Origin of the sequence: Pseudomonas sp. 1 R 17 (assembly GCF_900067035.1) — a bacterium.
Taxonomy (GTDB): Bacteria; Pseudomonadota; Gammaproteobacteria; order Pseudomonadales; family Pseudomonadaceae; genus Aquipseudomonas; species Aquipseudomonas marginalis.
Window position 1 is genome coordinate 1 of record NZ_FKLB01000070.1, and the last position, 57,671, is coordinate 57,671.

General features: G+C 62.5%; 46 protein-coding genes and 1 pseudogene (1 of these 47 running past the window's edge). 17 read left to right on the forward strand and 30 right to left on the reverse strand.

Annotated elements, in window-relative coordinates; genetic code table 11:
- Nucleotides 1-13,400: non-ribosomal peptide synthase/polyketide synthase (locus BFP99_RS31350; protein ID WP_065949026.1), on the reverse strand; the 13,400-nt coding region annotated here is incomplete at its 3' end.
- 209 nt (nucleotides 13,401-13,609) lie between these two features.
- On the opposite strand from BFP99_RS31350, the gene BFP99_RS31355 reads away from it, so the two are divergent.
- Together BFP99_RS31355 and BFP99_RS31360 are read left to right on the forward strand one after the other, a co-directional pair.
- The gene (locus BFP99_RS31355; RefSeq protein ID WP_038846635.1) at nucleotides 13,610-13,861 is read left to right on the forward strand and encodes a type II toxin-antitoxin system HicA family toxin; all 252 of its coding nucleotides are present in this window, start codon (nucleotides 13,610-13,612) and stop codon (nucleotides 13,859-13,861) included.
- Nucleotides 13,858-14,223: a type II toxin-antitoxin system HicB family antitoxin gene (locus BFP99_RS31360; RefSeq protein ID WP_065949027.1), complete on the forward strand. Its 366-nt coding sequence runs from the start codon at nucleotides 13,858-13,860 to the stop codon at nucleotides 14,221-14,223. Before BFP99_RS31355 ends, BFP99_RS31360 begins: the two co-directional genes overlap by 4 nt.
- 22 nt (nucleotides 14,224-14,245) lie before the next feature.
- On the opposite strand, the gene BFP99_RS31365 is transcribed toward BFP99_RS31360, so the two are convergent.
- Nucleotides 14,246-15,418 (reverse strand): MFS transporter, encoded by a 1,173-nt coding sequence (locus tag BFP99_RS31365; protein WP_065949028.1) that lies wholly within the window; start codon nucleotides 15,416-15,418, stop codon nucleotides 14,246-14,248.
- Nucleotides 15,419-15,559: 141 nt separating this feature from the next.
- Between BFP99_RS31365 and BFP99_RS31370 the strand changes: the two genes are divergently transcribed.
- Nucleotides 15,560-16,147, forward strand: coding sequence for a TetR/AcrR family transcriptional regulator (locus BFP99_RS31370; protein WP_065949029.1), 588 nt, complete (start codon nucleotides 15,560-15,562; stop codon nucleotides 16,145-16,147).
- Here the strand turns inward: BFP99_RS31370 and BFP99_RS31375 are convergent.
- Nucleotides 16,131-17,486, reverse strand: coding sequence for an MATE family efflux transporter (locus BFP99_RS31375; RefSeq protein WP_065924401.1), 1,356 nt, complete (start codon nucleotides 17,484-17,486; stop codon nucleotides 16,131-16,133). The genes BFP99_RS31370 and BFP99_RS31375 overlap by 17 nt on opposite strands.
- A 121-nt stretch (nucleotides 17,487-17,607) precedes the next feature.
- Here BFP99_RS31375 and BFP99_RS31380 point away from each other — a divergent pair.
- Nucleotides 17,608-17,883, forward strand: a pseudogene (locus tag BFP99_RS31380) (ABC transporter substrate-binding protein); the annotation flags it as partial.
- Nucleotides 17,884-17,913: 30 nt separating this feature from the next.
- On the opposite strand, the gene nadE reads toward BFP99_RS31380, so the two are convergent.
- Genes nadE through BFP99_RS31395 form a run of 3 tightly spaced genes read right to left on the reverse strand, consistent with a single transcriptional unit; the run spans nucleotide 17,914 to nucleotide 20,598 of the window.
- On the reverse strand, nucleotides 17,914-18,720 hold the full coding sequence (gene nadE / locus BFP99_RS31385; RefSeq protein WP_065949031.1) for an ammonia-dependent NAD(+) synthetase: 807 nt from the start codon (nucleotides 18,718-18,720) through the stop codon (nucleotides 17,914-17,916).
- Nucleotide 18,721: 1 nt separating this feature from the next.
- Entirely contained in the window at nucleotides 18,722-19,939 is a 1,218-nt protein-coding gene (pncB, locus tag BFP99_RS31390) for a nicotinate phosphoribosyltransferase (protein WP_065949032.1), read from the reverse strand.
- Between the two features lie 11 nt (nucleotides 19,940-19,950).
- Nucleotides 19,951-20,598 (reverse strand): nicotinamidase, encoded by a 648-nt coding sequence (locus BFP99_RS31395; RefSeq protein WP_065924397.1) that lies wholly within the window; start codon nucleotides 20,596-20,598, stop codon nucleotides 19,951-19,953.
- A gap of 146 nt (nucleotides 20,599-20,744) precedes the next feature.
- On the opposite strand from BFP99_RS31395, the gene BFP99_RS31400 reads away from it, so the two are divergent.
- A complete protein-coding gene (locus BFP99_RS31400) occupies nucleotides 20,745-21,437 on the forward strand; it encodes an NUDIX hydrolase (RefSeq protein WP_065949033.1) in 693 nt (230 codons plus the stop codon).
- Nucleotides 21,438-21,487: 50 nt separating this feature from the next.
- Here the strand turns inward: BFP99_RS31400 and BFP99_RS31405 are convergent, their stop codons facing one another.
- Together BFP99_RS31405 and BFP99_RS31410 are read right to left on the reverse strand one after the other, a co-directional pair.
- Nucleotides 21,488-22,261: an L-iditol 2-dehydrogenase gene (locus BFP99_RS31405; protein WP_065949034.1), complete on the reverse strand. Its 774-nt coding sequence runs from the start codon at nucleotides 22,259-22,261 to the stop codon at nucleotides 21,488-21,490.
- Between the two features lie 21 nt (nucleotides 22,262-22,282).
- Entirely contained in the window at nucleotides 22,283-23,593 is a 1,311-nt protein-coding gene (locus tag BFP99_RS31410) for an ABC transporter substrate-binding protein (protein WP_065949035.1), read from the reverse strand.
- Nucleotides 23,594-23,803: 210 nt separating this feature from the next.
- Between BFP99_RS31410 and BFP99_RS31415 the strand changes: the two genes are divergently transcribed.
- The 3 genes from BFP99_RS31415 (at nucleotide 23,804) to BFP99_RS31425 (ending at nucleotide 26,888) form a co-directional block, all read left to right on the forward strand.
- Entirely contained in the window at nucleotides 23,804-24,742 is a 939-nt protein-coding gene (locus tag BFP99_RS31415; RefSeq protein WP_065924393.1) for an AraC family transcriptional regulator, read from the forward strand.
- 155 nt (nucleotides 24,743-24,897) lie between these two features.
- Nucleotides 24,898-25,845 carry a nucleoside-specific channel-forming protein Tsx gene (locus BFP99_RS31420; RefSeq protein WP_065949036.1) on the forward strand — a complete coding sequence of 316 codons (948 nt, stop codon included), beginning with the start codon at nucleotides 24,898-24,900 and terminating at the stop codon, nucleotides 25,843-25,845.
- 14 nt (nucleotides 25,846-25,859) lie between these two features.
- Nucleotides 25,860-26,888, forward strand: a complete 1,029-nt coding sequence (locus tag BFP99_RS31425; protein ID WP_065949037.1) for a purine-nucleoside phosphorylase — start codon at nucleotides 25,860-25,862, stop codon at nucleotides 26,886-26,888.
- Nucleotides 26,889-26,904: 16 nt separating this feature from the next.
- On the opposite strand, the gene BFP99_RS31430 is transcribed toward BFP99_RS31425, so the two are convergent.
- From BFP99_RS31430 to BFP99_RS31435, 3 genes are all read right to left on the reverse strand, one after another.
- Nucleotides 26,905-27,864: a quinone oxidoreductase family protein gene (locus BFP99_RS31430; protein WP_065949038.1), complete on the reverse strand. Its 960-nt coding sequence runs from the start codon at nucleotides 27,862-27,864 to the stop codon at nucleotides 26,905-26,907.
- A gap of 30 nt (nucleotides 27,865-27,894) precedes the next feature.
- On the reverse strand, nucleotides 27,895-28,068 hold the full coding sequence (locus BFP99_RS32620; RefSeq protein ID WP_017849167.1) for a DUF1427 family protein: 174 nt from the start codon (nucleotides 28,066-28,068) through the stop codon (nucleotides 27,895-27,897).
- 69 nt (nucleotides 28,069-28,137) lie between these two features.
- Entirely contained in the window at nucleotides 28,138-28,914 is a 777-nt protein-coding gene (locus tag BFP99_RS31435; protein ID WP_065924389.1) for an AraC family transcriptional regulator, read from the reverse strand.
- A 116-nt stretch (nucleotides 28,915-29,030) separates the two neighbouring features.
- Here BFP99_RS31435 and BFP99_RS31440 point away from each other — a divergent pair, with 116 nt between their 5' ends.
- Nucleotides 29,031-29,273 carry a DUF6555 family protein gene (locus BFP99_RS31440; RefSeq protein WP_065924388.1) on the forward strand — a complete coding sequence of 81 codons (243 nt, stop codon included), beginning with the start codon at nucleotides 29,031-29,033 and terminating at the stop codon, nucleotides 29,271-29,273.
- A gap of 16 nt (nucleotides 29,274-29,289) precedes the next feature.
- A complete protein-coding gene (locus tag BFP99_RS31445) occupies nucleotides 29,290-29,553 on the forward strand; it encodes a hypothetical protein (protein WP_027607511.1) in 264 nt (87 codons plus the stop codon).
- A 44-nt stretch (nucleotides 29,554-29,597) separates the two neighbouring features.
- Here BFP99_RS31445 and BFP99_RS32625 read toward each other — a convergent pair whose 3' ends face one another.
- From BFP99_RS32625 to BFP99_RS31455, 3 genes are all read right to left on the reverse strand, one after another.
- Nucleotides 29,598-29,768, reverse strand: a complete 171-nt coding sequence (locus BFP99_RS32625) for a metallothionein (RefSeq protein WP_074846300.1) — start codon at nucleotides 29,766-29,768, stop codon at nucleotides 29,598-29,600.
- An 88-nt stretch (nucleotides 29,769-29,856) separates the two neighbouring features.
- Nucleotides 29,857-30,309, reverse strand: a complete 453-nt coding sequence (locus BFP99_RS31450) for a DMT family transporter (RefSeq protein WP_065924387.1) — start codon at nucleotides 30,307-30,309, stop codon at nucleotides 29,857-29,859.
- Between the two features lie 4 nt (nucleotides 30,310-30,313).
- Nucleotides 30,314-30,802 carry a DMT family transporter gene (locus tag BFP99_RS31455; RefSeq protein WP_027607513.1) on the reverse strand — a complete coding sequence of 163 codons (489 nt, stop codon included), beginning with the start codon at nucleotides 30,800-30,802 and terminating at the stop codon, nucleotides 30,314-30,316.
- A gap of 117 nt (nucleotides 30,803-30,919) precedes the next feature.
- Between BFP99_RS31455 and BFP99_RS31460 the strand changes: the two genes are divergently transcribed.
- From BFP99_RS31460 to BFP99_RS31470, 3 genes are all read left to right on the forward strand, one after another.
- The gene (locus BFP99_RS31460) at nucleotides 30,920-31,852 is read left to right on the forward strand and encodes a LysR family transcriptional regulator (RefSeq protein ID WP_065949053.1); all 933 of its coding nucleotides are present in this window, start codon (nucleotides 30,920-30,922) and stop codon (nucleotides 31,850-31,852) included.
- 116 nt (nucleotides 31,853-31,968) lie between these two features.
- Entirely contained in the window at nucleotides 31,969-32,328 is a 360-nt protein-coding gene (locus BFP99_RS31465; RefSeq protein WP_235865582.1) for a type II toxin-antitoxin system Phd/YefM family antitoxin, read from the forward strand.
- Nucleotides 32,325-32,702 carry a type II toxin-antitoxin system VapC family toxin gene (locus BFP99_RS31470; RefSeq protein ID WP_065924386.1) on the forward strand — a complete coding sequence of 126 codons (378 nt, stop codon included), beginning with the start codon at nucleotides 32,325-32,327 and terminating at the stop codon, nucleotides 32,700-32,702. The genes BFP99_RS31465 and BFP99_RS31470 overlap by 4 nt, the downstream gene beginning before the upstream one ends.
- A gap of 21 nt (nucleotides 32,703-32,723) precedes the next feature.
- Here the strand turns inward: BFP99_RS31470 and BFP99_RS31475 are convergent, their stop codons facing one another.
- The 3 genes from BFP99_RS31475 to BFP99_RS31485 form a co-directional block, all read right to left on the reverse strand.
- Nucleotides 32,724-34,043 carry an Nramp family divalent metal transporter gene (locus BFP99_RS31475; protein WP_065924385.1) on the reverse strand — a complete coding sequence of 440 codons (1,320 nt, stop codon included), beginning with the start codon at nucleotides 34,041-34,043 and terminating at the stop codon, nucleotides 32,724-32,726.
- Nucleotides 34,044-34,084: 41 nt separating this feature from the next.
- Entirely contained in the window at nucleotides 34,085-35,638 is a 1,554-nt protein-coding gene (locus BFP99_RS31480) for a DUF726 domain-containing protein (protein ID WP_065949039.1), read from the reverse strand.
- A gap of 93 nt (nucleotides 35,639-35,731) precedes the next feature.
- Nucleotides 35,732-36,514 (reverse strand): AraC family transcriptional regulator, encoded by a 783-nt coding sequence (locus BFP99_RS31485; protein WP_065924383.1) that lies wholly within the window; start codon nucleotides 36,512-36,514, stop codon nucleotides 35,732-35,734.
- A gap of 104 nt (nucleotides 36,515-36,618) precedes the next feature.
- Here BFP99_RS31485 and BFP99_RS31490 point away from each other — a divergent pair, with 104 nt between their 5' ends.
- The 3 genes from BFP99_RS31490 to BFP99_RS31500 all read left to right on the forward strand — a co-directional run bounded on the left by BFP99_RS31490 (nucleotide 36,619) and on the right by BFP99_RS31500 (nucleotide 40,038).
- A complete protein-coding gene (locus tag BFP99_RS31490; RefSeq protein ID WP_065949040.1) occupies nucleotides 36,619-37,476 on the forward strand; it encodes an EamA family transporter in 858 nt (285 codons plus the stop codon).
- A gap of 126 nt (nucleotides 37,477-37,602) precedes the next feature.
- Entirely contained in the window at nucleotides 37,603-39,411 is a 1,809-nt protein-coding gene (locus BFP99_RS31495; protein ID WP_065949041.1) for a monovalent cation:proton antiporter-2 (CPA2) family protein, read from the forward strand.
- A gap of 72 nt (nucleotides 39,412-39,483) precedes the next feature.
- On the forward strand, nucleotides 39,484-40,038 hold the full coding sequence (locus tag BFP99_RS31500; protein ID WP_065924380.1) for a hypothetical protein: 555 nt from the start codon (nucleotides 39,484-39,486) through the stop codon (nucleotides 40,036-40,038).
- A 235-nt stretch (nucleotides 40,039-40,273) separates the two neighbouring features.
- Here BFP99_RS31500 and BFP99_RS31505 read toward each other — a convergent pair whose 3' ends face one another.
- Genes BFP99_RS31505 through BFP99_RS31515 form a run of 3 tightly spaced genes read right to left on the reverse strand, consistent with a single transcriptional unit; the run spans nucleotide 40,274 to nucleotide 42,360 of the window.
- Nucleotides 40,274-40,993 (reverse strand): alpha/beta hydrolase, encoded by a 720-nt coding sequence (locus BFP99_RS31505; protein ID WP_065949042.1) that lies wholly within the window; start codon nucleotides 40,991-40,993, stop codon nucleotides 40,274-40,276.
- A gap of 11 nt (nucleotides 40,994-41,004) precedes the next feature.
- Nucleotides 41,005-41,760, reverse strand: a complete 756-nt coding sequence (cobF, locus tag BFP99_RS31510) for a precorrin-6A synthase (deacetylating) (protein ID WP_065924378.1) — start codon at nucleotides 41,758-41,760, stop codon at nucleotides 41,005-41,007.
- 45 nt (nucleotides 41,761-41,805) lie between these two features.
- Nucleotides 41,806-42,360: a histidine phosphatase family protein gene (locus tag BFP99_RS31515; RefSeq protein WP_065924377.1), complete on the reverse strand. Its 555-nt coding sequence runs from the start codon at nucleotides 42,358-42,360 to the stop codon at nucleotides 41,806-41,808.
- Nucleotides 42,361-42,525: 165 nt separating this feature from the next.
- Between BFP99_RS31515 and BFP99_RS31520 the strand changes: the two genes are divergently transcribed.
- Nucleotides 42,526-47,586, forward strand: a complete 5,061-nt coding sequence (locus BFP99_RS31520) for a dermonecrotic toxin domain-containing protein (RefSeq protein ID WP_141690863.1) — start codon at nucleotides 42,526-42,528, stop codon at nucleotides 47,584-47,586.
- A gap of 92 nt (nucleotides 47,587-47,678) precedes the next feature.
- On the opposite strand, the gene BFP99_RS31525 is transcribed toward BFP99_RS31520, so the two are convergent.
- The 10 genes in view from BFP99_RS31525 to BFP99_RS31570 are tightly spaced (at most 59 nt apart) and all read right to left on the reverse strand, a layout consistent with a single transcriptional unit that may run on beyond the window.
- The gene (locus BFP99_RS31525) at nucleotides 47,679-48,659 is read right to left on the reverse strand and encodes a LysR family transcriptional regulator (protein WP_065939816.1); all 981 of its coding nucleotides are present in this window, start codon (nucleotides 48,657-48,659) and stop codon (nucleotides 47,679-47,681) included.
- 51 nt (nucleotides 48,660-48,710) lie between these two features.
- Nucleotides 48,711-49,652 carry a peptidylprolyl isomerase gene (locus BFP99_RS31530; protein WP_065949044.1) on the reverse strand — a complete coding sequence of 314 codons (942 nt, stop codon included), beginning with the start codon at nucleotides 49,650-49,652 and terminating at the stop codon, nucleotides 48,711-48,713.
- A complete protein-coding gene (locus tag BFP99_RS31535) occupies nucleotides 49,649-50,110 on the reverse strand; it encodes a YbjN domain-containing protein (protein ID WP_065949045.1) in 462 nt (153 codons plus the stop codon). Before BFP99_RS31535 ends, BFP99_RS31530 begins: the two co-directional genes overlap by 4 nt.
- A 20-nt stretch (nucleotides 50,111-50,130) precedes the next feature.
- Nucleotides 50,131-50,757: a DNA repair protein gene (locus BFP99_RS31540; RefSeq protein ID WP_065924372.1), complete on the reverse strand. Its 627-nt coding sequence runs from the start codon at nucleotides 50,755-50,757 to the stop codon at nucleotides 50,131-50,133.
- 18 nt (nucleotides 50,758-50,775) lie between these two features.
- Complete coding sequence (locus BFP99_RS31545; protein ID WP_065949046.1) at nucleotides 50,776-52,476, reverse strand: putative porin; 1,701 nt, start codon at nucleotides 52,474-52,476, stop codon at nucleotides 50,776-50,778.
- A 47-nt stretch (nucleotides 52,477-52,523) separates the two neighbouring features.
- Nucleotides 52,524-53,228, reverse strand: coding sequence for an energy transducer TonB family protein (locus BFP99_RS31550; RefSeq protein WP_065949047.1), 705 nt, complete (start codon nucleotides 53,226-53,228; stop codon nucleotides 52,524-52,526).
- A 3-nt stretch (nucleotides 53,229-53,231) separates the two neighbouring features.
- Nucleotides 53,232-53,657, reverse strand: coding sequence for an ExbD/TolR family protein (locus BFP99_RS31555; RefSeq protein WP_010211136.1), 426 nt, complete (start codon nucleotides 53,655-53,657; stop codon nucleotides 53,232-53,234).
- 11 nt (nucleotides 53,658-53,668) lie between these two features.
- A complete protein-coding gene (locus tag BFP99_RS31560; RefSeq protein ID WP_065949048.1) occupies nucleotides 53,669-55,468 on the reverse strand; it encodes a DUF2341 domain-containing protein in 1,800 nt (599 codons plus the stop codon).
- A 24-nt stretch (nucleotides 55,469-55,492) separates the two neighbouring features.
- The gene (locus BFP99_RS31565) at nucleotides 55,493-57,082 is read right to left on the reverse strand and encodes a ShlB/FhaC/HecB family hemolysin secretion/activation protein (protein WP_065949049.1); all 1,590 of its coding nucleotides are present in this window, start codon (nucleotides 57,080-57,082) and stop codon (nucleotides 55,493-55,495) included.
- A 59-nt stretch (nucleotides 57,083-57,141) separates the two neighbouring features.
- A protein-coding gene (locus BFP99_RS31570) for a transposase (protein WP_065926276.1) crosses the window boundary here: on the reverse strand, nucleotides 57,142-57,671 show its 3' portion. Its footprint extends 64 nt past the window's final position; the window shows 530 of its 594 coding nt (coding positions 65-594); its start codon lies off the right edge, out of view; the stop codon is at nucleotides 57,142-57,144.

The window sequence follows — 57,671 nt, forward strand, 5'->3', positions numbered from 1 at the left end:
CCGAGGTAATCCACCACGCCATCCGGGCGGCCACGGGTCAGGTCGCCGCTGCGATACACGCGACTGCCCGGCTTGCCGAACGGGTCCGGCACGAAGCGTTCGGCGGTCAGCGCCGGACGTTCCAGGTATCCACGGGCCACGCCCTCGCCGCCCAGGTACAGCTCACCGGCGACGCCGATGGGTTGCAGGTTGAGTTGCGCGTCCAGCACGTAGCCGCTGCGGTTGCCCAATAGCGTACCAATCGGTGCATACACGGCGCCGCAGGGGTCGCCCTTGCGCGCTTTCCACAGCAACGGCGTGACCACGGTTTCGGTCGGGCCGTAGCCGTTGAACAGGTAGGTCGGCTTGAGCGCGCGCCAGGCCAGGTCGTAGCTGGCTTGCGCCACCGCATCGCCGCCAAAGCAGTACACACGCACTTTCGGTGGATTACCGTCGCGCTCGGCATGCTCGGCCAGTTGTTGCAGGTACACCGGCGGGAACACCGCCATGGTCACGTTGTGACGGTGCATCTGCGCGTAGGTGTACTCGGGCAACCACAGGCTGTCGTCACGGACCAGCACGCTGGCGCCGTTGATCAGCGGGTGCATCCAGCCTTCGTGGGAGCCGTCGAAGGCGAACGACATGAAGTGCAGTTCGCAATCGGCCGGCGATGTTTCATAACGCTCGCCGGTGGCGATGATGTGCGCCACCAACGGCCCATGGGACACCGCCACGCCCTTGGGCAGGCCGGTGGAGCCGGAGGTGTAGATCACGTAGGCAAGGTTGTCGCCGTGCAGTTTTACCTCCGGCGCGGTGTCGCTGTAGTCGGCCCACGCCTCGGTGCGATCGATGGCCAGGCTGTCCAGGCCCTCGGGAATCGGCAGTTGCGGCAACGCACTGGTGTGGGTCAGCAGCAACTTCGCACGGCTGTCCTGCATCATGTACAGCAGGCGATCACGCGGGTACTCGATATCCAGCGGCACATACACACCGCCGGCTTTCATCACCGCGAGGAACGCCACCAGGCTCTCGGCACTGCGCGGCATGGCAATTGCCACGCGCACTTCGGGGCCGATGCCACGGGCGATCAGGGCATGGGCCAGGCGGTTGGCCTGGCGGTCCAGCTCGCCATAACTCAGGGTTTGCGCATCGAACTTGACCGCCACCGCAGCGTGGTTTTCGGCGGCGCGGTCGGCAACCATTTCGTGTACCAGACGCTCGGCCGAGAAGCCGGCGTCAGTCTGGTTCCACAGCTGCAGGATGTGTCGTTGCTCATCCTGGCCCAGCAGGTTGAGTTGGCTGATGGATTGCTGTTGGTCGGCAACCATCGCCTGCAACAGGTTTTGCCAGTGGCCGGCCATGCGCTCAATAGTGGCTGGGGCAAACAGATCGGTGGCGTAGCTCAGGGAGGCACGCAGGGTCGCCTGGCTTTCCTCCACGTCCAGTGCCAGGTCGAACTGGGCCACGCCTTCATCCCAGCTCAGCACCTCGACGTCCAGTTCGGTGAGGCGCTGCAGGTGATTGGCTGCCGAGGTCACGCGATGGTTGAACATCACCTGGAACAGTGGGCTCAGGCTCATGCTGCGCTCGGGCTGCAGCGCTTCGACCAACTGCTCGAACGGCAGGTCCTGGTGGGCCTGGGCTTCGAGGGAACGTTGGCGTACCTGTTGCAGCAGTTGCACAACGCTCATCTGCCCGTGGATATCGGCCTTGAGCACCTGGGTATTGACGAAGAAACCGATCAGCCCCTCGGTTTCCAGGCGATTGCGGTTGGCAATCGGCACCCCGACACGCACGTCTTCCTGGCCGCTGTAGCGGTGCAGCAACGCCTGGTAGGACGCCAGCAGCACCATCGGCAACGTCACTCCGGCGCTCTGCGCCAGGCGACGCAAACCGGCCAGCAGCTGCGGTTGCAACTCGATGCCCAGGCGAGCGCCGCGATGGCTTTGCACGGCCGGGCGCAGGTAGTCGAAAGGCAATTCCAGCACAGGCTGCACACCGCCCAACTGCTCACGCCAGTAGGCCAGTTGACGGGCCTTCTCTCCCGCCTCCATCCATTGGCGCTGCCACACGGCATAGTCGGCGTACTGGATCGGCAAGGCCGGCAGGGCTGGCGTCTGCCCGTGGCTGAAGGCGGCGTACAGTTGCACCAGCTCCTCGACCATCAGTTGCATCGACCAGCCATCGGAGACGATATGGTGCTGCACCAGCACCAGCACATGTTCGTCCTCGGCCAGGCGCAGCAACCGGGCCCGCAGCAACGGCCCGCGCAGCAGGTCGAATGGCTGCGCAACGACGTCAGCCACCCGTGCCTTGAGGCTGGCTTCATCGGTGTCGACCAAATCGATTTCAATCAGGCCCGAGTCTTCAATCACTTGGACCGTACCGGCGGCGTCCTGGCGCAAATGGGTGCGCAGGCTTTCATGGCGTGCCAGCAAGGTGTCGAAGCTGCGTTGCAGCGCCGCCAGGTCCAACGGGCCTGTCAAACGCAGGGCGCTGGGGATGTGGTACGCGGCGCTTTCGGGGTCGAGTTGCCAGAGGAACCATTGGCGTTCCTGGGCATACGACAGCAGCAACGGCTGGCTGCGATCGGCCTTGAGCAGCGCCGGCGCGACCACGCCCTCCTCACCCAGGGCCACCACGAAGTCACCCAGCAATGGGTGTTCGAACAGGGTCTTGAGCGCCACTTCCAGCGCCAGTGCCTGGCGCACCCGCGATACCACCCGCGTAGCCAGCAGCGAATGCCCGCCCAGCTCGAAGAAATGGTCGTCAAGGCCGACCTGGGGCACGCCCAGCACCTCGGCCCAGATCGCCGCGACCTGTTGTTCGCGCGGGGTGACGGCGGCCACATGGCTTTTCAGCAACAGGCGGGTATCGACCTTGGGCAAGGCCTTACGGTCGAGCTTGCCGTTGGGGGTCAAGGGCAGGCTGTCGAGGAACATCACGTGCGCCGGCACCATGTAGTCCGGCAGGCGCTCACGCAAGGCCGCTGTGTAGGCTTGCGCCGGCTGTGCCGCAGACGTCACCAGGTAGGCGATCAAGCGGTCGTTGTCGGCCAGCACCACGGCTTCGCGAACGCCTTCATGCTCGCGCAGGCAGGCTTCGATTTCGCCCAGTTCGATACGGAAACCGCGCACCTTGACCTGATGGTCGACCCGGCCGATGTACTCCACCACGCCGTCGGCACGGTAGCGTGCCAGGTCGCCGGTGCGGTACAGGCGCTCGCCCGGCGCGCCGTACGGGTTGGGCACGAAACGCTCGGCGGTGAGGGCTGGCCGCGCGTGGTAGCCGCGTGCCAGGCCGACGCCGCCGATCAGCAGTTCACCGGCCGCACCCACCGGGCATGGACTGAGCCCGGCATTGAGGATGAACAACGCGGTGTTGGCGATCGGGCGCCCGACCAAAGGTTGCGCCTCCAGCAGGCGATGGGCCGCCGACCAAATGGTGGTTTCGGTGGGACCATAGAGGTTCCATACCGGGCCTTGCAGGTCGAGCATGCGCTGGGCCAGATCGGCCGGCAGCGCTTCGCCGCCGCACAGGCACTTGATACCGCGCAGCACATCGGCACGTGGGCTTTCCAGCAGCATACGCCAGGTGGACGGCGTGGCTTGCAGTACGCTGGCGGATTGGGCGGTGACCAGGTCGATTATCGCCTCCGGGTCCAGCGCCAGTTCCTGACCGCTCAGCAGCACCGTGGCGCCGACTGTCAGCGGCACGTACAGCTCCAGGGCAAAGATGTCGAACGAGAACGTCGTCAGCGACAGCACCCGCGCCTGCGCGCCGATGTCCAGGGTGCCGGCCATGCCGCAGGTAAAGCTGCACAGCGCCTGGTGCGGCACCATCACGCCCTTGGGCTTGCCGGTGGAGCCGGAGGTGTAGATCACATAGGCCAGGTGTTGCGGCGTGACGCTGACCTGCGGGTTGTGTTCGTCACCGCCGGCGTCCTCGACCAAAAGCACCTGCAGGCCTTGCGGTTGCACCAGGCGCCCAATCAGCGGCGACTGAGTCAGCAGCACCTGGGCGCGGCTGTCTTCGAGCATGAAGGCCAGGCGCTCCGCCGGGAATTGCGGGTCCAGCGGCACATAGGCGCCACCGGCCTTGAGGGTCGCAAGCAGGCCGACCACCATGTGCAGGGAACGCTCCACATGCACCGCCACCCGCACGTCCGGGCCAACGCCCGCCGCGATCAGGCGATGGGCCAGGCGGTTGGCGCGGCGGTTGAGTTCGCTGTAGCTCACGGCCTCGCCATTAAATTGCAGCGCGATGGCGTGCGGCTGTGTCAGGGCTTGTGCTTCGAACAACTGGTGGACACAGCGCTCGCGTGGGTAGTCGACGGTCGTGTGGTTCCAGTCTTCGACCATCTGCTGCCATTGCGATGGGCTGAGCATCGCCAGTTCGTCCAGGGCCTGGGAGGCATCGTTGACCACTGCGCGCAGCAGGTTCTGCCAGTGCACGGCCAGGCGCTCCAGGGTGGCGGCGTCGAACAGGTCGGTGGCGTAGGTCAGGGATGCCCAAAGGCCGTCGACGGACTCCTCGGTTTCCAGGTTGAGGTCGAACTGGGTCGTGTGACCGGTCCAATCCACCGGCTGCAGAGCCAGGCCAGGCAGTTGCACCGGGCCGGCGCGCAGGTTGTCCTGGTGATTGAACATCACCTGGAACAACGGGTTATGGCTGAGACTGCGTTCCGGTTGCAGCGCTTCTACCAGTTGTTCGAACGGCAAGTCCTGATGGGCCTGGGCTTCCAGGGCACGTTGCTTGACCTGGGCCAGTAACTGGTCAAAGGCCATCTGCCCGTGCAGGTCGGCCTTGAGCACCTGGGTGTTGACGAAGAAGCCAACCAGACGCTCGGTTTCCAGGCGATTGCGGTTGGCGATCGGCACCCCGACGCGGATCTCGGCCTGGCCGCTGTAGCGGTGCAGCAACGTCTGGAACGACGCCAGCAGGAGCATGAACAAAGTCACGTCCTGGCGCTGGGCGAGTGCCTTGAGCTCGGCCACCAGGGCGTTATCCAGGTGTACACGCCGACGCGCACCGCGCTGGCTTTGCACCGCCGGGCGCGGGTGGTCCAGGGGCAGTTCCAGCACCGCGTGTTCGGTGCCCAGGCGCGCACGCCAGTAATCGAGTTGGCGTTGTTTCTCCCCGGCCGCCATCCAATCGCGCTGCCATACGGCATAGTCGGCGTACTGGATCGGTAAGGCCGGCAACGGCGCCTGGCCTTGATACAGCGCCAGCAGTTCGTCGACCATCACTTGCATCGACCAGCCGTCGGAGATGATGTGGTGCTGGGTGATCACCAGCACATGGTGCGCGGCCGTGATCTCCAGCAGCATGACGCGCATCAGCGGACCGTTGAGCAGGTCGAACGGGCGTTGGATCTCTTGCGCGACCGCCTGCTCGATGGCCGAGTCTTGCACCTGCTGGCGTTGGATCACCATCGCCAGGTTGGGCTGGATGACCTGCCAGGTGTGCTCAGCCTCTTCCACGAAGGTGGTACGCAGCGGTTCATGACGCTGCACCAAGGCCTGGAACGCGTGCTCCAGTGCCGGGATATCCAGCTCACCGCGCAGGTGCAATGCGGTCGGTACGTGGTAGGCGGCACTGCAGGGATCCAGTTGCCAAAGGAACCATTGGCGTTCCTGGGCGAAGGACAGTGCCAACGGACGGTCGCGCCCCAGCGCCACCATCGGGCTGGCAGTGCCGGCCTGCACCCCTGCGCAGGCCGCCGCGAACGCTTCCAGCGTCGGCTGCTCGAACAACGCTCGCAACGGCACGTCCAGCTTGAGGTCGTGACGCACGCGGGAGATCACCTGAGTGGCCAGCAACGAATGGCCACCGCGTTCGAAGAAATGGTCATCGAGCCCCACCTGCTCGACGTGCAACACCGTTTGCCAGATCGCCGCCAATTGCATGTGCAGCGGGCTTTGCGGCGCGCGGTAGACGTGTCGCGCCTGGCTCAGGTCCGGCAGCGGCAGTGCGCGGCGGTCAAGCTTGCCGTTGTTGTTCAACGGCAGGGCATCGAGCACCAGCCAATGCCCCGGCACCATGTAATCCGGCAAGGACTGGCGCAAGACCGCCGCCAGCGCCTGGGTATCCAGTGGTTGGCCGTGGGCCGCGACCACGTACGCGACCAACTGCGTACCGGTGGCACTCGGCTGCGCAACGACGGCAGCTTCGCGCACCCACGGCAGGGCTTGCAGGCTGGCCTCGATTTCGCCCATTTCGATACGGAACCCGCGGATCTTCACCTGATGGTCGATACGCCCCACGTACTCCAAGGCGCCCGCCTCGTTGTAACGGGCCAGGTCGCCACTGCGGTAGAGTCGCGCACCGGGAACCGTCGAAAACGGATCCGGCAGGAAGCGCTCGGCGGTCAACGCCGGGCGGTCGAAGTAACGCTGGGCCAGGCCGAACTCGGCACCGATGCACAGCTCGCCAACGCCATCGGTGGCCAACAGCTCGAAACCGCTGTCGAGTACATACAGCGAGCGACCATCGCTCGCCCGGCCAATCGGCACACCGAACGCATCACTGGCATCCGCCAGTTGGCACTCATGCACGCTGGACACCACGGTGGCCTCGGTCGGCCCGTAGGTGTTGACCAGGCGCACGCCGCCCAGGCCGGCCGCGTGCCAGGCGCGCAGCCCTTCCACCGACATGGCCTCGCCGCCCACATGCACCTGGCGCAGGTTACCCAGGGCGCGACCATCGGCCGCGCACTCCTTGGCCAACAGGTACCAGTAGGCCGCCGGCAAGTCCGCCAGGGTCACGCCCTGCTCGACGATTTCCCGTGCCAGTTGCCCGGCATCCCACAGTTCATCGCCACGCATGATCAGCGCGGCGCCCACACACAGCGGCGGGTAGCACTGTTCGACAAAGCCGTCGAAACTGAAGGTCGCGAACTGCAGCACGCGGTCCTCTGCACACAGTTGGCTGTAGACCTCGGCGCTGTCGCAGAATTGGCCGAGGGCCGCATGGTCGATGGCCACGCCCTTGGGTTGGCCGGTGGAGCCCGAGGTGTAGATTACGTACGCCAGATCGGCAGCGGCAGCGTGGGTGAGTGGGTTGCTGGCAGGGTAGCCGGCCAGCTCGGTACCGGAGACGGTGAAGTCCAGACGGGCCAGCCCTTGCGGCAGCGGCAGGTCGGCCAGCAACCCGGCTTCGCTGAGCAACAGGTCCAGGCGGCTGTCCGCCAGCATGTAGGCCAGGCGGTCGGCGGGATAGTTCGGGTCCAGGGGCACATAGGCCGCGCCGCTTTTGAGCACGGCCAGCAGGCTGACGATCAGTTGCGGGCCGCGCCGCGACGCCAGGCCCACGCGCTGGCCCGGGCCCGCGCCCAGTTCCAGCAGGCGATGGGAGAGCCGGTTGGCATGGGCATTGAGCTGGGCATAGCTCAAGCGCGCTTCGCCAGCCTGTACCGCCAGCGCGTCCGGTGTGGCAGCAGCCTGGGCCGCAATGCGTTCGTGCACGCGCAGCTGGCGTTGGGCAGCGCCCGGCGACTGGCTCAGTGCAAGCACGTCGCGTTGTGCGGTGGAGTCAAGCAATTGCAGGTTGCCAAGAGGCGCCTGGGCATCCGCGAGCAACTGCACCAGCAGGTGGTGCAGGTTGGCGCTCAAGCGTGCGACCTGTTCAGCGCTGAACCGCGCCCGGTCATAACTGAACTCCAGGCGCAGGCTGGCCCCCAACTCAATGCCCAAGGTCAAAGGGTAATGGGTGCGTTCATGGTTGTGAATATGGCCAAACGCCAGGCCTGCGGGTGCGCCCTGCTTCAGGGCCTCGGCCACAGGGAAGTTTTCGAACACCAGCAAAGTGTCGAACAATGCGCCCTGCTGACCGGCCCAGCCTTGTATGTCGTACAGCGGCACATGCTCGTGGTCACGCAGGCTGAGATTCAGGGTTTGCAACTCGTTGAGCCATTGGGCGGCCGGTTGGGCTGGCGAAGGCGTACTGACGATAGGCAGCGTGTTGATGAATAGGCCCAGTTGCTGCTCGATCCCCGGCAGCGGTGCCGAACGCCCGGCGACGGTCGCGCCAAAGGCCACGCAATCCTGACCGGTGTAGCGCTGCAGCAACAGGCTCCACGCTCCTTGCAGCACGGTATTGAGAGTGATTTTCTGGCGACGGGCGAACTCGCCGAGGGCCTGTGTGAACTCGCCCTCAAGGATCAATTGATGCTCAGCCGTGCCCAGGCCATCGACCGGCGCGCGCAGCGCTTGCGCGAGCAAGGTGGGTGTTTGCAACGGCGCCAGGGCGGCTTTCCAGAACGTCTCACCCGACGCTTGCTGTTGCAGCCAGCCCAGGTAATCGCGGAACTGCCCCAGCGGCGCGGGCAAGGCCTGGCCGGCATAGTGGGCGATGACTTCACCCAGCAACTGGGCGTTACTCCAACCGTCCATGAGGATGTGGTGACTGGTGAAGATCAGATGCCAGGCGTTACCGGCGCCCCGCACCAGCATCAGGCGAAACAGCGGCGCGGCATTAAGCGCGAAGCCCTTCTCGCGTTCAGCCTCGGCAAGCGCATCGAAGTCGGCATCGATGTCTTCGATCACGTGCAACTGCACGTCGACCTGACGCTGGATGACTTGATGGGCACTGTCCAGGCCCAGCCAGTGGAAGCTGCTGCGCAGAATGTCATGGCGGTCCAGTGCCGCCTGCCAGGCGCGGCCGAACGCCAGCAGGTCGAGGCCGTCGATATCCACGCGCAACTGGTTGATGTACGCCTGGGCTTCTGGCGCGTAGAGGGTATGGAACAACATGCCCTGCTGCATCGGCGACAGCGGATAAAGGTCGGCAATCGCCGGCCCCGCCACGGGCAACGCGTCCAGTTGCTGTTGGGTCAAGCGCGCCAGTGGGAAGTCCGAAGGGGTAACCTGCCCTGCCGGGGTGGCTCGGCAATGCTCGATCAAGGCCTTGAGCTCTGCCGCGTAGTCATCCGCCAACTGCTGCACCGTCGACGCCTCGAACATCTCGCGGCTGAACCCCCATTGCAGCGCCAGCTCACCGCCGTACACCTGCCCTTCCACGGTCAACCAGTTGGCCAGCGGTGCCTCGGCATCCTGGGCCTGGCCGCTGCCCTGGGTAGACGGTACAAACAACACGGATTCGTTGAACTGGCGGTCGAACTGGCCCAGGTAGTTGAAGGTAATGCGTGGCGCGGCCAGGTTCGCCAGGGCTTCGCGGGCCGCAGGCGGGCCGAGGTAGCGCAGCAGACCGTAGCCGATGCCTTTGGCGGGCACGGCACGCAGTTGCTCCTTGACCGCCTTGATCGCAGCCGACAGCTCGCCGCAGGCTTGCAGGCGTACCGGGAACAGGCTGGTGAACCAGCCCACGGTGCGGGTCAGGTCGACACCGTCGAACAGGTCTTCGCGGCCATGGCCTTCCAGCTGGATCAGTGCGGCGTTCTGGCCGCTCCAACGGCTGACCACCCGCGCCAGGGCCGTCAGCAGCAGGTCATTGACCTGGGTGCGGTAGGCCGCTGGCGCGTCCTGGAGCAGTTGACGGGTGTGCTCGGCGTCAAGGCGGATTTCGAGCTTGCTGCCCAAGCGGTTTTGCAGACCGCCCTGGGGGTTGTCGCACGGCAAGTCCGCGTCGGCCGACTGCGCCTGCCAGTACGGCAGTTGGTCGTCCAGCGCGCGGGCATGGGCTTGCAACTGTTCGGCCCACAGCTGGTAGGCGCTGGTCTTGGTCGGCAACGCTGCCTGGCGGTAAGCCTGTTGCAGGTCTTCCAGGACGATGCGCCAGGAGACGCCATCGACCGCCAGGTGATGGATCACCAGCAGAAGGCGCTGGCTGCCATCGGCCATGCTCACTAACGCGGCACGCAACAGCGGGCCTTGCGTCAGGTCGAGGCTACGCTGGGCCTCATCGCACAGCGCCGCCAGTTCATCGTCGCTGCCGGCGTGGGTCTGCCACAGGCCCGGCGCGGTGACCGGCGCGGCGTAGGCTTGCTGCCAGGTGTCGGCCTGTTGCACAAAGCGCAGGCGCAAGGCGTCGTGATGGTTGATCACCTGGGTCAGGGCGGCTTCCAGGCGTGCCGGTTCCAAGCGCTCGCGCGGGGTCAACAACAACGATTGGTTCCAGTGGTGACGCGCGGGGATCGCCTGGGCGAAAAAGCCTTGCTGCACCGGGGTCAGGATCACCTCGCCGCTGGCAGGGCCTTGGTCGATCACGGTGGAGTGCTCGAAGCCGGCCACCAACGCCAGGCTGCGCACGCTCTGGTACTGGAACAGGTCGCGCGGGCTGAGGCGAATCCCCGCCTGGCGCGCGCGGCTGACCACCTGGATGGAGATGATCGAATCGCCGCCCAGTTCGAAAAAGTTGTCGTCCAGGCCCACCTGCTCGACGCCGAGCACATCGCTCCAGATCGCCGCCAGGGCTTTTTGCAGGTCGTCTTGCGGCGCGATATAGGCCTGTTGCGGCGTTGCATCCGGTAACGGCAGGGCCTTGCGGTCGAGCTTGCCGTTGGCGGTCACCGGCAGCTTGGCCAGGGGCACCATATGGGTCGGCACCATGTATTCCGGCAGGCTACCGAGCAGCCAGGCCTTGAGGTCGGTGGGCGCCTCGCCCTCCAGCACCAGGTAGGCCACCAGTTGTTTGCCGCCGTGCACCAGCACCACCGCCTCACGCACCGCTGGGTGTTGCATCAGGCGTGTCTCGATTTCACCCAATTCGATGCGCAAGCCGCGCAGCTTGACCTGGTGGTCGAGACGGCCAAGGTAGTCGATCACACCGTCATCACGCTGGCGCACCCGGTCGCCAGTACGGTACAGGCGCGCGCCGTCACCGAAGGGGCTGGGCACAAAACGTTCGGCGGTCAGTGCCGGACGGCGGTGGTAGCTGCGCGCCAGGCCGGTGCCGCCGAGGTACAACTCGCCGGCCACGCCGGCAGGCACCGGGTTGAGCTGCGCGTCGAGCACGTAGGTGCCGAGGTTGGCGATCGGGCGGCCGATGGGCACGGCGTCACGGCCTTCGTCGATGCAGGTCCAGTGGGTCACATCGATGGCCGCTTCCGTCGGGCCATAGAGGTTGAACAAACCAGCCTGGGGCAGCTTGGCGAACACCTGCAGTTGCGCGTCCAGGGGCAAGGCTTCGCCGCTGCACACAATACGCTTGAGGCTGGCGCAGCGCGGCACGCCCGGCTCATGGATAAACGCCTGGAGCATGGACGGCACGAAGTGCAAGGTGGTGATCCCGTGCTCGCCGATGGTCTCGATCAGGCGCGCCGGCTCGCGGTGTTCCCCAGGGGCGGCGACCACCAGGCGGGCGCCGGTCATCAACGGCCAGAAGAACTCCCACACCGACACATCAAAGCTGAACGGGGTTTTCTGCAGCACCGCGTCACTGGCATCCAGGCCGTAGGCCTGCTGCATCCAGCACAGGCGGTTGACCAGTGCGCGATGGCTGTTGCCGGCGCCCTTGGGCTTGCCGGTGGAACCGGAGGTGTAGATCACATAGGCCAGGTTCAGCGCGTGGATGTCGACGGCGGGCGCTGCGACGCTGTAAGCGTCGAGCCAGCCGGGCGCCTGGTCGAGGCGCATCACCCGAATGCCTTCGACAGGCAGCAGTGGCAGCAGGCTGTGCTGGCTGAGCAGCAGCTGGATGCCGCTGTCTTCGATCATGTAGGCCAGGCGTTCCTGGGGATATTCGGGATCGAGGGGGACGTAGGCGCCGCCGGCCTTGAGCACAGCCAGCAGGCCGATGACCATCTCGATGGAACGCTCAACGCAGATACCCACCAGCGCATCAGGACCGACCCCGTGGTCGCGCAAGGCATGGGCCAGTTGGTTGGCACGGGCGTCGAGTTGCGCATAGGTCAGCATGGTCGCGCCGAACACCAGCGCCGGCGCATCCGGGGTGCGCTGTACCTGGTCTTCGATCAGGTGATGAATGCCCCGCTCGCTCGGATACGTTTGCGCGGTCTGGTTCCAGGCGTGCACCAGCCTCTGTTGCTCATCGACGGCCAGCATCGGCAACTCGCCGATGCGCTGTTCGCCATCGGCCACCATGGCCTGCAACAGGCTGATCCAGTGGCGCGCCATCCGCGCGATGGATGGCGCGTCGAACAGGTCATTGGCGTAGGTCAGCGCGGCGTGCAAGGTGCCGGATTTTTCATAGGTGTCGAGGGTCAGGTCGAACTGGGTGGTGCGGCCTTGCCACTCCACCAGGGCCAGCTCCAGGCCGGAGGCGGTGCTGACCGAGGCGATGTCGGCCACCACCGGCTGATGGTTGTACATCACCTGGAACAGCGGCGTATGGCTCAGGCTGCGCTCGACCTTCAGGGCTTCCACCAGGCGCTCGAAGGGCAATTCCTGGTGCGCCTGGGCGCCAAGGGCGTGCTCCTTGATACCTTGCAGCAACTCGGCGACGCGGGTTTGCCCGCTCAGCTCAGTACGCAGGACTTGCGTGTTGACGAAGAAGCCGATCAACCCCTCGACTTCCGTACGGTTGCGGTTGGCGATCGGCACGCCGACGCGGATATCGCCCTGGCCGGTGTAGCGATGCAGCAACACATTGAACGCGCCGAGCAGCAGCATGAACAGGGTGACGTTGTGCTGTTGCGCGCAGGTGCGCAACTGCGCGGCCAGCGCCGGGTCAATCGCGAAGTTGTGGCGGGTGCCCTGATAGCTGGGCATGGCTGGGCGCGGGTGGTCCGTTGGCAGTTCCAGCACCGGATGCTCATCACCCAGCCGCGCCTGCCAGTATTCCAATTGACGGGCCTGTTCCCCCGCTTCCAGCCAGCGGCGCTGCCACAAGGCGTAGTCGCTGTACTGGATCGGCAGCGCCGGCAATGGCGGCGCTTCGTTGCGCTCGTGGGCGTCATAGAAACGAATGAACTCGTCGATCAACACGTTCATCGACCAGCCATCGGAGACGATATGGTGCAGGGTCAGCAGCAGCACGTGCTCCTGGGCATCGAGCCTGAGCAGTTGCACACGCAGCAGCGGGCCGTGTTCCAGGTCGAACGGCAGCAGCGATTGGCGGGTGGCCGCATCGTTGACGGCGTGTTCGCGTTCGGCCGCGGCCAACGCCGTCAGGTCCAGTTGCTCAATGGCCAAAGACGGCTGTACGGCCACCTGCATCAGGCGCTCATCGGCCTGGCGCTGGAACACCGTACGCAGGGTTTCGTGCCGGGCCACCAGACTGGCGAACGCCTGCTCCATGGCGCCAAGGTTCAGCGCACCCTTGAGGCGCACGGCGCCCGGCAGGTTGTAGGCGCCGCTGTTCGGGTCCAGTTGCCAGAGAAACCACATGCGCTGTTGCGCGTAGGACAGCGCCTGGCGATCCTCTGCCTCCACGCCGGCCGGAATCGGAAACCGCGAAAAATCCACCCCTTCTTTCTGCAATGCCTGCAGGAACAGCTGGCGTTTTTCCAGGGGCAACCCGATAAACCGGCGAGCAAGTTTCAAGGAGTCTTCAGCATTCATTTGTTGGAGTCCGGAGCAATAGGCAGGAAGCACAAAGGCACGTCGTCCCTATAAAACGAACCGGAGAGGGAAAAATTAGCGGGGGATGGGAGGCGCAGAGCGAGCTGTCATCAAGGGTTACATCAATCCCGGGAACGACACACGAACCCCAGCTAGCATTGACGGACACCATCTTTTGCAACTACATTTAGTTACACGCAGGGAACGCCGTGTCCAAAAATGAAAAGCTGCTCGCCAAACTGCTCAACGAGCACATGGCATTTACCTGGCCCGAGCTCGTCACGCTGCTGCGTCGTCTTGGCTACACACAGATTGAGGGGGCTGGAAGCCGCGTCAAGTTCGACATTGGCGATCCGAGTGCAATGATCACCTTGCACAAGCCCCATCCCGGCAACGAACTGAAACACTACATTCGGCGCCAGATCATCGAACAATTGAAATCAGGAGAACTGATTCAGTGAATAACCAACTGAAACACAATGGCTACGTCGGCTCTATCGAAGCCAGCCTCGAAGACAACTGCCTGTTCGGCAAGATCCTGTTCATCAAGGCACTGGTGAGCTACGAAGGCAAAACCGTCGCCGAACTGGACGCTGCATTTCGCGAAGCGGTGGACGACTACCTCACTACCTGCCAGGCCCTTGGGCAAACACCGGAGAAGCCGTGCAAAGGCTCTTTTAACGTGCGGGTCGGCCACGATCTTCATCTTGCCGCCGCCCTTGAAGCGACACGTAAAAAGGTGACCCTGAACGACCTGACGCGCCAGGCGCTGAACGAATTCCTGCAACATCACCGAGCGGACCCCTGCCCCGTGATTGGCTGACGTTTCATTGCCAGGATGACGCTCAACCCAACCGCCGATAGCCCAACACCGCTGACCCCATCACCACCGCCCCCGCCGCCAACGCCACCCAGAACCCGCTGGCGGCGCCAAAATGGTCGATCATCCAGCCGGAGCTGGCGGCACCGATGGCCACGCCGATGCTCAGGCCGGTGATCAGCCAGGTCATGCCCTCGGTCAGGCGGCTCGCGGGCACGCTCTTTTCCACGAGGGCCATGGAAACGATCAGGGTGGGGGCGAAGAACAGTCCGGAAATGAAGATGGCCACCGCCAGACCCGGAATGTTGCTGACCATCAGCAACGGCAAGGTGGTCAGCGCCGTGGCCGCGCCGCAGAACAGGAACTGCCGGGGCAGCGGCGCCTTGAGTTTTAGGGTGCCAAAGGCCAACCCCGCCAGGCACGAGCCGATGGCGTACACCGAAAGCACGATGCTTGCCGCCGCCGGTTGGCCCTGGTGCTGGGCAAAGGCCACGCTGACCACATCCACCACACCCACGATCACCCCCATGGCCAGCAGCAGGATCATCAGGATCAGCACCGACGGTGACGCGATCAGCCAGCCCTGATGGTGAGCGTGGTGCTCATGCACCGGGGGTTCGGTCGCGCGTTGCAGCACAAACGTGGTAACCCCAACCGCCAGCAGCAACGCGGCCACCAGAGGCCCGGCTTCGGGAAACAGCACCACGCTCAAGCCCACCGAAATCGGTGGGCCGATGATGAAGCACACCTCATCCAGCACCGATTCCAGGGCAAAGGCGGTTTGCAGCCTGGGCTGGCCGCGGTACAGCTCGGTCCAGCGCGCCCGCACCATGGCCGACATATTCGGCATGCATCCCGCCAGGGCAGCAAACAGGAACAGCGTCCAGGTCGGTGCCTGCAACCGCGTGCACAGCAACAGCATCAACAGCGCCCCGCCGCCGATCAAGGCAGCAACCGGCAGCACCCGGCCTTGGCTGTACCGGTCCACCAACCGTGACACCTGCGGCGCGCAAAACGCAGTGGCCAGGGCGAACACCGCCGCCACCGAACCGGCCAGGCCATAACCGCCGTGCACCAGGGAAAGCATGGTGATCAAGCCAATACCTGCCATGGACACCGGCATGCGTGCCAGCATGCCGGCCAATACGAAGGCCCGCGAGCCGGGAACCTGGAACAACTCGGCGTAAGGGTTTGCCATCCTGCTCAACCTCTTCCTGATGCCCTGGAACTTGCTATCCGCAGTGATCAAGGCAAAATACATACGGTGCGTATGTGGCGAATCATGCGTAACATACGCAGCGTATGTCAATCTTTCACTTGCCCATTGTGAGTCCTGCCCATGAGCCGAGCCCGTGCCGAAATGATCGAAGACACCCGCGCCCGACTGCTCGCCAGCGCACGGCAGGCCTTCGCCACCCAAGGCTATGCCAATACATCGATGGACGATTTCACCGCCCACGTCGGCCTGACACGCGGCGCGCTGTACCACCACTTTGGCGACAAGAAGGGGCTGCTGGCCGCCGTGGTTGCTCAACTTGATCGTGAGATGGACGCATGTTTGCAGCGTATCTCAGACGAAGCCCAAGACCCATGGAGCGGTTTTTGCGAACGCTGCCGCGCTTATTTGCGCATGGCCCAGGACGGCGAAATCCAACGCGTTGTGCTGCAGGATGCGCCGGCTGTATTGGGCGATACCGGCTCCCAGCAACACTGTGTCGAGTCGTTGCGCCAACTGCTGGAAGCCCTGATGCAGGCGGGCATCGTCCCTGGCGCACCGAGCCTGGCGCTGGCGCAGTTGATCAATGGCAGCCTGGTCAACACCGCCCTGTGGATCGCCCGGTCAGAACATCCGGATGAGCGTCTGGAGCAAGGTTTGCAGGGCCTGGAACTCCTGCTGCGCGGCCTGAAACTCACACCAACCGCTTGATCTGCTTATGCCGCCACACCAGCCGGTAGTACGCGGCCTGCAACCCCAGCATCGCCAGGTACGTTACCGGGAACGCCATCCAGACGCCTTCCAGGCCGAAGTGCGCATTCAACAGGTACGCCATCGGTAGCTCGACACACAGCACGCAGAAGATCGAGATCGCCACCGGCATCAGCACCACGCCGCTGGCGCGCATGATCCCGCCGATCACGGCCTGGAAGCCGAACACGAGGATGCTCCACAACATGATGTGCAGCAGGTGCTCGGCATTCACGCGTGCGGCGTCATCGGTGATGAACAACCCGAGCAACCAGTGCGACAACAGATAGCCCAGCACGATCAGGCCACCGGTCAGGCACGTATTGATCAACAGCCCGGTACGCAGGATCGGCCCGATACGCTCCAGCCGCCCGGCCCCAATCGCCTGGGCCCCGAGGATCGAAGCAGTGATGGCAATCGACAGGGCCGGAAACTGCACGTAGTTGACGATCTGCGTCACCGCCCCATAGGCCGCCGTGGCCTGGGACCCATGGCCATTGACCAAGGCAAGGATGACCAACTCCGACAGCGACAACACCACCATCTGCAAGCCTGTAGGCAAGCCGATGCGCAGGACTTTGCCGAGGATGACGCGGTCCAGGCGCAAGGCCGCGAGCAGTTCGCGGTCCGGCGCCATCACATGGTTTTTATGGCGCAGGCGCAGGATCAGAAACAGCATCGCGGAGGCATTCCCCACCAGGCCTGCGTACACCGCGCTCTGGATCCCCAGGGGCGGCAGGCCAATCCAGCCGCGAATCAGCGCCGGGGTCAACAGCAGGCCGACCAGGGTCGAGACCATCAGCGCCAGCAGCGGCGAGATCGTGTCGCTGACCCCGCGCAACAGCTGGGTATAGAGGATAAATACCAGCAACAGCGGCATGATCAGCATCATCATCTGGGCATAGCCCACGGCATCGTCGAGCACATCCGCAGGCGTACCCAATGCCTGCAACGCCGGGCGCGCAAACAGGCTGCCCAGCACCGCTGCGATCAGGCCCACCAGCGCGCCGAGGGTCAGGGTGGCACCGGTAATCGCCTTGACCATCCCGGTTTCCTGGGCGCCCCAGGCCTGGCCAATCAGCACCGAAGCGCCGGCCCCCAGGCCGATCACCAGGGCAATGAAGAAGAACACGATGGGGAACATCCCCGACACCGCCGCCAGCGCCTGGGTGCCGAGCATCTGCCCGACATAAATACCGTTGAGGGTGCCGGAAAAGCTTTGCAGGAAATTGGACAGCACCATCGGTGCCAGAAAGATCAGGTAGACCTGCCACAGCGGGCGTTGCAAAGGGCTTTGCATGAAAAACGGGGCCTCGGAAAACTAAAGCGTCCGAGGGTTATACCGTAATTGGATCCTATCTTCCTGTGCTTTGCATGATGGATGGGGCGCCAACACTCGCTGGTTCCGATGCCCACATTGGATCTTCAGCGTCACCCCGACTCAGGTCGCCACTCAAAAACGGCTCGGCGTGCCGATGGAATATGCACAGTCCAAGGAAGGCGCGGTGCTGCTCAACGTGGCCGCACGCAATGACCTGCCGGAACGGGCGCAGAAACTCAACGCCTTGTTTCTGGCCGCCGAGGCTCAGGCACCGGCATTGGAAGAAGGCGACCAGATTCCGTCGAGCCCGACTACGCCGACCACCGACAAGACCCGAGCACGGGTGGACGCGATGCACAGTTACTTGCAGACGGCGAGTTGATCATTCCCACGCTACGTGGAACGATCATGGGGCGATGGGTAACGCACGTTTGTGGGCGGTCTTCAGGTAGGCGCGTTCCACGATGTCCCTCACCCGCTCACTCACCGGCTCACCCATCAGGTACGCATCGATCTCCTCGTACGTGCAGCCATAGGCCTGTTCATCCAGCTTGCCCGGCGCCAGCTCTTCGAGGTCGGCCGTGGGCTGCTTGTGCACCAGGTTCGCCGGGGCGCCGAGGGCACTGGCCAGCAGGCGCACCTGGGTCTTGGTCAGGCCCGACAGCGGGGCCAGGTCGCAGGCGCCGTCGCCGAATTTGGTGAAGAAGCCCATCAATGCTTCGGCGCCATGGTCGGTGCCGACCACCAGACCGTTGTGCAGGTTGGCCACGGCGTACTGGGCGATCATGCGGGTGCGGGCCTTGACGTTGCCCTTGATGAAATCCACCTGGGCGGCGCTGGCTTCGGTGGCGCTGAGGCTGGCCATCAGGCCGTCGACGCTGGCGGCGATGTTCAGGGTGTCGATGTGGTCCGGGATGATGAAATCCAGCGAGGCCTGGGCATCGCTCTCATCGGCCTGGGTCTTGTAGGGCAGGCGCATGGCGATAAAGCGCGCGGCGTAGTCCTCGGCCCGCAGTTGCTCCACCGCCAGTTGGCACAGGCGCCCAGCGGTGAGGGAGTCGACGCCACCGCTGATGCCCAGTACCAGGGCCTTGCAGCCTGAATGGCGCAAGGTGGTCTTGATGAAGTCAAGGCGCCGTTGGATTTCCTGGGCTTCACCGCCCTTCACCAATGTGCGATCGATGTTGAGTTCCTGCGCGATACGTTCCTGCATGTCACACCTCCACGTTGCCGACATTGAATACCTTCGCTGCGTACTGCAAAAACGAGGGGTCTTCGCAGACGTTCTTCACCGGGTCATCGGAGAACTTCACCACCGGTTCGCCGTGTACGCGCACCAGCTTCATGACGATGCTCAGCGGCTCAACGCCGTCCACATCACAGGCCAGGCTGGTGCCCATGCCGAAACCGAACCTGGCCTTGCCACGGATGTGCCGCAGGATCGGCAGGCACTTTTCGAAGTTCAGGCCGTCGGAGAACATCAGGTCCTTGGTCATCGGGTCGATACCCAGCTGTTTGTAGCGGGCCAGCACCTTGTCGGCCCAGGCGATGGGATCACCGGAGTCCTGGCGCAGGCCGTCATAGAGCTTGGCGAAGTACAGGTCGAAATCCTTGAGGAAAAAATCGGTGCTGATGGTGTCGGTCAAGGCAATGCCCAGGCGGCCGCGGTATTCACGCACCCAGTTTTCCAGGCCGGCGTTCTGGCTTTCGCGCAACCGCCCCAGTTGCTGATGCACCATCATCCACTGGTGAGCCATGGTGCCGATCAGCGGCAGGTCGAATTCGTAAGCCAGGTGCGCATTGCTGGTGCCGACGAACTGGCCGGGGAAGTCGCGGCGCATGATGTCCACCACTTCGCGCTGGGCCTTGAACGACAGGCGCCGGCGCGTGGAGAAATCGGAGACGCGCAGGTCGGCCAACTCCTCGCGGCTGAGGTTTTTCTCCAGCCAGTCGAACTTCTGGTAGAGCTTGCGGGTGACGTCTTCCAGGGTCACGTCGGGGTATTTGGCGCGGTTGCGCAGCTCGCTGACCAGCGCCAGTACCGGTTGTTCGAACATGATGCAGTGCAGCATCGGCCCGACCACACGGATGTTCAGTTGGCCGTCGACTTCGCTGACGTGGATATAGCGCAGGTTGAAGCGGAACAGGCCGAGGAAGCGTTCGTAGTCGGGGGTCAGGTATTCGCGAAAGCGTGGGTTGAACAGAAAGCGCAATTCGCCCTCGCGCATCTGCAGGCCGGCCATGTTCTCAAGCTCGGCGCGCAACTCGGGGATCAGGTGACCGAGCTTTTCCTTGGCGCGCACGATGAAGTTGTATTCCACATCGACATTCGGGTGCTGGTGCAACACCGCCTGCATCATGGTGAAGGTGTAGTAGTCGGTGTCGAGCAAGCCCTGGATCACCGGGGCTTCGTAGTCGTAGGCACTTTCCATGGTGTATCTCCTTAACGCGTGGCCATCGCGGCCAGTTCTTCGCGGGTGCTGCTGATGACGGCACCGGCCTTGAGCAACTCATTGACGGCCTGTACACCGCCCTCCTCACTGATCCCCCGGCACGCCGGCAGGTGCAGGACCACCTCCAGGCCGGCCTTGAGCAGTTGCAAGGCGGTGGTCTTGACGCAGTAGTCCAGGGCCAGGCCGCCGACGATCACGCGAGTGACGCCCTGGGCCTTGAGGTACTCGATCACGCCAGTGGAGAGTTTGTCGTGCAGGTCGTGATAGCAGGCGCCATAGGGGTGCAGGTCGGGTTCGACGCCCTTCCAGATGAAGTAGTCGTAGTCATAGGGCGTGGGCAGCTCGTCGAGCAAGGTAAAGCCTTCGGTGCCCGGCACGCAGTGGCTGACCCAGGTCACATCGGCGTGTACCAGGCCGGTGGGCTGGAGCATCTCGCTGTGCTGGGCGACCACCCAGGGTGCATGCGGGGTGTGGGCGTCCTTGCTGCCGACGCGGTGGCCGGCGAGGCTGGCCATGTAGTTGAGTTCGGCACCGATCCGGTCACCGCCGGCCACCGGCAACTCGTTGGGGCACAGTGGCGTGAAGCTCTTCTGGGCATCGACGTCGAATGAAGCAATGGCAGTTTTCGCAAGGGTCATGGCGGTTCTCCTGTGGCCTGGAAACAAAAGTACACGTCATGTACTTTCATTGCAAGAAACATTTATTTATCTATCCTGACGCAGGTACATGACATATCTGTTCGATCCGTTAGACTGTGCCCCACCGCTGTTCAGAAGGACGTCACATGCCCCTTAGCCCCTACCTCCATACCGTCGACCTGTGCGTGCTGTGCTACTGCCGCGCCGCCGGGGAACTCCAGTTGTTGCTGAACAAGCGCGAAGCCGAGCCCTTCGCCGGGCATTGGGCGTTGCCGGGGGTGGTGGTGAATGGCGGCGTGCAAGATCTGAGCCTCCAGGATGCGGTGGAACGCTTACGCGCCAGCAGCAAGGTCGGCCTGGAGCTGGCCTGGAGCGAGCAAGTGGGCACGGTGGGCGATGCGTTTCGCGATCCGCGTTGCTGGTCGTCGTCAACGTACTACCTGGCGATCGTCGCGGATGAGGTGGCGCCGAGTGAGCATCAAGGCTGGTTCCCGCTGCAGGCGGTGGCCGATGGCAGCATCAAGTTGCCGTTCGATCACAACAGCATCGTCGCGGCCGTGCAGGAACGCCTGTTTTCCAAGTCGCTGTACAGCAGCTTGCCGCTGATGTTCCTGGGCAATGAGTTCAGCGCGCCGGAGGCGACCACGATCTTTTCCCTGGTGCTGGAGCGGCCGGTGCTCAAGACCAGTATTCGCCAGCGCTTGTTGAAGCTGACGGAAGCGGGATATTTGCGCGAGACGGGGCGCAAGAAGCAGGGTGAAGGCGGCAGGCCCCAGGCGACGGTGGAGAACCTGAAGCCTGGGGCGGTTTACTTCTTTGATCGCAGTTTTGCCGACTAGGCACCCTTTTCAAGAACGATGACCTCCCACAGTTTTGATTGGGGTATGGCTTAGTTCATCCAGTTGCCGCCGTCGACGTTGTAGGTCTGGGCCACCACATAATCAGCCTCCTTCGACGCCAGGAAAATCGCCATCCCGGTCAAATCCTCGGCCGTCCCCATCCGCCCGAACGGCACCTCCGCCCCCACCCGCCGCTTCTTCTCGCCAGGCGCCAGGCCTTCATGCCTGGCGAACAACGCATCCACCCCGTCCCAATGCTCGCCATCCACCACGCCGGGGGCGATGGCGTTGACGTTGATGCCCTGCTTGATCAGGTTGAGCCCCGCCGATTGCGTCAGGCTGATCACTGCCGCCTTGGTCGCGCAATAGATCGCCACCAACGGCTCGCCACGCCGCCCGGCCTGGCTGGCCATGTTGATGATCTTGCCGCCGTGACCCTGGCAGATCATCTGCCGGGCGGCGGCTTGCAGGGTGAACAGCGTGCCGGCGACATTGATCGAGAACAGCCGATCAAAGCTGTCGCGGCTGATGTCGACGATGGGCGCCAGGTCGAACAGCGCCGCGTTGTTGACCAGGATGTCGAGCTTGCCGGCCTGGGCGACCACGGCGGCAATTGCGCTGTCGATGGAAGCCTGGTCGGTGACGTCCATCGCTACCGCGTAGGCCTGTGGGCCAAGCTCGGCGGCGGTGGCCTGGGCCCGCTGCAGGTTGATGTCGGCGATGGCGACGGTCGCGCCTTCAGCGATATAGGCCTGGGCAAACGCGCGGCCAATCCCGCGCGCCGAGCCGGTGATCAGCGCGCTCTTACCTTCGAGTCGTTTCATAAGGCAGGTGTCCTTTGAACATTATTTGGGATAGCCGGCGCGTTTCATTTCGCGCTCGGTGGTGGACTGCGCCTGGAGCAACGCCTGCTCGACCGACATGCCGCCCGTCAGCGCCGCCGAGAACAGCTTGCCGACGGACGTGCCGATGGCCTGGAACTCGGGGATGGTCACGTACTGGATGCCCACGTACGGCACGGGTTTGGCCGACGGGTGCGCGGGGTCGGCGTGCCGCATCATCTCCAGGGTCACCTGGGCAAACGGTGCGGCCTGGAGGTACGACGCGTTATAGGTGGACTGGCGGGTGCCAGGCGGTACGTTGGTGATGCCTTCTTTATCGGCGACCAACTGGATGTAGTCCTTGGACGTGGCCCAGGCGATAAAGGCCTTGGCGGCGTCCTTGTGCGTGGACGTGGCCGGGATGGCCAGCGACCAGGCGTACAGCCAGGAGGAGCCTTTGTCGGTGACTTCGGTGGGGGCCGCGGCGAAGCCTACGCTGTCGACGACCTTGCTCTGGCTCTTGTCGGTGGTGAAGGAGCCGGCGACGCTGGCATCGACCCAGATCGCGCACTTGCCGCTGTTGAACAACGCCAGGGTTTCGTTGAAGCCGTTGCTGGACACGCCGGGCGGGCCGTATTGCTTGAGGGTGTTGACGTAGAAGTTGGCGGCGGCGGTCCATTCGGGACTGGTCAACTCAGGCTTCCACTGCTCATCGAACCAACGCGCACCGAAGGCGTTGGCCATGGTGCTCAGCAGCGCGATGTTCTCGCCCCAACCGGCCTTGCCGCGCAGGCACATGCCGTATTGGCCGTTGTTCTTGTCGGTGAGCTTGGCGGCGAATTCACCGAGCTGCGTCCAGGTCGGGTGCGCCGGCATGCTCAGGCCGGCCTGCTTGAACAGGTCGGTGCGGTAGTAGGTGACGGTGCTTTCCCCGTAGAACGGCAAGGCATACAGGGTGCCGTTGACCGACAGGCCCTGGCGCACCGAGGGGAAGATATCGTCGGCGTCGTAATCGGCCGGCAATTGGGTCAGTGGTTCCAGCCAGCGCTTGGCGCCCCACAGCGGGGTTTCGTAGGTGCCGATGGTGAGCACATCGAACTGGCCGCCCTGGGTGGCGATATCGGTGGTGAGGCGCTGGCGCAGCACGTTTTCTTCCAGCACCACCCAGTTGAGCTGGATGTCCGGGTGCTGCTGCTCGAACACCTTGGAGAGGCGTTGCATGCGGATCATGTCGCTGTTATTGACAGTAGCGATGGTCACGGTGTCGGCTGCCTGGCTGGGCAAAGCCAAGGCCAGGCCGGAAAGCAGGAACAACGCTTGCGGAATCTTGGACATAGCGGTTTCCACCTGTTGTTTTTGTTGTTGAGGGCCGATTACAGCAGCTTGGGCCTAGCCCTCACAAACGCATGGCGCATGCGCGGCTGATACTTTTTTAACCGCTGGTTCAGGATCAAAAAAGTATCAGTGCGGGGCGAAACCGGGGGTAGCGCAGGTAGTGCCACCCGCGTATTTTGAGGCGACTGCACCCATAGAAGAGGCATCACCATGCCCGTCAGTCGCGCCAAGCTGTTCGAACACCGCCCCGCCGAGCTTGAGGTGATCCTGCCCGAGCCGCAGCACTGCTTTCGCTGGTTCGAGCACGACTACCCTTACGATCTGGCGCGCTGGAACCACCACCCCGAATTCGAAATCCACCTGATTCGCCAGGGCAGCGGCAAGTTGGTGGCGGGCGACTATATCGGTGCGTTCAGTGCCGGGCATGTGGCGCTGATCGGCCCGGACCTGCCCCACGACTGGATCGGCGAACTGGCGCCCGGCGAACACCTGGCCGGCCGTGACGTGGTGCTGCAATTCGACGGCGCCGCCCTCCTCGCCCTGCGCGACACCCTGCCGGAACTCGGCGACTTGCACGCGCTGTTCGAACAGGCCCGGCGCGGCCTGGAATTCAGCGGCGACACCGCCGTGCAGGCCGCACGCTTGATGGAGGCCATCGGCAACGCCCACGGCCTGCAACGGCTGACCCTGTTCCTGCAACTGCTCGACAGCCTGAAAAACGCTCCGGCGCAGCAGGTAAAGGCCCTGGCCAGCCCCTGTTACGCCCCGACCCTGGACGCACGCAGCGCCGAGCGCATCAACAAGGCCTTCGACTACCTGATGCGCGAACTCACCGGCGACGTGCGCCTCTCGGTCATCGCCCAACAGTTGGACATGAGCGAACCGGGCTTCTCACGTTTCTTCAAGCGCAACACGGGCCATGGGTTTATCGACCTGATGCGCAAATTCCGCGTGCAACGCGCCTGTCGGTTATTGCTGCAAAGCGAGATGTCGGTGGCGGATATTTGTTTTGAAGTGGGCTACGCCAACCTGTCCAACTTCAACCGGCACTTTCGGATCGAGATGCACCAGACGCCCAGTGAATATCGCCGCGAACCGCCGATACACCTGTTCAACCCCATCGAGAAAATGACACCCAGTCATTTCTGATCAAAAGGTCGAGTAATTCGGCTTTTTTCCATGACATTCAATCCATTAAGCAAAGTTGGTACAGCCTGTGCAACCGTTTGCGGTACGAACTTGACCGCCAAGTTCACCACGACCCGATGAATCGGGTTCAAACCGCGTACGAATAGGGACTTTCAATGCACCCCACCTCAAAGCCCCGTGCCTGCTTTGGTGTTTCCTTGCTACTGGCCGCCGTAACGGGAGTACTCAGCGCGCCCATTTTGGCGCAGGAAAAATCCGTGGATGACTCAGCACAGGGCGAAACCCTGAGCCCTGAGGCCAGCCCGGCGAAAAAAGGCGTCTATCTGTCGGAATGGTTCAACCAGGATCTGACACTGATCGGCAGTAAAGACATCAGCTTCGGCCCCAAGCCCCAGGATGATGTCTACCTGGAATACGAGTACTTCGGCCGCAAGGGGCCCTTCGAGTTGTACGGCTACATCGACGTGCCGAAGATCCTCGGCATCGGCAACAGTAACGACAAAGGCGCGTGGGACCATGGCTCGCCGGTCTTCATGGAGCACGAGCCGCGTATCTCCATCGACTACCTGGCCGGACGCAGCCTGGCCATCGGCCCGTTCAAGGAATGGTATGTGGCGTTCGACTGGATCTACGACCACGGCAGCAATAAAGCCAACCGCGCCAACACCCTGTACAGCGGCCTCGGTACGGACATCGACACCCATTCGCGAGTCAACTTGTCGGCGAACTTCTACGGGCGTTACCAGTGGGAAAACTACGGCGCCAGCAATGAGTATTCCTGGGATGGCTACCGCGCGCAGATGAAATACATCGTGCCCATCGGCAAGTTCGACAACGGTGCGTCGCTGACCTATATCGGTTTCACCAACTACGATTTCGGCTCGGACCTGCACAAGGACAACCCGGCGCGCACCGCCAACGCCCTGGTGGCAACCAACGTGCTGCTGTATTCCTTCACCCACCTGCGCTTCACCCTGGTCGGTCGTTATTTTCATAACGGCGGCAACTGGGAAGATGGCAGTGAGTTGAACTTCGGCGAGGGTAACTTCCGCGCCCGCTCCGACGGCTGGGGTTATTACGCCGGCGTGGGCTACCAATTCTGATCAAGGAGTATTAGATGAATACATTTACCCGTCTTTCGCTGGCCGTCGGCCTTGCCCTGCTGCCCCATGTAGTGCTGGCTGATTCTGCTGCCCCCATCAAGCCCAAGGTGATGCTGATCACCATGTTCGCCCCCGAGGCGCAAACCTGGATCGACCGCCTGGAACTCAAGCAGGAAGTGCGCGTGCCGGGCCTGTCCGCCGAATACCCGGTGATCCGCTGCAACACCCGGGACGTGTGCCTGCTGGTGACCGGCATGGGCCAGACCAACGCCGCCGCGTCCACCCTGGCCCTGGCGTTGTCGCCCAAGTTCGACCTGCGCCAGAGCTATTTCCTGATCGCCGGGATTGCCGGGATCAGCCCGAAACACGGCACCATCGGCACTGCCGCCTGGGCCCACTACCTGGTGGAGTTCGGCACCCAGTGGGAGCTGGATTCGCGGGATGCGCCCAAGGATTGGCCGACCGGCTACCTTGGCATCAACACCAAGGGGCCCAACGAAAAGCCGCCGCTGGACTACAAGACCGAAGTGTTTGAACTGAACCCCAAGCTGCAGGCCAAGGCGTTCGCCCTGTCGCACACAGTCGAACTTACGGAAAGCAAAGAGTCCGCCGCCTGGCGCAAACACTACCCCGCCGCGCCCGCCAACCAGCCGCCGCAAGTCACCCGCTGCGACACCCTGGCGGGCAATACCTGGTTCTCCGGTACGCGCCTGAGCGAACGCGCCGAGGTGTGGACCAAGTTGCTCACGGATAACAAAGGCGAGTACTGCACCACCCAACAGGAAGACAACTCCACGTACGAAGCCTTGCTGCGCGCCAGCCGCGAGGGGTTGGTGGACATCCAGCGCCTGGCCGTCGTACGTGCCGGTTCGGACTTCGACCGCCCATACCCCGGCTACAGCGAAGTCGACAACCTGCTCAAATACGCCGACCAGGGCGGGTTCGTACCGGCGCTGGAAAACCTGTACCGCACGGGGAACCCGCTGGTACAGGCGATCCTCAACAACTGGTCGGCCTGGAAAAAAGGCGTTCCAGAAGCCTAGTGCCGCTCAAAAAGTGTCAAGGCAGGAAGATGATTTTGTCCGCGCTGCCTTGGTTCACCTCCCCATAGCATTGCACCCCATCGACCAGCGCCACCTCGCGCAGGCCGGTGGGCAGCGGCAACAAGCCTTCGTCGAAAAAACGTCCGAACTGCTCCAGCATCACCGCGCACTGCTCACAGTTGTAGAGCAATGAATTGATCCCCACCACCGAGCCGCCCTTGCGATACAGGGCCAGGGCCGGCAGTTGTACGTGACCGTCCACCGGCGCGGCAATGATCGCGATGCGACCGAACGGCGCCAGGCCTGCCACGGCCGCCGGCAGCCAGAAACCGGTGGTGTCGAAGATCACATCGGCGCCGCCCTTGAACACCGCATTGACCTGCGCGCCCAGCGCCTCGGGCTTGCCCAACGCAATCGCGTCGAACCCTTGCCCCTGCAATACCTCGACCTGATCAGCCTTGCGCACCGCTGCCAACACCTGCGCACCCAGGACCCTCCCCAAGGCTAATGCCGCGCTGCCCACCGCCCCATTGGCGCCGATCACCAGCAAGCACGTGCCTTTGTCCACGCCACTGCGCTGCAGCGCATCCCAGGCCGTGGTGTAGGGCACACCCAGGCTGGCGGCCTGGGCAAAACTCAGGTGGGCAGGTTTGTGCGCCACGCCTTTGGCCGACACGGTGAGGTATTGGGCGTGGGAACCGTCGGCGAAAAAGCCCAGGTCGCGACCGGTGCCCCAGACCTCCTGCCCCACCAGCGCCTGCGGACCTTGCACCACCACGCCGGCGAAGTCGCGGCCAGGTATGCGCGGCACGGTGGTGTAGGGGAAACGCCCGAGTACGTTCTTCACGTCGCTGGGGTTGAGGCCCGCCGCCTTGATCCGTACCAGCACTTGATCGGCGGCCGGCACCGGCGTCGCGACGTCGACGAAGCTCAGGGCGGCAAGGTCGCCAGTGGTGGAAAATTGCAGTGCTTTCATTGCCAGTATCCATCGAAGGGAGAAAAGGAATCAGGACAACCAACCGCTGACCAACTGCCGGCCCATGGGCCAGAGTTTTTCGCCGAGCAGCATGCCCATCAGGCCCACCAGCGCAATGGCAGGCGGTGCGGGCGAACGGAAGTCCAGCGCGCCGTAGATCACGCCGACAAAGAGGCCAATGGCAAGGGAGATCAGGTAACTCATGGGGGCGACGCCTGTTGGGTTGATGGGCTTAGTGTAGGGAGCCCATCCCGGCAGCATCGGCCAAGGGCTTCAGGATTTCGGCCAACTCACGTACTGGGAAGGCGCCATCCCCAGTTCACGCCGGAACATGTCGCTGAAACTGCTCGGCGAATAGCCCAGGGAACGCGCGACAGCACTGACCGACTGGCCCTGGATCAGCTCGGCCACCGCCGTGGCCAATTGCACCTGGCGGCGCCATTCGGCAAAGCCCATGCCCAGGTGGTGCTGGAACAGTCGCGCCAAGGTGCGCACGCTGGCACCTGCCGCTTCCGCATGCTGCTCGAAAGGAATCTCCAGGGACGGCGCCGCCATGACCGCCTGGCACGCGCTGATCAGCCGGCGATCGGCCTCCACCGGCATGGCGATACGGATCTGCGAGCGGCGTGCCCGTTGCAACTCCAGCAGGGCCAGGCCGACCAAGGCGGCGTAATATCCCTCGTCACCGCTGTCGCCCTGTTCCACCAGCGTGACGATCAACTCACGCAGCAGCCCACCGACTTCAATCACTTGCACCTGGCTGTCCAATGTCGCCGCCAAGGCCGGACGCAAGTAGATATTGCGCATCTGCAAATCCGACACCACCCGGATGCCGTGCTCCACGCCCGGCGGCAGCCAGACCGCGCGCTGGGGCGGTACCACCAGGGCTTCACGAGGCGTCTCGACCCACATCACGCCGCTCATGGCATAGAGCAATTGGCCCCAGTCGTGGCGATGGGGCTCCACGTACAGGCCACGCGGGTAGGTGCGCGCCAAGGGTTGCACGGGGACGGCATGATCACTGAGGTCGGGGGGTGCGGCCAGGGCCATGGGGAGCACATCTATCGGGAGTCAGCCGCCATGGTAATGACCACCGCCGGACAATCCGAGTGAATTTTTGCCGCCGAGGGCGATCACTTGCTTACACCACCAGGGTTGAGGGGCCAATGAATAACGCAAAACTGTTTGTGATCGACTACACCCTTCATGAGGAAGCCAAGTCATTCATTATTCGTCTGGAAAAGCTGGATACCTTGGAGGCCTGGCATTGGGCAAGCTGTGACGCCGGCGTGGGCCGTATCGGCCGTTTCGCCCGCGAGCGGGTGAAGAAAACCAGCCAGGAACAGGCCGAGAAATTCGGCATAAAAAACGTTCAATGGCGCCGCTCGGATGCGCGCGCCCAGGCTTGATCAAGGAGAAATGAGCATGGATTCAATCAACGGCAAGGCGCGCATCGATTACACCCGGGACACGTTGTTCGGGCCATTGGCCAAGCATGTCGAGTGCCAGGTGAGCGTGCAGCATAAGCCCGGCTGGCTGGTGCTGAAGGTGTTCCAGCCGCTGCCGGACGATTTGCATGATGCGCAGACCCTGGTGCTGGCCCTCGAAGGTCGACGAACCAGCGGCGTGGTAAAAGACAGCCGGCGCTTGTCCGACCACAGCCTGCGCCTGGAGCTGGAACCCCAGTAATCGATACGCAGGGAGCCCGCTATTCAGGCTCCCTGCGAACGTATTCAGCCTTTAGCCGACTTGGCGCACTCGCACCCCGTCGCCGCCGCACAAGGCTCGCCATGGGCATGGTGCTCGGCGCAGCCCTGGCAGCAATAGCCCTTACCGTCCTTCATTACCGCATCGACGCCCAGCACACACTTGCAATGTGGGCAGGCACAGGTTTGATCAGGCATGGCCAGACTCCTTCTTCATGGTCGTCCGGTGCGGCGGTTGCCGGCACCTTAAGCAGTGACTGCCAGGCCTCGGCGATGGTTCAAACCATCAGTCGGTGCGCGTATTGCTGCGGTACATGAACACCAAGGCCAGAGCCAGACACACCATCGCCAGGATGCGGCTGCTCGACAGTTCGACAGCCGGGTTGCCCAGCCAACCGAAGTTATCGATCAGCATGCCCATGCCCAATTGCCCTGTGATCACGGCCACGGTTGCCACTGCAGTACCGACCACCGGCACGGCCCCGACCATCACCATCATGTACACCACGCCGAACAATGCACCGGTCAGTTGCCATTTGGGCACGTCCAGCAGGCTGAGGACCTGGGCCGGTTCGAAGAAGAAAATCAGCAGCGCGGTGGTGAGCGCGCCCACTGCGAACGTCAGCAGACTGCTGCGCAACACGCCCACCGCCTGGCCGAGACGACCATTGATTGCCGCCTGCACACTCAGCACCGCACCGGCAGCAATCACCAGCACCAATAACAGAATCAGATTCATCGCCTTACCCTCGTGCAATCAGAACAAGTGCCGCCACAATCAACGCCAGGGCTATCCAGCGCTCGCCATTGACCCGTTTGCGTGCGGTGCCGAACCAGCCGAAATGGTCGATCAGCACGCTCTTGCCCACCTGGCCGGACAAAATCGCGATCATGGTCATGGCAATACCGATGTGCGGCGTGGCCAGGGTCAGCACCACCACATACATCGGCCCCAGGAACCCACCGATCAGTTGCCAGCGCGGCAACTCGGACAACGCCGGGCCCTTCTGCGGGCCGCTGAACAGCAGCAGCAAAAACAGAATCGCCGAGCCGACGCCGAAGATGCTCAAGGTTGCCCATAAATGCCCCACCTGGACGCCCAATGGCCCGAGCAACCCGGCCTCCACCGACAGGCCCATGCCCGCCAGGATCACCAGCGGCAACAACAGCAACCGTAAAAGGCTGTTTTTTGGCCTGGCTTGCGCCACACCCTCGATAGAACTGGCCTGCATACATCACCTGCGCGTCAATAAAGGAAACATGGCGCGCATTATCCGGTGGCCTGCCTGTGCGATAAATGGGAGTATGCCGACAACACCTTTGCGCACTACGCACAACCCGGAGGCCTGATGCAGGGCTTGAATGAATTGAGTTTCAAGGCGCTGCGCCTGTTCGTCGCGGTGCTGGATCACGGCAGCTTTTCCGAAGTGGCTCGCCGCGAAGGCCTGGCGCCCTCCTCCATCTCCCGGCAGATCCAACTGATGGAACAGGCCCTCGGCCAGCAGTTGCTCTACCGCCACACCCGCGCGGTGAGCCCCACCGAAGCCGGGCGCCTGCTGGGGCGACACGCGCGCTTGATGCTCGAACAGCTGGAAGCCGCCGGCCAGGCCCTGCAGGAACAGGAAAGCGAACCCAGCGGCCTGGTGCGCATCAACGCGCCGATGGTGTTCGGCCAGCGTCACCTGTCACCGTGGCTGGGCGAGTTATGCCGGCGCTACCCGAAGCTGCAACTGGACATCCAGCAAACCGACACCTTCGTCGACCCGCTGCAAGACGGCACCGACCTGCTGTTCCGTATCGGCGTGCTCAACGACTCCAGCATGCAGGCACGCATCTTCGCCCCCCAGCGCTTTCGCCTCGCCGCCAGCCCCGCCTACCTGGCCCGCCAGGGCACGCCCCAGCACCCCGAGGAACTGCTCCATCACCAGTGCCTGGCCTACAAGGGCATCACCGGCCAGCAACGCTGGTTCTTCCGCAAAGGCCAGGGCGACTGGACACCCTACAGCGTCAAGGGCCCGATCACCGGCAACCACGCCGACACCCTCACCCACGCCGCCGAACAAGGCCTGGGCCTGGTGGTGTTTCCGTCCTGGCTGATCGGCGAAGGCCTGCGTGCTGGCACCCTGCAAGCGGTACTGACGGAATATGAAGTGGCGACCACGCTGGAGCCGCAGCAGATCGCTGCGCTGTGGCCGGGGAGCCGACGACTGTCCCTGAAGGTGCGCACGGTGATCGATTATTTTGTGGAGTGTTTTGGGACGGTGCCGTATTGGGATCGATGAGCGGTTGAGGAATTTTCCGAGTAGTAAAAGTAGGCTCGGTCTGATTTAACGGGCCACTCTATTTTGGACCGGGTGCATTGGGGCAGACTTTGGCGATGTCTTTTTGGAGAGATGCCATGGTTTTCATGTACCCAAAGCCGTCGCGCGCTGAACGTGTGGCGGCAACCAGCGGTCGGCTCGTCTTGGATAGCTCACCCAGTTTTGGCTATATTTGGCCAAAATACGCGGAGCACCTCATGATTACCGTACCCTTGGGCGAAGCAAAGAATAACCTGTCAAAACTGGTGGATGACGCCGCCGCCGGCAAAATTATCACCATTGCCAAGCATGGACGTGCGATGGCGCAACTCGTCCCCGTGGGGAAATCCAAAGGTCAGCGAATTGGCGCGATGAAAGGAAAGCTCGTTGTCCCCGAGGACTTTGATGCGCCCCTGCCAGCCGATCTGCTGGATGCGTTTGAGGGCAGCCATCCATGAGGGTGCTGCTGGATACCCATGTTCTGCTCTGGGCACTGACTGACGACCCGAAGCTATCCAGCAAAGCCCGACGACTGATCGAGAATGCCGCAGAGATCTACGTCAGCGCGGCAACCTTCTGGGAAATGGCGATCAAGGTCGGCCTTGGAAAACTCGATGCAGACCTGGACGAAATCCGGGAATACTGCCTTGAAAGCGGTTTCGTCGAACTGCCCATCACCTCGGAACACGCGATTGCCGTCAAGGATCTTGAGCCTCATCACAAAGACCCTTTTGATCGGCTTATCGTAGCGACAGCCATCAGTGAACCGATGAGACTATTGACCGCCGACACGCAGATTGCCCAGTACACATCCTTGGCAATCCTGGTATAGCCCGCACCCACGGCCTGGAACTCAGAACACCCACTGCCCAATCAACCACGCATTGGCGCCACTGATCAGCGCAAACAGAAACCACGCCAACACCCGAGTGTGCAGGCGATTGACGAACGGCCCCATCAGCTGCTTGTCGCCGGTCATGCGGATCAACGGGTACAACGCAAACGGCAACTGCAGGCTGAGCACCACCTGGCTGAGGATCAGCAGCTTGCCAATGGCCTGGTCGCCCATCAACCACACCCCGAGAAACGCCGGGATCAGCGCCAGCCCACGGGTGATCAGGCGGCGTTGCCAGCAGGGAATGCGCAGGTTGAGGTAGCCCTCCATGATCACTTGCCCGGCGATGGTGCCGGTAAAGGTCGAGCTTTGCCCGGACGCCAGCAAGGCGATGCCGAACAGGATGCTGGCAAAGGCGCCGCCCACCAGCGGGTCGAGCAAGCGGTAGGCGTCCTGGATCTCCACCACCTCAGTGTGCCCCGTCTTGTAGAAGGCGGAGGCGGCGAGTATCAGGATCGCGGCGTTGACCAGCAGTGCCAGGGCCAGGGAGCCAATGGTGTCGATCCGGGCCAGCTTGACCGCGTCCTGTTTGCTGGCGAGGTCTTTGCCGATCAGGCGGGTTTGCACGATCGAGCTGTGCAGGTAGAGGTTATGGGGCATCACCGTGGCGCCGAGAATACCGATGGCCAGGTACAACGGCGCGGCATCGCTGATGGCCGACAGGGATGGGGTGAAGCCACTGAACACATCCGGCCAATACGGTTTGATCAGCACCAGCTCAATGAAGAAACACACGCCGATGGTCGCCACCAGCGCCAGCATGATCGCCTCCAGGCGGCGAAAACCACGGTTTTGCAGGGCCAGGACCAACAGCGTATCGAAGGCGGTGATGACAATACCGGTGGTCAGGGAAACGCCCAGCAGCAGGTGAAACGCCAGGGCGCAGCCGAGTACTTCGGCGAGGTCGGTGGCGATGATGGAGATTTCCGCCAGCACCCACTGGGTGCGTGCGGAGCGTTTGCTGTAGCGCTCACGGCACAGTTGCGCCAAGTCCTTGCCGGTAGCGATACCCAACCGCGAGCACAGGCACTGCACCGCCATCCCCGCCAGGCTGGCGAGCAATACCACGAACAACAGGCTGTAGCCGTAGCGCGACCCGGCTTCGATGGCCGTGGCCCAGTTGCCTGGGTCCATGTAGCCGATGGAGATCAGCAGGCCGGGGCCGGCGAACATCAGGATGCGCTTGAAGAAGGACGCCTTGGGGTCAACGGCAACGGAGCCGGCCACTTCCGGCGGGCAGAATGGAGCGGTAGCGATTTTCGGCAGGCTGAATTTCACGCGGTATCCCAGGCAAACATACTCGACAGGGGCTCAGCTTATCAGTCGGACGCAACCGTGCGCATCACCGTCTCCCGAGGCAGGTCAAACGCCTCCACGACCTGTACCACCAGGTCCATCTCCTGGTTCAAGGCTTCACGCTCCATGCGCTGGCGAATCACCCCGATCACCAGCACGGCCAGGGTGGTGATCGAGTACGCCGGGCCGGAAAACGCCCGTACACCGCTCACCAGCAACATCGCCGCCGCCAACGCCTGGCCGACCACCGGGATCGCGGAGGCCGCACCACGACGCAGGATAAACCCGGTCAACCCGGCCAGCGCCGTGCCGCTCAACGCCGTAGTGGCTGTTCGGCCGACATCGAAACGGCTGAACAGACCCAGCTCCTTTTGCGCCGCCGCCTTGAGTTCAGCGTCGAATACCTGGCGGTCGGCGTGGCTGAGTTTGTCCTTGTACTGCTCGAGCAGTTTTTCCGCGACCTGGGCTTCGAGGTCAGCCAGTGCCATCGTTTCAACGGGCTCGGCAAACTTGATTCCCAGTCGCTGCGCCACCTCTTCGGCAATCTGCCGATAGTTCACGCCATGGCCACGGGCCAGGTTCATAAAGCTGTCGCCGCCCATGCGCTGCAACTCGATGGCCAGCTTGAGCGGCTCGCGTACCGTGGCGTCAATCGACGCACTGCGCTTTTGCGCCATCAATTCGGCCAGGAACGCCAGCTCCTCCGGCCGCGCCTGCACCAGGGCCGCAAGCAAGTCGGTGTCCTCTTCGGCAAAGCGTACCTCGCTGCTGCGCTGGTCGGCGCGGATCACGCCGCGCCGCTCATGCAAGAGGTCGGTGTACTGCACCACGGTCTGCAACTGCGGCCAGTACGCGGCATGATCAAAGGTAGCCAGGTGCACATTGGTAACCTTGGCCTTGAGTGCCGGCGTCACCGGGATCGCATACCGGCCGATGCACCGCTCGGTGTCCGGCTTCATGGCCAGGGCCCAGTCCTTGCTGGAGTGGCAATTGATCACCCGCCCCTTGAGCGGCGCACACACCTCATCCCAAGGGCTGGACGTACAGATCGCTCCGCCCATCAACAGCAGGTTGTCCAACGGCAGTTCCCGTGCGGTATCCGGGCTGGCAAGCAGGCTCTTGACCAGAATCCGCGCCCCCAGGGAATGCCCGATCAGGTTGATACGCCGCACCTGCAGCGCCTCGCCATGCAGGTAGCTGGCCAGCTCCGGCAGTAAGCTCCTGGCCACTTCCTCCACCCGCGCCTCGACGCTTTTGTAGTGGTCGAGAAAATAGGCAATCGCCTTGCCCACGCCGACGGTCGCGGCACCGATGCTGCCACCACCCAGCATCGCGGCGATCACCTCCTTGAAGGGCGCAAACAGGTTTTCCAGAAAATGCCCCGCCGGCCAGAACAGCATCAGGTTGGTCGAACCCTCGATACCCGCCAGCTGTTGCTTGAAATTGCCCAGCTGTTGCCGGTTAAAGAACGCCGAGTAACCGTGAACATAGAGATTGAGCACATCGCCCTGAGGCTCGCCGCACAATACGAACGTGGGCTTGCGGGTGCGGTGCATTTCATCCCACTGGTGCTGCATGGGCCGGTGACTCCTGGTAACGAGGGACGGCGATAATAACAAAGGGAGGCCTGTAGAACGGTCAATCCTGACCGGCGTGGCGGTCGCGAAGGCTCAGAACTGCGCCGCAGCCTTTGATTTGGCCAGGTAGCGCGCCGGCGAATCCCCCAGGTTGCGCCGGAACACGGAGGTGAATGCACTGGAACTGCTGAACCCCAATTCGAAGGCGACATCGGTGATGGACGTGCCATGGCTTAGCCGTGCGGTGGCTTCCAATAGGCACACCTGCTGGCGCCAGGACACGAACGTCATCCCCGTGCCCTCGTAGAAATGGCGGGTGAAGGTGCGCCGACTCATGTTCGACCAATCAGCCATCTCGTCGAGGGTGATTTTCTGCGTGGGCGCATCCAGGAAGCGCTGACACGCTCGCGCCAGCCGCGGCTCGCACGGCAATGGCGCGCTGAGTGGCAGCTCGGGCATGGCTCCGATTTCATCAATCAACAGCGTCAGCACGCAGTGATGCCTCACGCTGGGTAATGCCGAGGAGTCGATAGCCAGCGCCGCCTCCAGTAAATGCCTGAGCAGGGGCGACACTTCAAACACCTGGCAGCGGTCCTGCAACCGCGCTCGCTTAGCGGCATCGGTGTCCAGGTAGGTATTGAGCATCACCACATCCCCGCGCATATGCATTTCATGGGGCACACCACCCGGCACCCAGATCGCCCGTTGCGGCGGTACCACCCAGTTGCCGAGATCGGTGAACATTTTCAGCGCGCCGGTGGAGGCATAGGCGAACTGCCCACGTGAGTGCGTGTGCCGCTCAAAGACGGTGCCGCAAGGGTATTCGCGCAGCGTTACCACGGCTTCTGGGCTGGCGGAATCAAAGGTCGGAATCATGGCCCGATTCTGTCAAAAGATGGCCTTGCATAGCAAGCGGGCCAACCCGCCACTCCCCTAACATCAACGCCCTCGAAAAAGCGTCATGACCAAGGGAACATTCCATGCTGAAAAAACACCTGGCGCTAGCCGTGCTCGTCACCCTGGTATGGGGGGTGAATTTCCCCATCACCAAACTCGGCCTGCGCTCGGTCGACCCTTTTGTCCTCACGGGCATCCGCTTTTCCCTCGCCGCCCTGCCGCTGGTGTTCTTCATCAAGCGCCCCGCCGTCAAATTCAGCTACGTGGCCGCCTACGGCGTCATCTTCGGGCTGGGCATGTGGGGCGTGATCAACTATGGCATCGAGAGGGGTGTGAGCCCCGGCATCGCGTCATTGATCATTCAACTCAGCGTATTTTTCACCATGGGCTGGGGTTGCGTGTTGTTCAGGGAAACACTCCGCGGGACGCAAATGGCGGGTGCATTTATGGCCCTGATCGGCCTGGCAGCTATCATCTCCACCCGAGAAGGCAGCCACGCAATGCTGGGTGTGATGTTGATCGTACTCAGTGCGCTGGCCTGGAGCGTGGGTAACGTCATCATCAAGAAGTCGGGGGTCACTGAGGTCTTCTCGTTCATGGTGTGGGCCAGCCTGTTTCCGCCGATCCCGTTATTTCTCATGGCTTGGCTGATGCATGGCAGCGCGCCGTTCGAAGGCTTGCAATCCAGCCTCGACATCATTGCGATCCTGTCCATTCTGTTTCAGGTGTACCTGGCGACGCACTTTGCCTACTGGGGCTGGAACTCGCTGCTCAAGCTGTACCCGGTGTCCACGGTGGCGCCACTGTCGTTGTTGATTCCGGTGTTCGGGATCAGCAGTTCGATGCTGCTGATTGGCGAGCGCGTTCCCTCGCCAGACCTGATCTCGATTGCGATCATCATCGCCGGCCTGGCCGTGGGTTTATACCGCAAGCCGGTGTGAACCGCCCGCCGCCAGACACACACTGGCGTGTTGTCCCCTCAAACGCAGCAAAAACACAATTTTCGAAAGGTAAAAAGCGCTCTAATACCCTCCTGTCGATTGGTTTTAAAGATCCTGGAGTTCGCAATGCCCCATGAAGGCAATCTGTTACAAGCAGCCGTGGTGTTCCTGCTCGCCGCCGTGCTGACCGTGCCCCTGGCCAAGCGCCTGCAATTGGGCGCGGTGCTGGGCTATCTGTTTGCCGGCGTGATCATCGGTCCGTCGGTGTTGGGCCTGATTGGCAACCCGCAAAGCGTCGCGCAGTTCTCCGAACTGGGCGTGGTGTTGCTGCTGTTTATCATCGGCCTGGAGCTGTCGCCCAAGCGTTTATGGGTGATGCGCAAAGCGGTATTTGGCGTCGGCCTGGCCCAGGTGCTGCTCACCGGCCTGGTCATGGGAGCGGTGGCGTTGTGGCTGTTTGGCCAGTCGTGGAACAGCGCAATCGTGCTCGGCCTTGGCCTGGCGCTGTCGTCCACCGCGTTCGGCCTGCAAAGCCTGGCCGAGCGCAAGGAGCTGAACCAGCCCCACGGGCGCCTGGCGTTTGCGATCCTGCTGTTCCAGGACATCGCCGCGATCCCGTTGATTGCCATGGTGCCGCTGCTGGCCGGCAGCGATCATCCGACCACCGAAGCCCAGGGCCTGCAACACGTCCTGCAGATCCTCGGCAGTATTGCCGTGGTGATCATCGGCGGCCGCTACCTTCTGCGGCCGGTGTTTCGCATCGTCGCCAAGACCGGCCTGCGCGAAGTGTCCACCGCCACCGCCCTGTTGGTGGTGATCGGCACCGCCTGGCTGATGGAACTGGTGGGTGTGTCCATGGCCCTCGGCGCCTTCCTCGCCGGCCTGCTGCTGGCGGACTCGGAGTACCGCCACGAACTGGAATCCCAGATCGAGCCGTTCAAGGGCCTGCTGCTGGGGCTGTTCTTTATCAGCGTGGGCATGGGCGCCAACCTCAGCCTGCTGCTCAGCTCACCGCTGGTGGTGATCGGCCTGACCCTGCTGTTGATCGGTTTGAAGCTGCCGCTGCTGTACGCCGTGGGCCGCATGGTAGGTGATCTCAACCGCGAAAGCGCCCTGCGCCTGGGTGTGGTGCTGGCGGCGGGCGGTGAGTTCGCCTTTGTGGTGTTCAAGATCGGCCGCGACCAGGGCCTGTTCGAACCGCACCTCTACGACGTGCTAGTGCTGACCATCACCCTGTCCATGGCCGTCACCCCGCTGTTGCTGCTGGTCTGCCCCAAGCTGTTCAAGCCCAAGGTCAAGCCGGTGGAAGTACCGGAGGAATACCGCACCATCGAAAGCGATGCGCCGCGCGTGGTGATCGCCGGCATGGGCCGTATGGGCCAGATCGTCGCGCGGATCCTGCGCGCGCAGAACATCTCCTTCATCGCCCTCGACACCTCGGTGGAAACCATCGAGCTGACCCGCAGTTTCGGCGGCATGCCGGTGTTCTACGGTGATCCGCAACGTCCGGAGATCCTGCACGCCGCCAAGGTCGACCAGGCCGAGTTCTTCGTGATCGCCATGGACGACCCGGAGATCAACATCAAGACCGCCGAACTGGTGCGCAACCTCTACCCGCACATGCAGATCATCGCCCGTGCGCGTAACCGCCAGCACGTGCACCGCCTGGTGGACCTCGACGCCTCGCCGGTTCGCGAGACCTTCTACTCCAGCCTGGAAATGAGCCGTCGCACCCTGGTGGGCCTTGGGTTGACCCAGGCCCAGGCCGATGCCCGCATCACCCGCTTCAAGCACCACGACCTGCAAGTGCTCGCCGCCCAGCACGCGGTGTACGACGATGCGGCCAAGGTGATGCAAACCGCCCAGGAAGCCCGGGCGGAACTGGCGCGACTGTTTGAGATGGATCGGCTTGAGGAAGAGTCCGACAAGGTGTGAGGCTAAGGGCGAACGATATTGCGAATTTTCTGACAGAATGTGCCGCAATCTCGTTCACCCCTGGAGCGCTTCATGGCCACGTTCACCAAGACCGCTATCCTGCTGGCCCTCGCGCTGACCGCCGGCAGCGTCTTCGCCGCCGCCAAGCCGGCCACGCAAACCATTTCCACCTTGGGCGGTAAGTTCAACTTCAATCTGCCCAAGGCTTACGCCGCCGACACCCTCCCGGCCGGCAAGGCCGAGGACGGCACCGCTGATACCCAAGGCACGATGTACGCCAACCAGACCACGAAAAGCGTGGTGATCGTCGCCGAAACCGTGCGTAACGACGGGGTGAGCATCAAGGACAACGACCCGCAGTTCCTCGATGGCGCCGTGGCCGGCTTCGTCAAGGACCAGAGCGCTGCCCTGCCCGACTTCAAGAAGCTGAGCGAGAAGAAACTGACCTTCAAGGGCCTCGGCCTGCGCCAGGTTGACAGCACCGCCACCCAGGGCGGTGGCAAGACCTTGAACTCCACGTTTCTCGGCGGCTCCGGCAACCACTTGCTGGTAATCCAGGCGATCTCGCGGGCCGATGATACGAAGGGGCATGCAGAGCTGGTGAAGCAGATTACCGGCGGCAAATAACAAAGAGTCCTGACAACGCCCATCAAATGTGGGAGGGGGCTTGCCCTAATGCCAGTCAGTTAAGCGTACATCGCCTCCTGTAGGAGCGAGCTTGCTCGCGAAAAACGTCAACGATAACGCGTGCTTCCTGAATGAACGCGGCGCCTGTGAGTTTTTCGCGAGCAAGCTCGCTCCTACAAAAAGCCTTAACTGACTGGCATTAGGGCAAGCCCCCTCCCACCTTCATTCAGCGCGCTCACTTCAAATTTGTTTCCAGCCACGCTTTCAAGTCCTGCACTTCCACCTCACTGACCGTGTGGTTCATCCCCGGATAGCCATGAAACTCCGGCTTCAACCCAAGCTCCACCAACACCTCATTCGCCCGCGTCGCCGACGCATACGGCAGTGCCTGGTCCAGGGTGCCGTGGCCGATAAAGATCGCCAATTTGTTCAAGCGCTCATCCGGCTTCAGCTCAGCCTTGAGCACCGGCAGCACGCTGCCACTCAATGCCGCAATGCCGCGCACCAGCTGCGGGTCGCGCAAGGCCACCTCATACGACATGATCGCGCCCTGGCTGAACCCCACCAGGAACACCCGGTCAGGCCGGGTGTGATACTTGGCGGTGGCTTTGCCGACAAAGTCCTTGATCAGCTTGGCGCTGCTCTGCAAATCAGCGGTCACACCATCGTAGTCACCGTCACCCGGCGCCTTGGTAAACCAGCGAAAGCCATTCGGCTGCACCGGCGTCGGCGCACGGGCCGACAGGTAGGTCCAGGTGGACGGCAGCGCGTCCTTGATGCCAAACAGATCTTCCTCATTGCTACCGAACCCGTGCAGGAAAATCACCAGCGGCTCGTTGCGCGCATCGCCCTGGGTCTGTTCCAGGTACGCCAGCGGCAAATCGGTGTGCAGCTCGGAATCAGCGTGGGCAACGCCGGCCACCAGGGTCAGTGCGAGGGCAAGCAGTTTGAGCATGGGACGTTACCTCAGGGTTTGCGCAACAAGTAAGTGTCCATGATCCAGCCATTCTCCAGGCGCGCCGCCTTGCGCACCCGTTCGATCTCTTCAGCCACTTCACTGACTTTGCCGCTGATCAGGATCTCGTCTGGCGTGCCCAGGTAAGCACCCCAGTAAATATCCAGGTCCTGATCGGCCACCGTACGGTAGGAATCTTCCGCATCGAGCATGACCACCAGGGTATCGGCATCGCTGGCCTGCCCCGCCGCCAATCGACGCCCGGTGGTGATCTCGATGGACTTGCCGATACGGTTCAACGCCACCTTATGCTGGGCCGCCAGGGCCTGCACGCTGGTGATACCGGGGATCACTTCGAATTCAAAGGCGCAGCGGCCACTGGCCAGGATCGCCTGCAAGATGCGGATAGTGCTGTCGTACAGCGCCGGGTCGCCCCAGGCCAGGAACGCACCGACTTCACCGTCGGCCATTTCCTCGTTGATCATGCGCTCGAAAGTTGCCTGCTTGTCGCGGTTGAGGTCCTGCACAGCAGTCGTGTAGTCGATCTCGCCACGTACGCGCTCGGGGCACTCGGCCTCGACAAAGCGGTAGCCAGGTTCGGTGATGTAGGTCTCGCAGATCTCGCGGCGAAGGTCGATCAACTTGTCCTTGCTCTGGCCCTTGTCCATCAGGAAAAACACGTCGGTGCGGTTCAGCGCTTTCACGGCCTGCATCGTGATGTAGTCAGGGTTGCCGGCGCCAATGCCGATGATCAGGATGCGTTTCATGGGTTGCTCTCATTGCGGGGCGTGGATTTTGCCATGTTCACGCACTCAGGCGTGAGTTTCCAGGCGCAGGCGCCACACCGTGTTGAAACGCAGTTCGGTAGCGGACAGGGGCTCGACATCGATCCGATAGAACATCGACACCGGAAACTGCATGACGTGCAACATCGCCGCGCGGATCACAAAGGGATGGGTAATGGCCACCACGTGCCCGGGTTGCGCCTCAAGCGTTTTCATCCACGCCGCGACCCGCGCGCAAATCTGCTCGACCGACTCGCCACCGTGGGGCGCACGGGTGCTGTGGGTCATCCAGTCCATCAACGCATCGCTGCGTAACTGACTGATGGCCTGGCCCTTCCAGTCGCCAAAGTCGCCATCGCGCAAGGCCTCTTCAATCACCGCCTGACTGCCGAACAACCCTGCCGTTTGCCAGGCGCGTGCCTCGGGCGCGCACAGCAGACGCGTTTTCTTCTTATAGCGCCCGGCCAGGGACAGCGCCGCCGCTTGCCAATCCATGACCACGGACTCGTTATCGGGAAAACGCCCGTACTTTTGAGCGGGTGTGGCGGCATGGCAAATGAGGCTCAAGCGGGAGGCCTGCATCACTGCTCACTCTGCATCGGGATAGCGCCTCGTATAAACCTGATACACACGTGCGGAACCGCCGAGTTTAACCATACCACTCCCTACAAGCCACGCGTCATACGTCGGACGCAGCAAAGTGCAATTACGGTGTCGTTATTTCCCTGCCCATTACGAGAAAACCTCATGATTATCACGCCCCAGGCGATTGTCGTACAGCCGCACCCGGTCTCACAGGAGGCCGGTCAGAACAATGGCGCGTCAGAACATCCAAGAGCCAAACGATCACTTACTCAAACTGTCACACAGTGGCCTGTGAATCCGCAGCCCTCCCCAACGGATGCACGTTTTCAACGCATCCAGAAACAAAGCAAACACCTTGTGGAGAAAAGCGACAGTGAAATGGCAAGCCAGTATTGCGCCGCATTGATGTTGCTGGAAAGTCGCAAAAAGTCCGTGATAAAAAACGGTGGTCAACTTCCAACGATCACTGACATTCCACCATTTTCCACCTTCGGCCAGGCGTGGGCACTCTTCGCTCAAGCACTCACTCAAGAGCCGTTTGCACGCTATGCCAAGGAAAATAACATCGATATTTCCACGATCAGATGGTTCCCCCACGCGGATGATATGGAATGCAGTATCAATGGCAAAATTCAACTCTTCTCGAGCCATACGCCCGGCTGGAAAGAAGCCAGCGCAGGTGTTGCAGCGGCGGCAAAAGAAGTAGCCGCCGGTCGACTTGAATCGTTTCGGTACACCGGCGCACGCAACGCGCCCATTGACGTGGTGAGCAACTTCTATGGCGAAGCCTTCTCGAACTTTCCAAACGACCTGCCCAGTGCGATACGCGACTTGCAGTACAACAATAAATTCAAAACCCTGATGCCCTTAAACGGCCCACTTACGCCGCAAGCCACGCGCGTCAGGACGGCACAAGCCGAAGTAGAGAACGCCATCGCCATGGCAACCTATAACCACACCAGGGGGGTAGCTGACGCAAACCGCACACCGACACCTTCGGAACGTGTCGAGGAAGCCGACCGGGAACTGGCGCGCATGCTCAGCAGGCTGGTGACAATCAAAGCCATGAACCCCCGCGCCGACGCGACCAAGGGGGTCCTCATCGGTACCCCTGAAGATTCGTCCTATGTACAGGCAGCACAAGCCTATAAAGAGGCGCTCTCCAGCGACGCGTTCAAGCGCTTCATGCAAGCACACAACCTGGATATCGAAAGTGTAGTGATCCATTCGGATGGGCGTCTGTCTGCCTGGGGGCCAGACTCAGACGGACGCATCAAATGGCTCACACTTCCCGCTGAACATAAACAGTGGGCAGCCCTTCAACCTGCCATCTTGAAAGTGGCCCGCGAGATAGGAGGTAGCGGGCCGATGGCCTTGCCGAACTACAACTACGGAGACTATCTCTACCCGATAGCGGGCATTATGGAATTTTACGGCGTACGCGAACATTACGGCTCACCGCAGTGGGCCGAACAAAACGCGGGGCTCATTCGCGACGGTTTCCCCGCCCTGCTCAAAGACAATCCTCCGAACGACGCCGCCTCCCTTGTGGTTCGCGAACGCCAACAGGCAGCCAAACAGCGCGTGGCGCGCAGGGAAGGACTCCCAGTTCCCAGCTTCGCCACTCCCACACCGCCGTTCAGACGCAACCTGGTCGATGCGGCCATACCCACGCCGCCCGCCCCGCCGACCGTTGGGCCCGTGAACACCATCGGCCAGCGTCTGTTTGAAGGGGAACCGAACATGCAAGCAGTGGTAGCCGGATTGCTCAAGGACGCCATCAATAAGGCATCCCCCTCATTGAATGTGGATGTCCAGCAGTTGGCCTTCGCCGTCCCCAACCCGGCAAATCCCGGTCAATACCTGGAAATACCCCTGATGGAACTGGCGATTAACCACATCGCCGGCGCTGACGCTCCCGTGTTCAGCAGTGACGGCAAGTTTGTCGACACTCGTGCGGACGTGCAGGCACGTACAGGCGATCCTGCGGGCACCGCGCTTGACATCGATAAATCAGCGCTCCAACAGGCGATCAGCCAGTTGCCCGGCAAGCTGAACGAAGCGCTTCAGACAGCCAAACTCGATTATTGGGGCAAGCCACCTTTCAACGAACCGGCCCCTGGTTTAGGCGCCGACACGGCGGTGAGTGTCACGCCCATTTTCGCCGGAGATCGTCGGTTGATGCTCAGTGAACTGATACGTAGCAACCTGCGCCTGGCCAGCCTGAAACACCCTGGGCTGGATGACTTGCAACGCGAAACCCTCGACATGGCGGTAAGGTATCCCCAAGGATCGACACGTCCCAAATTGGCTGACGGCTCCGAAGTGATCGTGTATAGGTTCTCCAGCACTGACAGTAGTCGTCCCGATACCCCGCAATATCTAACCCCCAACCTGGTCATGGAACGTAAGGTGGCGGGACGTACGATCGTGCTGGTGTGCGAGCCAAGCGGCAAGGTAACCCCCTATGCCTCGTTGGCCGCAGTCAAACAGGCCTGGGACCAAAACCTGAAAACACAACAGCCGACCACAACGTTCAGCACCGCCCTCACCCAATTGGACGTGAATGCGTTCTACATCCAAGCAAGCATTATTATCAACAGCAAAGCAGCGGATGCAGTCACCACCGACTCCACACTGCTCGACTCGCAGCCTCCTGGGCAGCCCCAGAACAAGATGTCCGACTGGATAAAAAATACCTCCGATGCCAACCGCTTCATCCTGCATGAGCTCACCATGGAACTGGCGGGCTACATGCATCGCAACAACGAACACACCTATAACAGCGGTATCCCGGATATCCGCACGTATACCCAGAACCAACTGAATGCGCTGTCACCGCCCCCCGTCCCTTATGACATCAATGATGTAGAAGTGCTGTTTCACACGCCGTATGGCGGCACGGGGGCCGGGTTCGGATTCGGAGCCATCCAGACCACTAAAATGGCCCTGAGCGACGCGTTCATCCAGAACCTTGCTGGATTACCTGGCGGTAGCATAGAGGTCCGCCACAAACCAACGGGAACGCTGATACCGGCGCTGGGCAAAGAAGGCGCCCTCAAAGCGTTGATTGAAAAAGTCAACGTCGGAAAGAACTACCCAGACTTGCTTAAACGCGAGTTGCTGGATGACCCTGCAAAAAAAGCAGAACGTCAGCTACGTTTTGTGCAACAAGTACCGATTGAACTAAAGATGAAGGCGCTGGAGTTGACCGCCAAAGGCGCGTCTGGTTTCGATAACGCCATGGGGTTTCGTTACCTTCAAGCGGTACTTGACCCCACTCCCGGTACCAAGTCCGTCAATGGCAATGAAATCACGATGCGCCCATTGGCATTCGTGCCCGAACCTGGCGCATCGCCTGACATCGTCGAGAACATGTACCTGATCGAACCCAAGGACAGCACCGTCGGTCCGCATGTTCTCTATCGCCCGCTGATGGCCGATGCTCCACTGATGCAGTTTCCTTCTCGCAAGGCATTGATGGAGGCCATCCAGAAACCCGGAAAGTTACAAAACGATATTCTGGCCTGGATGCCCGATGAAACGACCCGCACAGTCTATGCCCACGGTGGTTTCAGCGAACCTCACCTGCACCGTAACAGAGTGTTTATTGATGACTTCACTATACCGAGCACACCGGCGGCCCCCACACTCGCCACCACCGGCGCCGGGATTGATGACATAGGGGCAAAACTGCAAGCCGGGCAACTGATGAGCCACCTGTACGAGGCTAACGCCAAGACCGTGACAACGCTGGCCGAACAGCAAACGGTGTCAAACGCGGAAAGTCGCTGGGCAACCCTGAAAGAAGGTGGGTTTCTCGTCCTCAACGCCGTCTTGCCCGCCCTTCGCGGCCCCGCAGCCGTCATCGGCCTGGCGTTGCAGACTCAGGGAATCCTTGGCGATATCGAAACCCTGGCCAATGAAAAGGACGGCCACAAGGAAGCCGCCGTTACCGATCTGTTGACCAACCTCGCAATACTGGTACTTCACTTACGTACACGCTCTCCAGGCTCAGCATCTGCGGCACATTCAAACTCAAGCAATACCGTCGGCATGTTGCCCGAAGTTGCGCGATCGCCAATAACGAACAATATCGTGGCGTTGGGAGGGCGCATCGAAAACGTCAAGGCCATCGATGGTGGCGTTCAAACTTTTGAAGATGTCTACAACGGTGAAAAACGCATAAATATTATCGGGCATGGATATGAGCCAGAACCGGGCGAACCGACAAAACTAATGGGCGAAGGTGGAAGAAAACTATCAGCCAGCGACATATATTTTGAGCTCTTGAGCCGAGGCATCGACATTAAAGACTATAAAGAAGCGCGTATCCTCACCTGCTACTCCGCAAATGGAGGTGATAAAGCTCTCGCTACCGATCTACATGAAGTTACAGGCGTACCGTTCAAAGGCTTTGAAGGAAAAGTGTACTCAGGCTTTGCACTGGGCACTCACCCCCGAGACGTATTCAATGATTTTGTAACTGACTTTACAAAAGAGTTTCCTGCACTATCTAAAGATGAAGTCGACACACTCGCAGGCCTTACGATGCAACAAAAATATGTCCAAGACTACGCCAGCGCCACGGCGAGCAAGCCACACGGCAAGCCGATACAGATAAATATCGGAACCACTGAAAAACCCGTGGTTGCGACAGTCGAGACAAATTACAAACCTTCTCGTTTCGGGCCACCAAAAGTCAAACTATCCCCCAGCGATCCCAGCTTCATCCCCACGCGACAAGATGCGACGATACGCAGCTACGATGACTTCCGAGACTTTGAAAAACTATCAGCGCCCGAACAGAAGGCCCAGAGTATTCTGATGATCCCGTCTGAAAATAAACAATTTGAATTTTTCATTGATGGATCGGGCAAAAATCCAAATAACCGATTAAATATCGTGGGGAGTGAAGTCACCCTAGACACATTTGAAGGGTCCTTGAATGAAGCCACCTCTCAGACGCCGGAAAGCCTTGCCACACTGATCGCCCCGGTGCGCGACAAAACAAAATCCACCTCACTTAGATTGCTCGTCGATAAGGCTGCCCAGACGGCCTTCCCCCAGAAGCTGGCCAATGCCACTGGCCTGACCGTAGAGGCTCCCATGGGTAACGTCCCTTTCTTTGAAGTCACAGAAGGCAGGTACTGGCTGATGCGCGATTCTCGAAGTGAAGTGGAGCCAGCGGTAAACGAGTGGAAAACCTTCACACCCGAGTGAGGGGTGCGCACGGCCGTCGCCGCCTTAACGGTGGCGGCAGCCCGCCCAGCCTCCCAGAGCAGTGAACGGCTCGATTTGCAAAGCTGTTTCCACTAATCAAACCACTCCCGCCGCCCCTCGAACGTACCGACGATCAACTCGACGATCATCTGCACCGCCTCGGGGTGGCGCACCTGCGCATTCACCGCCAGCCACACCTGGCGCTGCATGCTGTCCTCGGCCAACAACCCCGGCAACGCCACCAGCCCCCGGTCGAAGCTGCTCATGTAGTGCGGCAGCAAACCGATGCAGGCGCCGCAGCGGATCATCTCCAGCATCAGCGAATAGGCATGCACCTGCACCACCGCCGCCTGGCGTTGTTGCACCACCTGGTTCCACGGCTGCAGCGCCTCGACCTGGGCGTCCGGCTGCCATTGCACCAGCATGTAGTCAGCCAGGTCTTCCACGCTGTCCGGGCGCGTGGTCAGGCGTGAATAGCGCTTGGCGATATGCGGCAGGTACCGCAATCGCGCCAGCGCCCGCGGCGGTTCGGTGACAAAGCTCGGGCCGGGCACCGGGCCGTCGGTGTCCGCCAGCCACAGCACCACATCCACGTCCACCGCCTGCAGGGACAGGTGGCTGTCGAGGGAGATGATCTCCAGGCGCACGCTGGCATTGCGGCGCAGCAAGGCGATCAGGTCGCGGCCGAGGATGTCGTGCAGGATCGGCTCGGCCACCGCCAGGCGAATCAGCGGCTGTTCCAGTACCGGCAGGCGCCGTTCATGGGCCAGGGCGATCAGTTGGGCCTGCAATTGCTGGCCGTCGCGGCTGAGCACCAGGCCGTTGCCCTGGTAGCTGAACAGCGCATGGCGCAGGTGTTCCTCCAGCTGGGCCAGGCGCTTGCGCAACAGGGTTGCCTTGATATTCAGGCTGCGCGCGGCCTGCATGAAACAGCCGCAGCGCGCACTCACCAGAAAGTAGCGGGCCACCTCCGGGTCGATCTCGCTGGCCAGGGCCAGCCAGGCACTGCGTGGCTCGGTAGGTGCACGGTAAGCAGTGGGCCCCTGTGGGGCAGACGGTTCGAGAAATGCCATGGGAGACTCCCTGTCTGGTTGGTCTGTGCATCCAATGCGGGTTGAGGCGTGTTACTCCAGCACTTTGTTCAACTCGGCGCCGTCGATACTCAAGGTCGCGGTGTTGAGCATGCCTTCCAGGTAGGCCTTGGCGATCTGTTCCTGGCGCTGGGCGCGCAGGGCCTGGGTCAGGCGTTCACGCAGCTCGTCCAGGGTGGCGGTGCGCGCCGGTTGCTGGCCGATGAGCTTGAGCACATGAAACCCGGCCGGGCTCTGCACCACGTCCGAGACCGCACCGACCTTGAGCCGCGCCACCGCGCCGCGCACCTCCGGCACCAGTTGCTGCAACGGCTGCATCCCCGAATCGCCACCGCGCGCGGCGCTGTCGGGGTCCTGGGAAAACTGCGTGGCCAGGGCGGCAAAATCAGCCGGTGCGGCCTGGGCCTTGCGGCTCAGTTCCTGGGCCTGGCGCCGTACGGCATCGAGGTTTTGCGGGTCATTCACCGCGAGGAAAATCTGGCTCACCTGGTACAACGGCGGCGTCACCCATTGCGCCTTGCCGCTGTCGTAGGCCTGTTGCAACTCGGCGGCGCTGGGGTAGTCGGCCGGTACCTGGCTGACCGACAGCATGTAGTCGCGAAACACGATCTGCTCGGCGGCGGCGCGGGTCTGCTGCTCCACCTCCGGGCGCTGGCGCCAGCCCTGGGCATCGGCCTGTTCAAGCACGGCTTTTTGCGCCAGGCGTGAGCGGATCCAGGTTTCCAGGGCGCCACGGTTGCCGCGCAGTTGCTCGCGGGATTCGGCCGGCAGGCTGGCCAGCACGCTTTTCAGCTCCGCCAGGTCGATCTGCTGGTTGCCCAGGCGCGCCACCGCTGGCCCGCTCGGCGCGGGATTGATCACCGGCGCCGGTTGCTGCGCCGCCACCGGATCGCTGCCCGGTCGCAGGCTCAACGCCACGGCCACCACCAGCACAGCCAGCGCCCCCGCGCCGAGCATCAGGGTTGGCTTTTTCACAGCACCGCCGCCTCTTCACCCACCGCGGCAGCCTGCAACTGCGCGGCCTGCTGGCTGTACTCACGCAGGTAGACGATAAACTCCTGCAACAGGCGATCCCACAATTCCAGCTGGCTGCGCAGGTGCGTGACGCCAACGCCGGCCACCACCACGTCCATTTCCATCAACAGGAACTCGCCCTGCACCGACAACCGTGCAAAGCGCCGCGAGGCGTTCCATACCGGGGCCAGGCCCTCGGGCAACTCGCCCTGTACCCGCAGCGCGCAGCTGTAGGTGAAGTCCACATAGCTGCCCTGCTCCGCCGCCGGGTTACCGAAGCGCACGGCAAAGCCGATGCCCTGGCTGGCGCTGAGCAACTGCACGATGCCGTTCTGTTCGCTCTGGTTAACCCGGTAGCCGGCGTCCTGCAACAGGTCGGTGAGGCTCGGGACGGTGACGCTGGTGATCAATTCGCTCATGGTGATCTCTTCCTTGTCTATCAGTGATTGGCGGCTGCCTGGGGCGCATCAAAACGGCTCTTGTACAGATCGTCGCCAAAACCCTGGGCCAGTTCCTCGAACTTGACCCGTGCGCTGCTTGCGAACGGCTGGCGAATGCTCATCACCTCGGCCACATCGATTTTTTCGTAGGCTGCGAGCAACTGCTGGGCCACGCCGTACATCTGTTGATTCTTGACTGAACATTGCTGCACTTGTGTGTCACGTTCGCTTAAGGCCGCCTGCAGGCGCGCGCGCTCGACTTCTTTACCCTTGGCCAGCACCAGCAATTCGTCATAGGCCTTCTTGAACTTGCCGATCTGCTCGTTGCTCGCCGCCACCTGGGCTTGCGCCTGGCTGTGCAGGCTCTGTTGCTGGCCGGCCAGTTGCTCAGCCATGCCACGGGCCTTTTCCAGCTCGGCGGTCAATTGCTTGATGTGCGCCTGGGCCTGTTTGGCCTGGTTTTCGGCGGCCAGCCGTGCGGCACTGGCCTGGGCCTGTTCGCTTTGCAGCGCCTGCAATTGCTGGGTGGTGCTGCGCAGTTGCGTACGCAGGCGCTCCTCCATGCCTTCGGCCGACGCGCCGGTACTCACCAGCAGCAGTAACAGCGCGCAGATTCGTGTATTCATGTGGCATCTCCCTGCGCATCAAAAGCGCGTGTTGAGTTCCAGTTGCATCACATCGACTTCGAACGGCTGGCCATACACTTCGGAGGCGCTCAACCAACGCGCACTGGCGTAGATGTTCTTGTCGATACCGTAGTTGCCGCCAATGAAATAGCCCTTGGCGTTGGTGCCGCCCAGGTGGAACGACGAGTCGTTGAAGCCATCGGGCAAGGCGTCGGGCTGGATGTACTTGTAGCCGGCCAACACATTCCAGTCGCCGCGCTTGCGCATCTCCAGGGCGCTGCCGAGGGTGAACGAGACCATCAGCGCATTGCCGCCACTTTCAAACTGGCCGTTGCTGTTGATGTTGTTGACGATCTCGCCTTCGCTGCGCTTGAGCATCTCGCCCTTGTCGTAGGCCAGGTTGTGGATGAAGTTGGCCTGGCTGCGCAGCTTGAAGTCGCTGGGCAGTTCGCTGTCCCAGACCAGGTTGAGGTCCAGCACATCGAACTTGGACGCCAGGCCTACGTACTGCGGGTCGGGTGCGCGCGCAGGATCCGCCGGGTTGGTGGTGTTGTTGCGCAGGTTGAATACCGTGTTGCCTTTCTGCATGAAGGCCACGCGCGTGCCGTCGGTGTCGCAACCTGCCGCGCCCTGCCAGGTGGAGCAAGGGCTGGAGCGCTCGCCTTCGATGTCCTGGAACTGGTAGTAAGCCGCGGCGAGTTTGAGGCGGTTGCTGCGGTTGATCTTCCAATCCGCGCCGATCTGCCCGCCAAACAGCCATTTGGTGTCGCTGTCTTCCTTGTCGATACCATTGGTGCTGGCGGTGTCGGAGGTGTACTCCACCGGGAAGGCGCCGAGGGTACCGAACAGGCCCCACTCGCTGTTGAGGCTGTGGTTGAAGATCGCCGCCACGCCGTCGAAGTTGAGGTCGTTGGAATACATCATGTCGGTGGAATAGAACGGGTTGCCGATGCGCCCGGCGGTCAACGTCATGTAGTCGGTGGTTTTCCAGCTCAGGTAACCCTGGTCGAGCCAGATGTCCTTTTTGCCGAAGCCGCCGCCCAGGGTCTGGGTGGTGGACACCGGGTTATTGTCGGAGCCGGTGGCGATGCGAATGCCGGCGGTCCATTCCGGCGAAATCACCGCTTTCATGCCCAGGCGTGCCCGCAGGCGGAACAGGTTCTCGCGGTCCTCGCGGGTGTTGATCAGCGGTGGGAACTTGGTGTTGGAGTTTTTGTTGACGTCGTATGGGCCGGTGTCATTGAGCTTGGCAAAATCGGTGATGTTGTTGCTGTTATTGCCCGAGAAGTAGCGCGACTCGTCGCGCAGACGAATATCGCCATCAAAGCTGATGCGCGAGATCCAGTCGGGGAACGTATTGGGCTGCGCCCAGTTTTCCTGCTTGGCGGTGGACATGACTTCGGCTTTGACCTGGTCGCGGATCTGGTCGCGCACCGCCTGCGGCACGTACTGCACGCGCACATCCCCAGGCGCGGTCGCCGGGCCGCTGGCAACCACCGGCGCGGCGTTGGCCTGGCGGGCCTGCTGGGCTTCCTTTTCGGCCTGGGCGATCAGCCCATTGGCGGTGTCCTGGGTCAGCACACCTTGCTGCACCAGCAGGCGGATCAGGTTGATGGTGACGTTTTCCGAGGGCGCAACCGGGGCTGCCGCCGCCTGCCCGACCAGGGTCGCGATGACCATGCCAACCGCCAGGGTCAGTCGATTCACGGGGGAAATCATGTGTACGCAACTCCTGTAAAAAACCGTAGGTAAGAGGTTTCGTGCAATCAATCCGGACGCCGGCCCTTGAGGGACAGGCGCATGGGCAGCGTCAGCGACGCCGGAGGTTTCTGGGCGGCGCGGGGCGCACGGATCAGCGCCAGCATCTGCGCGTCGGTGTCGGCATCCCCGCTGGACTTGGCCACCAGCGCCTTCGTCACCTGGCCGTCGGCGCCCAACCACAGGTCTATCTGTATCGCAAAGGCCTTCTTGCGCAGCTCCGGGTCTTCGCGCATCAGGCGCTGATAGGTACCGGCCAGGTACTGCTTGTACGTGCCGGTCCCCAGCCCGCCGCCGCCACTGCCGGCCATGCCGCCGCCCTTGCCGGCGCCGATGTTGAAACCGTCGTTACCGGACTGCGCATCGCCGTCGATCTGCATCGGGTTGGCCAGGTCTTCATTCGGTGAAGGCGGTGCTTCCTCGGCCGGCTTGACCTCTTCGGGTTCAGGGCTGGGCACCGGCTCCGGGACTTTCTCTTCAACCTGGGGCTCGGGCTCCTTGGGTTTTTCCGGGGGTGGCGGCGGCGGCGGTGGCAACGGAATAATCGTCGGCACCTTCGGCGCTTCACGGCGTACGCCACTCATGTCATTGGCCCACTGCCAGAGAAACCAGGCCGCCACGGCGCCCAGCAACAGGCCGGCGCCCCATTTCAATGGGCGCAACGGCGGTTTGTTCTTCACCGGCAATGGCGCGATCGGGATCTGTGCGGTCATCACTCAGCCCTGGCTCGGTTTGCCGGTGACCAGGCCGACCTGGGACAGCTCCAGCCGGCGCAGCAGGTCGAGCACCTCGATGACTTTCTGGTACTGCACCATCGCATCGCCGCGCACGATCACCGGGAAGTCCGGGTTCAGCGCTTTCTCGATGCGCAGGCGTTCTTCCAGTTCGCCGAGGGTCACCGGGTACGCATCGAGGAACACCTGGCCGCCGTCATTCACGGAGATGGCCTTGGTCTTGGCCTCCGACAGCGACACCGAGGCGCTGGCCTTGGGCAGGTGGATCTGGATCCCCGAAACCTGGGCGGTGGCGGTGAGGATAAACATCACCAGCACTACCATCAGCACGTCCACCAGGGGCGTGATGTTGATGCTGTCGACGGCGGCATCATCGTCATCGTCGTGTGAGGCATTTACGGAAGCCATGGCGATTCTCCTCAGGCCGGAACCGATGCGTGATGGTCGCGGCGGTGCGCGGTTTCACTGTGCTGGCTCTCGCCGTGCATCTCCGCCAGGCGGGTGATGAACTCGTCGACGAATACGCGCATGTCGGCGCTGACTTCCTTGTTGCGCGTGATCAGGCGGTTGTAGCCAAACAACGCGGGGATCGCGACGAACAGGCCCATGGCCGTGGCCAGCAACGCCGCCGCCATGCCCGGAGCGATGGCGTTGATGTTCACGTCGCCGGCCATGGCCGTGCCGAGGAACACCACCATGATCCCCAGCACCGTACCGAGCAGGCCGATGTACGGGCCGCCGGCGATGGCGTTGGACAGGGTCGACAATTTGGAACTCAGGGCCTGGTTCTCACGGGTGCGCACACCGTCCATGGAGCAACGGATCGCTTCGATGGTCGCCGCCGACACCGACGAGGTGTCGGCGCCCTGGGCACGCCGGGTACGGATCTCCTTGACCGCCACCAGGTACAGGCGCCACAGCGAAGAGTGGGTCAGGCGCTCAGCCAACTGCGCGTCGTCGGCATACATCTCCAGGCGCGTGCCGATCTGGGCGAAGTGCTCGCGGAATACTTCGTTGGCACTGCTGAGGCGGCTGACCTGGCGGTTCTTGCGCAGCATGATGACCCACGACTGGAACATCATCGCCACCAGCACCAGGATGATCACCCAGGCGTCCACCGGCACGGCGTTGAGCAAAAAGCCCAGGCTGCCGAAGCCGAAGCCGGACTGTTCTTCATCCACGCCGTAGGCCACCAGTTTCGACTCGGCGCCCTGGGCACTCGCATCGGCCAGCAACAGCGCGGCCGGGCGCGCCACCTTGGACAGGCGCAGCTCATCCATGGCCCCGGCGAACGGCAGGTGCGCGCTGCCGGCTTCCGGCAGGTCGGCGCCGACCGCCAGCTGCGTGTTGAACCCAGGCATGGCCACGGCGAGCGTGGCGCTTTCACGGCCATTCACATACAGCGTGACCTTGTCGCCCTCGGCGGTGAACGCCAGGTGCTGCCATTGGCCAGGGTTCAGCGGTTGGGTCGACACCGCGCGCTGGCCGTCGATCTCCACAAACGGCGAGCCCTGGTTCAGGCCCAGCAACAGGCTGTGGGCACCGTCACGTCGGGCCAGTACGATTTGCTCACCGCTGGCCTGGTCCAGGCGCAGCCAGGCGCTGAAGGTGAAGGCAGCGCCGGCGGCGTGTTGCAGCGACGGGCTGGCCGGCAACAGCAGCGGCTGGCCGCCGAACTGCAAGGCGCGGCCGATCACGCCGTCGATGCTCGCGCCGGTGGCGTTCAACGCGGTGTTGGCGTAGGCCGTGGTGTCCCGTGGCGGCGTCGCGTTGGCGCCATCGAAGTGATAGAGCGCGGTGTAATTCGGATCGAACGTCAGCTGGCCATTGGCGGTGGCCGGGGCCTTCTGGTTGCCGTAGTACATCCAGAAGTCCTGGCGCTGGCCGCCTTCGACCTTGGGCACATCGACCCAGATCAACGCCATGCCCATCAGCGGGTCGAAGCTTTCGATCTGGTGATTGAACACGGTCTTGTCATCGGCACTCACAAAGCGCAGGTCGGCGCCGTCGTCCTTGACCCCGTCAAAGGTGAAGTTGCCGGTGTGCAGGCGCACCAACAGTGCGGTGCGGCCCAGGGCCTGGCTGATCGCGGCGCCCTGGGCGGTGGTGTCCACCGAAATCTGTTTGCGGTAGTGCCAATCGTCCTGCCACCAGGCATGGGCAGTGGCCGGGAGCGCGAAGCCCAGGCAGATCAACAGGCTCAGGAATAGGCGTTGCATGGGTGAAGTCTCCGGAAGAAAAAGTCAGAAAGTCGCCTGCACACTGAAGTGCAGTCGCGAGTCCTGTTTCTGGGTGTTCGGTCCATCGAGCAGCGGGTAACCCCAATCCAGGCTGCCGGACAACCACTTGCTCAAACTGGCGCGGGTGCCCAGGCCGACACTGGCCAGGCTGTATTCGTCTTCCTGCTCGGGCAGCGGGTCGTGCAGGCGCATGCGCGCGCCTTCGGCGAACGCATAGAAGCGCCACTCCTGCACATAACTGCCGAGGAACTTGGCCAGGGACGGCGTGCGCAGTTCCTGGGAGAGCAAATAGCCCTCGTCCCCGGTGCGCTCGGCCGCCAGGTAGCCGCGCACCGAGGTGGCGCCGCCGGCGGAATACTGCTCGTTGGACACCAGCGGCCCGGAGGCCAGCTGGAAAGCGCCCTTGGAGGCCGACTGCCAATCGTTGGCGAAGGTATAGGTGTAATTCAGGTCGCCCTTGAGCACGGCAAAACTGGCACTGGCCTTGTAGCGCTTGTAATCGAACTCTTCGGCGTCGCTGCCGTAGCCAAAAAATGCACGGGTGCCGACCACCAGGTTCAAGCCCAACCCCAGTTGGGATTGCTCGGTGTAGCGATAGCCGTTGTAGCCCAGGGTGAACGGCGCGTACTTGAGCGGCACCTGGTCGCTGCTGGCGCCGAACTTCATCTGCTCGTCGAAGTCCTTGAAGTCCACCCCGAACGAGAACGAGTTGGCCCAGTTGCCCGCCGCCGGCAAACTGTAGATGGCGGATACGCCATAGGAATGGCCCTTGCCCAAGACGTTGCTGCCGCCGATGGTGGCGATGTTGCTGTCGGACTGGTAACCGGAGAACTGCAAGGTCCAGCGTTCGTTCAGCGGCGCACTGTAGGAGCCCGACCAGACCTTGGCATTCTCGGTGTCCTGGGGCGCGGTGAAGTAGGTCAGGGAAATGCTGTGGCCCAGTTGCCAGAGGTTGTCGTAGCCCAGGGTGGCGACCGAGCGCAGCTTTTCGGTGTCGGCGCTGTAGTCGTTGTTCAGGCCGAGGCTGGCGTGCCAGGGGTTCTGGTCCTCGACCTGCAGATCCACATCCATGGTGCCGGGGCGCTGGCCTTCACGGACCAGTGGCGTGACCTGCCGACCGGCACTGCGGTTGAGCCCGGCCAACTGGGTTTGCACCGTGGTGAAATCCGGTACCGCGCCTTCCTTGAGCCCCGGCACTTCCTCGCGGATCTCCACCGGCGAATAGTGCTTGGCGCCGACCACACGCACGCGGCCGACCTTGGTTTCGCTGACCTGCAGATAGACGATGCCGTCATCGACCTTCTGTTCCGGCAGCTCGACAAACACCGACTGGTAGCCACGCGCCTGGTAGATCTTCTGCAACGCATCGCGCGCGCCTTCGATATCGTCCAGGGTCTTTTGCGGGCCAAGGAACGGGTACACCGCCTCCTCGATCGTCGCCGCATCGAGCACGGTATTGCCGCGCACGAAGTACTCATTGACGTCCACCTTACGCGCCGGGGCCTCACCACCCTCCTCGGCCCACACCGGTTGCGCCAGGACGCCCAGCGTCAGGCAGCACAACGCCAGCGTTGATTTGAACAGATGCTCCACACCGCCCCCTAACTGTCTAAGATTTTGCGCCGTCGCCGATTGCACGGCGTCTGGCCTGCTCAATTGCTGCTGGTCGAAAGATGGCTGTGCCGCGCCAGCCAGGTGTGCAGCAAAGCGAAGTTCAGGGAGAACTCCGGCATGTGCAGCAAGGCGCCACAGAACACTTCACCGATGATGGTCTGGATCAACTGCACGGCCTGCGGGTTGTTCAACAGGCTGGCGATGTCGCGCTGCAAAGCGTGGATGCTCCACACCTTCTGGTTCAGCTCCAGGCCGACGAACCAGCGGAACAGCAGGTTGTAGTTCAGTTGCTCGTGCAACTGCTGTTCGCTGGGCACCGAATACAGCAGTTGCAGCAGCAGGATCTGCACCACGGTCTGCGGCGCGATCGACATGCCCGGCGCGGCTTGGAGCAGGTCGCGATGCTGCTCGAGCACCTCGTCGATCTGCGGGCGCAACAGCACCAGCGAATGCCCCGCCGGGATGTAGCTGGACACTTCCTTCAAGGCGCCCTGCCAGTCGTCCTGGGAGACGATCCACACCCACGGCGCGCCGTAGCGGTACACCGAAACCGGCTTCTTGCGCGCAG

Coding starts and splice junctions, on each gene's coding strand:
- BFP99_RS31410 (WP_065949035.1), bottom strand. CDS start 23,593: ATGTCCAAGATTCCGCAAGCGTTGTTCCTGCTTTCCGGCCTGGCCTTG.
- BFP99_RS31405 (WP_065949034.1), bottom strand. CDS start 22,261: ATGAAACGACTCGAAGGTAAGAGCGCGCTGATCACCGGCTCGGCGCGC.
- BFP99_RS31490 (WP_065949040.1), top strand. CDS start 36,619: ATGCTGAAAAAACACCTGGCGCTAGCCGTGCTCGTCACCCTGGTATGG.
- BFP99_RS31450 (WP_065924387.1), bottom strand. CDS start 30,309: ATGAATCTGATTCTGTTATTGGTGCTGGTGATTGCTGCCGGTGCGGTG.
- BFP99_RS31550 (WP_065949047.1), bottom strand. CDS start 53,228: ATGACCGCACAGATCCCGATCGCGCCATTGCCGGTGAAGAACAAACCG.
- BFP99_RS31560 (WP_065949048.1), bottom strand. CDS start 55,468: ATGCAACGCCTATTCCTGAGCCTGTTGATCTGCCTGGGCTTCGCGCTC.
- nadE (WP_065949031.1), bottom strand. CDS start 18,720: ATGCAGGAACGTATCGCGCAGGAACTCAACATCGATCGCACATTGGTG.
- BFP99_RS31455 (WP_027607513.1), bottom strand. CDS start 30,802: ATGCAGGCCAGTTCTATCGAGGGTGTGGCGCAAGCCAGGCCAAAAAAC.
- BFP99_RS31415 (WP_065924393.1), top strand. CDS start 23,804: ATGCCCGTCAGTCGCGCCAAGCTGTTCGAACACCGCCCCGCCGAGCTT.
- BFP99_RS31370 (WP_065949029.1), top strand. CDS start 15,560: ATGAGCCGAGCCCGTGCCGAAATGATCGAAGACACCCGCGCCCGACTG.
- BFP99_RS31495 (WP_065949041.1), top strand. CDS start 37,603: ATGCCCCATGAAGGCAATCTGTTACAAGCAGCCGTGGTGTTCCTGCTC.
- BFP99_RS32625 (WP_074846300.1), bottom strand. CDS start 29,768: ATGCCTGATCAAACCTGTGCCTGCCCACATTGCAAGTGTGTGCTGGGC.
- BFP99_RS31535 (WP_065949045.1), bottom strand. CDS start 50,110: ATGAGCGAATTGATCACCAGCGTCACCGTCCCGAGCCTCACCGACCTG.
- BFP99_RS31440 (WP_065924388.1), top strand. CDS start 29,031: ATGAATAACGCAAAACTGTTTGTGATCGACTACACCCTTCATGAGGAA.
- BFP99_RS31430 (WP_065949038.1), bottom strand. CDS start 27,864: ATGAAAGCACTGCAATTTTCCACCACTGGCGACCTTGCCGCCCTGAGC.
- BFP99_RS31485 (WP_065924383.1), bottom strand. CDS start 36,514: ATGATTCCGACCTTTGATTCCGCCAGCCCAGAAGCCGTGGTAACGCTG.
- BFP99_RS31555 (WP_010211136.1), bottom strand. CDS start 53,657: ATGGCTTCCGTAAATGCCTCACACGACGATGACGATGATGCCGCCGTC.
- BFP99_RS32620 (WP_017849167.1), bottom strand. CDS start 28,068: ATGAGTTACCTGATCTCCCTTGCCATTGGCCTCTTTGTCGGCGTGATC.
- BFP99_RS31435 (WP_065924389.1), bottom strand. CDS start 28,914: ATGGCCCTGGCCGCACCCCCCGACCTCAGTGATCATGCCGTCCCCGTG.
- BFP99_RS31420 (WP_065949036.1), top strand. CDS start 24,898: ATGCACCCCACCTCAAAGCCCCGTGCCTGCTTTGGTGTTTCCTTGCTA.
- BFP99_RS31445 (WP_027607511.1), top strand. CDS start 29,290: ATGGATTCAATCAACGGCAAGGCGCGCATCGATTACACCCGGGACACG.
- BFP99_RS31470 (WP_065924386.1), top strand. CDS start 32,325: ATGAGGGTGCTGCTGGATACCCATGTTCTGCTCTGGGCACTGACTGAC.
- pncB (WP_065949032.1), bottom strand. CDS start 19,939: ATGGAAAGTGCCTACGACTACGAAGCCCCGGTGATCCAGGGCTTGCTC.
- BFP99_RS31520 (WP_141690863.1), top strand. CDS start 42,526: ATGATTATCACGCCCCAGGCGATTGTCGTACAGCCGCACCCGGTCTCA.
- BFP99_RS31425 (WP_065949037.1), top strand. CDS start 25,860: ATGAATACATTTACCCGTCTTTCGCTGGCCGTCGGCCTTGCCCTGCTG.
- BFP99_RS31540 (WP_065924372.1), bottom strand. CDS start 50,757: ATGAATACACGAATCTGCGCGCTGTTACTGCTGCTGGTGAGTACCGGC.
- cobF (WP_065924378.1), bottom strand. CDS start 41,760: ATGAAACGCATCCTGATCATCGGCATTGGCGCCGGCAACCCTGACTAC.
- BFP99_RS31365 (WP_065949028.1), bottom strand. CDS start 15,418: ATGGCAAACCCTTACGCCGAGTTGTTCCAGGTTCCCGGCTCGCGGGCC.
- BFP99_RS31375 (WP_065924401.1), bottom strand. CDS start 17,486: ATGCAAAGCCCTTTGCAACGCCCGCTGTGGCAGGTCTACCTGATCTTT.
- BFP99_RS31500 (WP_065924380.1), top strand. CDS start 39,484: ATGGCCACGTTCACCAAGACCGCTATCCTGCTGGCCCTCGCGCTGACC.
- BFP99_RS31515 (WP_065924377.1), bottom strand. CDS start 42,360: ATGCAGGCCTCCCGCTTGAGCCTCATTTGCCATGCCGCCACACCCGCT.
- BFP99_RS31400 (WP_065949033.1), top strand. CDS start 20,745: ATGCCCCTTAGCCCCTACCTCCATACCGTCGACCTGTGCGTGCTGTGC.
- BFP99_RS31545 (WP_065949046.1), bottom strand. CDS start 52,476: ATGATTTCCCCCGTGAATCGACTGACCCTGGCGGTTGGCATGGTCATC.
- BFP99_RS31460 (WP_065949053.1), top strand. CDS start 30,920: ATGCAGGGCTTGAATGAATTGAGTTTCAAGGCGCTGCGCCTGTTCGTC.
- BFP99_RS31505 (WP_065949042.1), bottom strand. CDS start 40,993: ATGCTCAAACTGCTTGCCCTCGCACTGACCCTGGTGGCCGGCGTTGCC.
- BFP99_RS31480 (WP_065949039.1), bottom strand. CDS start 35,638: ATGCAGCACCAGTGGGATGAAATGCACCGCACCCGCAAGCCCACGTTC.
- BFP99_RS31525 (WP_065939816.1), bottom strand. CDS start 48,659: ATGGCATTTCTCGAACCGTCTGCCCCACAGGGGCCCACTGCTTACCGT.
- BFP99_RS31465 (WP_235865582.1), top strand. CDS start 31,969: ATGGTTTTCATGTACCCAAAGCCGTCGCGCGCTGAACGTGTGGCGGCA.
- BFP99_RS31395 (WP_065924397.1), bottom strand. CDS start 20,598: ATGACCCTTGCGAAAACTGCCATTGCTTCATTCGACGTCGATGCCCAG.